The 57671-nt window shown below is 35.3% G+C and carries 56 protein-coding genes and 2 tRNA genes (2 of these 58 cut by a window edge); 31 read left to right on the top strand and 27 right to left on the bottom strand.

Going from position 1 to position 57671, the window contains the following annotated elements; genetic code table 11:
• From DZ858_RS06000 to tsaB, 14 genes are all read left to right on the top strand, one after another.
• A protein-coding gene (locus tag DZ858_RS06000) for a cytochrome c oxidase subunit 3 (protein WP_117158671.1) crosses the window boundary here: on the top strand, positions 1–114 show its 3' portion. It extends 468 nt beyond the left edge of the window; only the last 114 of its 582 coding nucleotides appear in the window; the start codon falls outside the window, past its left edge; its stop codon occupies positions 112–114.
• 46 nt (positions 115–160) lie between these two features.
• Positions 161–1141: a cytochrome c oxidase subunit 3 gene (locus tag DZ858_RS06005; protein ID WP_117158672.1), complete on the top strand. Its 981-nt coding sequence runs from the start codon at positions 161–163 to the stop codon at positions 1139–1141.
• Positions 1142–1160: 19 nt separating this feature from the next.
• Positions 1161–1547 (top strand): cytochrome C oxidase subunit IV family protein, encoded by a 387-nt coding sequence (locus tag DZ858_RS06010; protein ID WP_117158673.1) that lies wholly within the window; start codon positions 1161–1163, stop codon positions 1545–1547.
• 134 nt (positions 1548–1681) lie between these two features.
• Complete coding sequence (locus tag DZ858_RS06015; protein WP_117158674.1) at positions 1682–2341, top strand: hypothetical protein; 660 nt, start codon at positions 1682–1684, stop codon at positions 2339–2341.
• Between the two features lie 29 nt (positions 2342–2370).
• The gene (locus tag DZ858_RS06020) at positions 2371–3063 is read left to right on the top strand and encodes an SCO family protein (protein ID WP_117158675.1); all 693 of its coding nucleotides are present in this window, start codon (positions 2371–2373) and stop codon (positions 3061–3063) included.
• Between the two features lies 1 nt (position 3064).
• On the top strand, positions 3065–3595 hold the full coding sequence (locus DZ858_RS06025) for a DUF420 domain-containing protein (RefSeq protein ID WP_117158676.1): 531 nt from the start codon (positions 3065–3067) through the stop codon (positions 3593–3595).
• 4 nt (positions 3596–3599) lie between these two features.
• Positions 3600–3830 (top strand): hypothetical protein, encoded by a 231-nt coding sequence (locus DZ858_RS06030; RefSeq protein ID WP_117158677.1) that lies wholly within the window; start codon positions 3600–3602, stop codon positions 3828–3830.
• Positions 3831–3964: 134 nt separating this feature from the next.
• Entirely contained in the window at positions 3965–4687 is a 723-nt protein-coding gene (locus DZ858_RS06035) for an ABC transporter ATP-binding protein (protein ID WP_117158678.1), read from the top strand.
• Positions 4680–5924, top strand: coding sequence for an ABC transporter permease (locus DZ858_RS06040; RefSeq protein WP_117158679.1), 1245 nt, complete (start codon positions 4680–4682; stop codon positions 5922–5924). The genes DZ858_RS06035 and DZ858_RS06040 overlap by 8 nt, the downstream gene beginning before the upstream one ends.
• Position 5925: 1 nt before the next feature.
• Entirely contained in the window at positions 5926–7191 is a 1266-nt protein-coding gene (locus DZ858_RS06045) for an ABC transporter permease (RefSeq protein ID WP_117159535.1), read from the top strand.
• A gap of 47 nt (positions 7192–7238) precedes the next feature.
• Positions 7239–8393 (top strand): efflux RND transporter periplasmic adaptor subunit, encoded by a 1155-nt coding sequence (locus DZ858_RS06050; protein ID WP_117158680.1) that lies wholly within the window; start codon positions 7239–7241, stop codon positions 8391–8393.
• A gap of 84 nt (positions 8394–8477) precedes the next feature.
• On the top strand, positions 8478–9812 hold the full coding sequence (locus tag DZ858_RS06055) for a TolC family protein (RefSeq protein ID WP_117159536.1): 1335 nt from the start codon (positions 8478–8480) through the stop codon (positions 9810–9812).
• A gap of 2 nt (positions 9813–9814) precedes the next feature.
• Positions 9815–11089 (top strand): efflux RND transporter periplasmic adaptor subunit, encoded by a 1275-nt coding sequence (locus tag DZ858_RS06060; RefSeq protein ID WP_117158681.1) that lies wholly within the window; start codon positions 9815–9817, stop codon positions 11087–11089.
• Between the two features lie 3 nt (positions 11090–11092).
• A complete protein-coding gene (tsaB, locus tag DZ858_RS06065) occupies positions 11093–11761 on the top strand; it encodes a tRNA (adenosine(37)-N6)-threonylcarbamoyltransferase complex dimerization subunit type 1 TsaB (protein WP_117158682.1) in 669 nt (222 codons plus the stop codon).
• A gap of 91 nt (positions 11762–11852) precedes the next feature.
• Here the strand turns inward: tsaB and DZ858_RS06070 are convergent, their stop codons facing one another.
• From DZ858_RS06070 to DZ858_RS06095, 6 genes are all read right to left on the bottom strand, one after another.
• Positions 11853–12572 carry a hypothetical protein gene (locus tag DZ858_RS06070; RefSeq protein WP_117158683.1) on the bottom strand — a complete coding sequence of 240 codons (720 nt, stop codon included), beginning with the start codon at positions 12570–12572 and terminating at the stop codon, positions 11853–11855.
• Positions 12573–12908: 336 nt separating this feature from the next.
• Positions 12909–13610, bottom strand: a complete 702-nt coding sequence (locus tag DZ858_RS06075) for a hypothetical protein (RefSeq protein ID WP_117158684.1) — start codon at positions 13608–13610, stop codon at positions 12909–12911.
• Positions 13611–13629: 19 nt separating this feature from the next.
• A complete protein-coding gene (locus tag DZ858_RS06080) occupies positions 13630–14493 on the bottom strand; it encodes a mechanosensitive ion channel family protein (protein WP_117158685.1) in 864 nt (287 codons plus the stop codon).
• A gap of 5 nt (positions 14494–14498) precedes the next feature.
• Positions 14499–16535 carry a thioredoxin domain-containing protein gene (locus DZ858_RS06085; RefSeq protein WP_239990726.1) on the bottom strand — a complete coding sequence of 679 codons (2037 nt, stop codon included), beginning with the start codon at positions 16533–16535 and terminating at the stop codon, positions 14499–14501.
• A 91-nt stretch (positions 16536–16626) separates the two neighbouring features.
• Entirely contained in the window at positions 16627–16827 is a 201-nt protein-coding gene (locus DZ858_RS06090; protein WP_117158686.1) for a dodecin family protein, read from the bottom strand.
• 118 nt (positions 16828–16945) lie between these two features.
• On the bottom strand, positions 16946–17857 hold the full coding sequence (locus tag DZ858_RS06095) for a NifU family protein (protein WP_117158687.1): 912 nt from the start codon (positions 17855–17857) through the stop codon (positions 16946–16948).
• Between the two features lie 111 nt (positions 17858–17968).
• Here DZ858_RS06095 and DZ858_RS06100 point away from each other — a divergent pair, with 111 nt between their 5' ends.
• Positions 17969–20239: a T9SS type B sorting domain-containing protein gene (locus tag DZ858_RS06100; protein ID WP_117158688.1), complete on the top strand. Its 2271-nt coding sequence runs from the start codon at positions 17969–17971 to the stop codon at positions 20237–20239.
• A gap of 9 nt (positions 20240–20248) precedes the next feature.
• On the top strand, positions 20249–21250 hold the full coding sequence (locus tag DZ858_RS06105) for a PorP/SprF family type IX secretion system membrane protein (protein WP_117158689.1): 1002 nt from the start codon (positions 20249–20251) through the stop codon (positions 21248–21250).
• Here the strand turns inward: DZ858_RS06105 and murI are convergent.
• The 8 genes from murI to DZ858_RS06145 all read right to left on the bottom strand — a co-directional run bounded on the left by murI (position 21247) and on the right by DZ858_RS06145 (position 29209).
• The gene (gene murI, locus DZ858_RS06110) at positions 21247–22038 is read right to left on the bottom strand and encodes a glutamate racemase (RefSeq protein WP_117158690.1); all 792 of its coding nucleotides are present in this window, start codon (positions 22036–22038) and stop codon (positions 21247–21249) included. The genes DZ858_RS06105 and murI overlap by 4 nt on opposite strands.
• Positions 22039–22111: 73 nt before the next feature.
• Entirely contained in the window at positions 22112–22621 is a 510-nt protein-coding gene (locus tag DZ858_RS06115) for an OmpH family outer membrane protein (RefSeq protein WP_117158691.1), read from the bottom strand.
• A gap of 42 nt (positions 22622–22663) precedes the next feature.
• Positions 22664–23506 (bottom strand): OmpH family outer membrane protein, encoded by an 843-nt coding sequence (locus DZ858_RS06120; RefSeq protein ID WP_117159539.1) that lies wholly within the window; start codon positions 23504–23506, stop codon positions 22664–22666.
• A 38-nt stretch (positions 23507–23544) separates the two neighbouring features.
• Positions 23545–26112 carry an outer membrane protein assembly factor BamA gene (gene bamA, locus DZ858_RS06125; RefSeq protein ID WP_239990727.1) on the bottom strand — a complete coding sequence of 856 codons (2568 nt, stop codon included), beginning with the start codon at positions 26110–26112 and terminating at the stop codon, positions 23545–23547.
• Between the two features lie 10 nt (positions 26113–26122).
• Positions 26123–26863: an isoprenyl transferase gene (locus tag DZ858_RS06130; protein WP_117159538.1), complete on the bottom strand. Its 741-nt coding sequence runs from the start codon at positions 26861–26863 to the stop codon at positions 26123–26125.
• Positions 26864–26867: 4 nt separating this feature from the next.
• On the bottom strand, positions 26868–27560 hold the full coding sequence (gene porG, locus DZ858_RS06135) for a type IX secretion system protein PorG (protein ID WP_117158693.1): 693 nt from the start codon (positions 27558–27560) through the stop codon (positions 26868–26870).
• A 100-nt stretch (positions 27561–27660) separates the two neighbouring features.
• Complete coding sequence (locus DZ858_RS06140; protein ID WP_117158694.1) at positions 27661–28548, bottom strand: NAD kinase; 888 nt, start codon at positions 28546–28548, stop codon at positions 27661–27663.
• Positions 28549–28552: 4 nt separating this feature from the next.
• The gene (locus tag DZ858_RS06145) at positions 28553–29209 is read right to left on the bottom strand and encodes a CBS domain-containing protein (protein ID WP_117158695.1); all 657 of its coding nucleotides are present in this window, start codon (positions 29207–29209) and stop codon (positions 28553–28555) included.
• 87 nt (positions 29210–29296) lie between these two features.
• On the opposite strand from DZ858_RS06145, the gene DZ858_RS06150 reads away from it, so the two are divergent.
• The 8 genes from DZ858_RS06150 to clpX all read left to right on the top strand — a co-directional run bounded on the left by DZ858_RS06150 (position 29297) and on the right by clpX (position 37578).
• A complete protein-coding gene (locus tag DZ858_RS06150) occupies positions 29297–30010 on the top strand; it encodes a pyridoxine 5'-phosphate synthase (RefSeq protein ID WP_117158696.1) in 714 nt (237 codons plus the stop codon).
• Positions 30010–30774, top strand: coding sequence for an alpha/beta fold hydrolase (locus DZ858_RS06155; RefSeq protein WP_117158697.1), 765 nt, complete (start codon positions 30010–30012; stop codon positions 30772–30774). Before DZ858_RS06150 ends, DZ858_RS06155 begins: the two co-directional genes overlap by 1 nt.
• 94 nt (positions 30775–30868) lie before the next feature.
• Entirely contained in the window at positions 30869–32119 is a 1251-nt protein-coding gene (locus DZ858_RS06160) for an OmpP1/FadL family transporter (protein ID WP_117158698.1), read from the top strand.
• A gap of 20 nt (positions 32120–32139) precedes the next feature.
• Positions 32140–33666 (top strand): SGNH/GDSL hydrolase family protein, encoded by a 1527-nt coding sequence (locus DZ858_RS06165; protein WP_117158699.1) that lies wholly within the window; start codon positions 32140–32142, stop codon positions 33664–33666.
• 91 nt (positions 33667–33757) lie between these two features.
• Entirely contained in the window at positions 33758–34102 is a 345-nt protein-coding gene (locus DZ858_RS06170; RefSeq protein ID WP_117158700.1) for a phage holin family protein, read from the top strand.
• 120 nt (positions 34103–34222) lie between these two features.
• Positions 34223–35548 carry a trigger factor gene (gene tig / locus DZ858_RS06175; RefSeq protein ID WP_117158701.1) on the top strand — a complete coding sequence of 442 codons (1326 nt, stop codon included), beginning with the start codon at positions 34223–34225 and terminating at the stop codon, positions 35546–35548.
• 83 nt (positions 35549–35631) lie between these two features.
• Entirely contained in the window at positions 35632–36306 is a 675-nt protein-coding gene (gene clpP, locus DZ858_RS06180; RefSeq protein ID WP_117158702.1) for an ATP-dependent Clp endopeptidase proteolytic subunit ClpP, read from the top strand.
• A 36-nt stretch (positions 36307–36342) separates the two neighbouring features.
• Positions 36343–37578 carry an ATP-dependent Clp protease ATP-binding subunit ClpX gene (clpX, locus tag DZ858_RS06185; RefSeq protein ID WP_117158703.1) on the top strand — a complete coding sequence of 412 codons (1236 nt, stop codon included), beginning with the start codon at positions 36343–36345 and terminating at the stop codon, positions 37576–37578.
• Positions 37579–37667: 89 nt separating this feature from the next.
• On the opposite strand, the gene DZ858_RS06190 is transcribed toward clpX, so the two are convergent.
• Together DZ858_RS06190 and DZ858_RS06195 are read right to left on the bottom strand one after the other, a co-directional pair.
• Positions 37668–37853 carry a hypothetical protein gene (locus DZ858_RS06190; RefSeq protein ID WP_117158704.1) on the bottom strand — a complete coding sequence of 62 codons (186 nt, stop codon included), beginning with the start codon at positions 37851–37853 and terminating at the stop codon, positions 37668–37670.
• Positions 37854–38026: 173 nt separating this feature from the next.
• Positions 38027–39541 (bottom strand): GH3 auxin-responsive promoter family protein, encoded by a 1515-nt coding sequence (locus DZ858_RS06195; protein ID WP_117158705.1) that lies wholly within the window; start codon positions 39539–39541, stop codon positions 38027–38029.
• 44 nt (positions 39542–39585) lie between these two features.
• Between DZ858_RS06195 and DZ858_RS06200 the strand changes: the two genes are divergently transcribed.
• Positions 39586–40380: a DUF2797 domain-containing protein gene (locus DZ858_RS06200; RefSeq protein ID WP_117158706.1), complete on the top strand. Its 795-nt coding sequence runs from the start codon at positions 39586–39588 to the stop codon at positions 40378–40380.
• On the opposite strand, the gene DZ858_RS06205 is transcribed toward DZ858_RS06200, so the two are convergent.
• The 4 genes from DZ858_RS06205 to DZ858_RS06220 all read right to left on the bottom strand — a co-directional run bounded on the left by DZ858_RS06205 (position 40377) and on the right by DZ858_RS06220 (position 45078).
• A complete protein-coding gene (locus DZ858_RS06205) occupies positions 40377–41027 on the bottom strand; it encodes a LysE family transporter (RefSeq protein ID WP_117158707.1) in 651 nt (216 codons plus the stop codon). The genes DZ858_RS06200 and DZ858_RS06205 overlap by 4 nt on opposite strands.
• A 173-nt stretch (positions 41028–41200) precedes the next feature.
• Positions 41201–41491, bottom strand: coding sequence for a hypothetical protein (locus tag DZ858_RS06210; protein WP_117158708.1), 291 nt, complete (start codon positions 41489–41491; stop codon positions 41201–41203).
• A gap of 70 nt (positions 41492–41561) precedes the next feature.
• Positions 41562–44204, bottom strand: a complete 2643-nt coding sequence (locus DZ858_RS06215) for an AsmA family protein (RefSeq protein WP_117158709.1) — start codon at positions 44202–44204, stop codon at positions 41562–41564.
• A 142-nt stretch (positions 44205–44346) separates the two neighbouring features.
• Positions 44347–45078, bottom strand: coding sequence for a queuosine precursor transporter (locus tag DZ858_RS06220; RefSeq protein WP_117158710.1), 732 nt, complete (start codon positions 45076–45078; stop codon positions 44347–44349).
• Between the two features lie 117 nt (positions 45079–45195).
• Here DZ858_RS06220 and folK point away from each other — a divergent pair, with 117 nt between their 5' ends.
• Positions 45196–46335 carry a 2-amino-4-hydroxy-6-hydroxymethyldihydropteridine diphosphokinase gene (gene folK, locus DZ858_RS06225; protein WP_239990728.1) on the top strand — a complete coding sequence of 380 codons (1140 nt, stop codon included), beginning with the start codon at positions 45196–45198 and terminating at the stop codon, positions 46333–46335.
• Positions 46336–46503: 168 nt separating this feature from the next.
• On the opposite strand, the gene DZ858_RS06230 is transcribed toward folK, so the two are convergent.
• Complete coding sequence (locus DZ858_RS06230) at positions 46504–47040, bottom strand: RNA methyltransferase (RefSeq protein WP_117158711.1); 537 nt, start codon at positions 47038–47040, stop codon at positions 46504–46506.
• A gap of 179 nt (positions 47041–47219) precedes the next feature.
• On the opposite strand from DZ858_RS06230, the gene mutS reads away from it, so the two are divergent.
• From mutS to DZ858_RS06245, 3 genes are all read left to right on the top strand, one after another.
• The gene (gene mutS, locus DZ858_RS06235) at positions 47220–49820 is read left to right on the top strand and encodes a DNA mismatch repair protein MutS (RefSeq protein WP_394340445.1); all 2601 of its coding nucleotides are present in this window, start codon (positions 47220–47222) and stop codon (positions 49818–49820) included.
• 95 nt (positions 49821–49915) lie between these two features.
• Positions 49916–49988 (top strand) — tRNA-Gly (locus DZ858_RS06240).
• Positions 49989–50031: 43 nt separating this feature from the next.
• Positions 50032–50117 (top strand) — tRNA-Leu (locus tag DZ858_RS06245).
• A gap of 85 nt (positions 50118–50202) precedes the next feature.
• On the opposite strand, the gene DZ858_RS06250 is transcribed toward DZ858_RS06245, so the two are convergent.
• From DZ858_RS06250 to DZ858_RS06255, 3 genes are all read right to left on the bottom strand, one after another.
• On the bottom strand, positions 50203–50631 hold the full coding sequence (locus DZ858_RS06250; RefSeq protein WP_158548354.1) for a hypothetical protein: 429 nt from the start codon (positions 50629–50631) through the stop codon (positions 50203–50205).
• A 40-nt stretch (positions 50632–50671) separates the two neighbouring features.
• Positions 50672–50794, bottom strand: coding sequence for a hypothetical protein (locus tag DZ858_RS15345; RefSeq protein ID WP_255592753.1), 123 nt, complete (start codon positions 50792–50794; stop codon positions 50672–50674).
• A 294-nt stretch (positions 50795–51088) separates the two neighbouring features.
• Entirely contained in the window at positions 51089–51358 is a 270-nt protein-coding gene (locus DZ858_RS06255; RefSeq protein WP_117158714.1) for a hypothetical protein, read from the bottom strand.
• Between the two features lie 156 nt (positions 51359–51514).
• On the opposite strand from DZ858_RS06255, the gene DZ858_RS06260 reads away from it, so the two are divergent.
• Together DZ858_RS06260 and DZ858_RS06265 are read left to right on the top strand one after the other, a co-directional pair.
• Positions 51515–52285, top strand: coding sequence for a LexA family transcriptional regulator (locus DZ858_RS06260; protein ID WP_117158715.1), 771 nt, complete (start codon positions 51515–51517; stop codon positions 52283–52285).
• A gap of 53 nt (positions 52286–52338) precedes the next feature.
• Positions 52339–53154 carry a DNA/RNA non-specific endonuclease gene (locus DZ858_RS06265; protein WP_117158716.1) on the top strand — a complete coding sequence of 272 codons (816 nt, stop codon included), beginning with the start codon at positions 52339–52341 and terminating at the stop codon, positions 53152–53154.
• Between the two features lie 17 nt (positions 53155–53171).
• Here the strand turns inward: DZ858_RS06265 and rodA are convergent, their stop codons facing one another.
• The 3 genes from rodA to mreC all read right to left on the bottom strand — a co-directional run.
• Positions 53172–54431 carry a rod shape-determining protein RodA gene (gene rodA / locus DZ858_RS06270; RefSeq protein ID WP_117158717.1) on the bottom strand — a complete coding sequence of 420 codons (1260 nt, stop codon included), beginning with the start codon at positions 54429–54431 and terminating at the stop codon, positions 53172–53174.
• A complete protein-coding gene (gene mrdA, locus DZ858_RS06275; RefSeq protein ID WP_117158718.1) occupies positions 54431–56293 on the bottom strand; it encodes a penicillin-binding protein 2 in 1863 nt (620 codons plus the stop codon). Before mrdA ends, rodA begins: the two co-directional genes overlap by 1 nt.
• A 553-nt stretch (positions 56294–56846) precedes the next feature.
• Positions 56847–57671 carry the 3' portion of a rod shape-determining protein MreC gene (mreC, locus tag DZ858_RS06285; RefSeq protein ID WP_117158720.1) on the bottom strand. It continues 3 nt past the right edge of the window, so 825 of the gene's 828 nt are visible here — the last part of the coding sequence; the start codon falls outside the window, past its right edge — the gene reads right to left on this strand; its stop codon occupies positions 56847–56849.

Here is a 57671-nt window from a genome sequence, read left to right on the forward strand (position 1 = left end):
AAACTAAAATATACAAACGGCAAAACCCTTGGAATTGAACTAGCTGCTACTTTTTGGCATTTTGTCGATATACTATGGATTTACCTGTTTTTGTTTTTCTATTTCGTTAGATAAAAATTAATCGTATTTTTGAACCCTATTTTTAAACCAAATTCTTTGTATGGAAGCTACCGTTGTTGAAACAGGTACCGAAGGAAAAACTTGGGGAGGAGGTAACCGACCATTAAAAGCCAGTTATGGCAAAATGATGATGTGGTTCTTTATTGTCTCTGATGCCCTCACTTTTTCAGGATTTCTTGCCGCTTATGGATTCTCAAGATTCAAATTTATAGACTCTTGGCCAATAGCCGATGAAGTGTTTACACACTTTCCTTTTTTACATGGTGTAGAAGCACCTATGTATTATGTGGCTTTTATGACTTTTATATTGATATTCTCATCGGTTACGATGGTTTTAGCAGTAGATGCAGGTCATAAAATGCAAAAAAGTAAGGTGACATTTTATATGTTCTTAACAATCATTGGAGGTCTTATTTTCGTAGGTTCTCAAGCATGGGAATGGAATACTTTCATTAAAGGAGAATATGGTGCGGTAGAAACTAACGGAGGTAAAATTCTTCAATTTCTAAATACAGAAGGAGAGCGTGTAGCTCTTGCAGATTTTGCAACACACATTCCAACAGCTCGACAAGTTCATAATGAAAGTGAAGGGGTTTGGTATAATGCCGAACCAACGCAAACATCTTTTACTTTTGAGGAAGTGAAAGCTGGATTCTTGGCTAATGATAATTTACTAGTTAGAACACAATATCTTAATGAACACGGAGAGCCTACTGTACTTTCAAGAGGAGAGTCTGTAGATAAAATAATGAATGACGGAAAACTAGTGGTAGAAGGTGCAAATCTTAGACACAATGAATATGGCCCACCGTTATTCGCAGATTTCTTTTTCTTTATAACAGGTTTCCACGGTTTTCACGTTTTCTCAGGAATTGTGATTAATATTATTATTTTCTTTAATGTGGTTATTGGTACTTACGAAAGAAGAGGAAGTTACGAAATGGTTGAAAAAGTAGGTCTATATTGGCACTTTGTAGATCTTGTATGGGTGTTTGTATTTACATTCTTTTACCTTGTTTAAGCAGCTTAAAAATTAAAAAATGGCACACGACAATCATAATTTAGCAATCTTTAGAGGAGCAGTTAAGTTTAAAAGTAACCAACAGAAAATATGGGGCGTCTTCGTTTTCCTTTCTATTGTTACTATAATAGAAGTTGTATTAGGTATTATTAAACCAGCATCTTTAACCGAGAATACATTCTTGGCAATGAAATTGCTTAACTGGGTATTTATAATACTTACAATTGTTAAGGCATATTATATCACTTGGGATTTTATGCATATGCGCGATGAAAAATCTGGTTTACGTCGTTCAGTGGTATGGACAGCTATTTTCTTAATAGCTTACCTTATATTGATACTATTAATAGAAGGAGATTATATTTATGAAGTGTATAAAAACGGAGCGGTCAAATTTGACTTCTAGCCTTTTCTATAAATATATATAAAAAAGTCCGGTGATAAACCGGACTTTTTGCTTTTAGAGTGTTTAAAAATTAACTTTAAAAGATTGCCCATACACCTTTTACCCTGTATTTTTGCATTCCAAAATATGATGTTATGAAGCAACATTCGTTCAAGAAATATTTGGTTATTTTTATTTTGTTTGCCTTACCTATTACGGCCTATATGTTCTTTGCTTCTGGCGTTAATAATTTTGCGAAACTACCTACTTTAACAAAGTCCGTACGGAACCTTAATGAATTTAAATTGAAAGACGGTACTCCAGTACACTTGGAAAATAACATTACAGTTTTAGGTTTTTTTGGTAAAGATCCAATGGCAGCTAAAGTGGGGGCTTATAACTTAGCTCATAAAATCTATAAAAAAAATCATGAGTTTAAAGATTTCCAAATTATATTTATAGTTCCCGAAGAAGCAAAGCAACAATCTCAAGAGCTAGAAGCTAAGTTAGCTGAAATTGTGGATACAGACCAATGGAAATTTGCTTATGGTTCTCCACAAGCAATAGAAGCTGTCTTCACCTCCTTACAAAGTAATTTTAATTTAAATAGCTCTTTGGCCACTCCTTATGTTTTTATAATAGATAAGGAGCAAAACTTACGCGGAAGAAACGAAGATGAAGATGTAGGCAAGTTGTATGGTTATGACTCACGAGAAATAGCTGAGATTAACAATAAAATGAGCGACGATATAAAAATTGTTTTGGCAGAATATCGTTTAGCTTTAAAGAAAAATAATGCCAAACGGGAAATTTAAATTTGTACTAAACTTAAAGAGTATATATTTTGAAAAAGTATTCATACATAGGGATTACCGCCATTATATTAATTTTTGGAATATGGGCTATTCCAAAAATAATTGATCGCTTAAGCCATGGAGATGTTGTGGAAAATGACCGCATGAGTAATAAAGCGAATACGCCAAGTATCGCTAACAACTTTGACGATAAAGGGATGACTACTATCAATAAAATCCCTGATTTTAAATTTATAAATCAAGATAACGACACTATATCAAATAGAGATTACAAAGGGAAAGTGTATGTAGTTGAATTCTTCTTTTCTACCTGCCCAAGTATCTGTCCCGTTATGAATACGAATATGCTAAAGGTAGAAGAGGCTTTTAAAAATGAAGATGATTTTGGTATTGCTTCTTTTACCATTGATCCCGAACAAGATACACCAAAGGTTTTAAAGGAATATGCTGATAGTTATGGTGTTGAGCATCCACATTGGAATTTTCTTACTGGAAACAAAAAAGACATTTTAAAGCTTTCTAATGATGGTTTTAAGCTATACGCTGCTGAAAGCCCTGAAGCAGAAGGTGGTTTTGAGCATTCAGGAATGTTCGCTCTTATAGATAAAGAAGGTAATGTTCGTTCTAGAATTGATGAAAATGGAAACCCAATTATCTATTACAATGGCTTAGAAGAGGAAGGCATACAGATGCTAATAGAAGATATTAAAAAACTATTGTAGCATGTTAGAGGATACTTCAAAAAGCACAAAAAGATACAATATCTGGATATGGATACTCTCTATAATCATTCCTATTGTGGTTGCGGTACTCTTTACTGTGCGGATACCAGGAGTTGAGAGACTTGATTTTTTACCGCCAATCTACGCAACAACTAATGCTATCACTGCTATTTTGTTAGTGTTAGCCGTTATTCAAATTAAAAAGGGGAACCGCAACGCGCATGAATTGTTAATGAAATCGTGCATCGTTTTATCTGCATTGTTTTTAGTAATGTATGTGGTGTATCATATGACTTCAGACTCAACACCGTATGGAGGTGAAGGGGTAATAAGGTATGTATATTTCTTTATTTTAATAACTCACATTGTGTTATCAATTACTGTTATACCTTTTGTATTGTTAACCTATGTTCGGGCTATTTCAGGACAATTTCGCAAGCATAAAAAAATAGCAAGAATAACTTTTCCACTTTGGTTATATGTTGCAGTAACTGGAGTAATCGTGTATCTAATGATTTCTCCTTATTATTAAGATTATGAAAACTAAATTTTTTGTACTCATATTATTTTTATTGATAGTAGTTTTTCCTGTTGATGCCCAATGCGCCATGTGTCGCGCAGTTTTAGAAAATGAAGACGGAGGCAGCGCGGCCAAAGGGATTAACAATGGCATTGTGTATCTTATGATTTTTCCTTATTTATTAATTGGAGGTATTGGCTATGCTATCTACAAAATGCGAAAAAACGCAAAAAAAGCTCAAAATTAACATCAAGCCTGTAACAAAAAGGTTTTAAAACAGTCTTATAAATAAAGACTCTTGCCAACCAAGCCTGTAAGTCTTATCAAAAATTTCACAAATTAATCCTTTAATAGTATTTTTTTGTGCTTTATTTATTCACTATGATAGAAATCAAAGACTTACACAAGTCATATCACATGGGAAGCAATTCGCTTCACGTTTTAAAAGGAATAAATTTTAATGTCTCTGAAGGAGAAATGGTTTCTATTATGGGGTCATCAGGTTCAGGGAAATCTACTTTGCTTAATATTTTGGGTATTTTGGATGAAGCCGATGAAGGTACTTACCACTTAGATGGTACCAAAATTAAAAATCTTAATGAGCGAGTAGCAGCAAAATATAGAAACAAATTTCTCGGTTTTATATTTCAATCATTTAATCTTATTAACTATAAGTCTGCACTGGATAATGTTGCTATGCCATTATACTATCAAGGTGAAAAAAGGAATACTCGTACCGAAAAAGCAATGCATTATCTGGAAAAAGTAGGATTGGCAAATTGGGCCGGTCATTTACCTAATGAGCTTTCCGGTGGTCAAAAACAACGTGTAGCCATTGCTCGCGCACTTGCCAGCGACCCCAAGGTATTATTAGCAGATGAACCCACCGGAGCATTAGATACGAAGACTTCTTATGAAGTAATGGAATTGATACAAGGCATTAACGATGAAGGCAAAACCATTTTGGTTGTAACTCATGAAGACGATATTGCTCACATGACTAAGCGTATCGTAAATCTACAAGATGGTATCATCTTAGATGACTCGGTAGTGAAACAAGTGCGGGCTAAAGAAGCAAAAGAAAAAGCATTGGCTCATGTTTAATTTAGAACGTTGGCAAGAAATATTCGAAACAATCCGCAAAAATAAATTGCGGACCTTTTTAACGGGCCTATCCGTCGCTTCAGGTATTTTTATATTAGTCATACTCTTGGCAATTGGGCAAGGAATGCAAAATGGTATCTCTTCTGAATTTCAAAATGATGCTGCAAATAGAATTCAGGTATGGGCAAATGTTACTTCAGAAGAATATAAAGGGATGAACCCTGGTCGCCGTATACAGTTGGATAACCAAGATTACGAGTTGGCCGAAGCCAAAAATATTGATAAGCTGGAGTATAAATCAGGAGTTTTTAGTAATTGGGGTGTCTTAACATCCTATAATGGTGAAACGGGATCATACCGGGTTGAAGGCGTTCGTGGTGATTATCAATTTTTGGAAAATGAAAGCATTGTCGCTGGGCGTTATATCAACCAAAGTGATTTAGATGGGTATGAAAAAGTAACCATCTTAGGGAATCGGGTTTATCAAGATCTTTTCAAAGGAAAAAATGCCATTGGCGAGTATATTTCAATTACAGGAATAAAATTTAAAGTAGTCGGCATTTACACAGATCCCGGTGGAGAACGCGAAGAAACGCGTATGTTTATTCCGCTAACAACAGCACAACGGGTTTTTAACGCAGGAAATAACTTGCGTTCCTTGGTTTTTACACTAAAGCCTGAAGATAAATTTGAAGATGCCGTAGCTGCTTCCGAAGCATTCTCCAATCAATTAGAAAGTGATCTTAAAATGCGTCATACTGTTTCTCCCACTGATGAACGTGCTATAAACGTGAATAACTCTTTAGAAAACGCAAAAAGGTTTTACGACTTGATGGATATGATCCGTTGGTTTTTCTGGGGCGTGGGTATTTGTACCATAATCGCAGGAGTGGTGGGTGTTAGTAACATCATGCTCATTATTGTAAAAGAGCGTACTAAAGAAATTGGTATACGGAAAGCCATTGGTGCCCAACCCTTGTCTATAATAGGAATGATTTTACACGAATCGGTTTTTGTAACCGCCATTGCCGGATTTATAGGTTTAATTTCTGGATTGCTCCTAATCGAGTTTGTGGGGCCATTGATAGAAACCAATTTTATAAGTAATCCATCAGTAGATTTTGGAGTCGCCCTTACAACCGTAATTATTCTGGTAGTCGCAGGAGCCATTGCTGGATTTTTCCCTGCTTACAGAGCCTCAATTATTAAACCCATAGTAGCATTACGTGATGAGTAAGATATTTAGCAGGGATAGTTGGAGCGAAATAATACAAGCGCTAAGTTCAAATTGGTTTAGGACGATTTTGACCGCTTTTGGCGTGTTATGGGGCATCTTTATACTTGTTATATTATTAGCTGCTGGTAATGGTCTTGAAAACGGTGTTAAACAGGGTTTTAGTGGCATGGCAACTAATTCTATGTTTATGTGGGCGCAAACAGCATCAAAACCTTACAAGGGATTGCCAAAAGGCCGTCGGTACAATTTTAAAACCGGAGATGTGGCGGCCATAAAACAAAACGTACCCAATCTACGCTACGTTTCTCCTCGAAATCAACTGGGGGGCTTTAGAGGTGCTAATAATGTTACCCGTGGTTTAAAAACCGGAGCGTACAATGTATATGGTGATTATCCTGAAATCATTAAACAACAGCCCATGGATATTACTTCTGGGCGGTTTATAAATTATTCTGATATTAATGAAAAACGTAAAGTAGCCATTATAGGGGAATCTGTGAAAACAGGATTGTATGATCCGGGTGAAGAGCCTATAGGTACCTATATAAAAATTAATGGTGTAAACTTTATGGTAATTGGCACCTATAAAAAGAAATCAAATGGCGGAGGAGATGCAGAAGAAGCGCAAAAAGAAATTTACGTTCCGTTCACTTCTTTTTCACAAGCTTTTAATATGGGCGAAACCGTAGGCTGGATGGCTATTACTGCCCAAGATGGATCTTCTATCACCAAACTGAAAGAACAAGTATTCGATGTTATAAAATTGCGGCATTCCATTCATCCTGAAGATGATCGAGCAGTGGGTAATTTCGATTTATATGAAGAATATAGTAAAATTAATGGCCTCTTTGTAGCTCTGAACTTCGTAGCCTATTTTGTAGGGATCTTAGTGTTACTTTCTGGAATTATTGGTATTAGTAATATTATGTTGATCGTAGTAAAAGAGCGGACTAAAGAAATTGGCATTCGTCGTGCATTGGGAGCAACTCCTTGGAGTATACGTTCGCAAGTGTTATTGGAATCAATTTTCTTAACCATTATTTCAGGAATGGCCGGTATTGTGTTGGCTTCCGGAGTTTTGGCACTCGTTAATTATGTGATGGACGGAATGGACACCAGTGAAATGATGTTCTTAAACCCTTCTGTAAATATAGGTGTAGTAATGATTGCGCTAATAATATTGATAGTTTCAGGATTATTGGCAGGGTTAATACCTGCACAAAATGCAATAAAAGTAAAACCCGTAGATGCGCTACGGACTGAATAAATAAAACGTTTAACCTTTAAAAATACCGGTTTGCACCGGCATTCAAGATGAAAAAAACAGGAACTATTGTAATTCTCGTTGGTATTGTACTGCTATTTTCCGTAGCTATGTTTTGGTTATGGCAAAAAAATGCAGAAGACCCTATTGTATATGAAACGCAATCACCTACAACTGATAGTATTATAAAAAAGACCGTAGCAACGGGAAGTATTGTGCCTAAAGAAGAAGTATTGATCAAACCAAATATTTCAGGTATTATAGATCAAATTTTTGTTGAAGCGGGAAATACTGTGGAGCGTGGTGATTTAATAGCAAAGGTTAAGGTGGTTCCTAATGTTTCATCTTTAACTAGCGCAAAAAACAATATTAATGCTGCCCGTACACAAGTAGAAACGGCGCGATTGGCTTTTGAAAACCAAAAAAGTATTTACAATCGTCAAAAAGAATTATTTGAAAAAGGTGTGGTTTCAGCTAATGAGTTTGACAATGCACAATTAGCCTATAATCAAGCACAACAACGTTTTAAGCAAGAAGAAGTAAATTTGACGGGAGCTCGCCAAAACTACGATATTGTAAAAACGGGTACCACGAGCGGTTTAGGGGCTTCAGCAAATACCGAAATTAAAGCAACTGTTTCAGGAATGATACTTGATGTTCCTGTAAAAACAGGAAATCAGGTAATCGAAGCCAACAATTTTAATGACGGCACTACTATTGCTACTTTGGCCGACGTTGATAAAATGATTTTTGAAGGAAAAGTAGATGAAAGCGAAGTAGGAAAAATTAAAGAAGGTCTTCCTTTGGAAATTACAGTCGGAGCCATTGAAAATCAGAAATTCGACGCTGTGTTGGATTATATTGCTCCAAAAGGCATAGACGAAAACGGTGCTATTCAGTTTGAAATTAAAGGAACCTTAAAGAAAATCGACACAACAACTTTTATCCGTGCTGGTTTAAGCGCCAATGCATCAATTATTTTAGCACGTGCAGATGATGTTATGGCTATCAATGAAGCTCTAGTGCAATACGATTCTAAAACACAACAACCTTATGTTGAAGTTGAAACGGGTGAACAAGAATTTAAACGTAAAGATGTCGAATTGGGCGTGAGCGACGGGATAAAAGTGGAAGTGCTAAGCGGGATTTCAAAAGAAGATAAAATCAAGATTTGGAACCAAATAAAACCAGCACAATCTATGTAAAGAGAATAGATTTTTACATATTTTTTTAAAATACCTGTAACACTTTCAAGAAACAAAAGACTTATGCATCAACTACAATCAAATATGAAAAAAATAGCGGTTATAGTATTACTTCTTGCTTTTGGTTTTACCGGGCAAGCTCAAGATAATAAAGAATGGACTTTAACAGAATGTGTTGAATATGCGTTGGAGAACAATATTTCAATTAAGCAAAGTCAATTAGACGTTAAAGTTACTGATACCGAAAAACTAGAAGCTTTAGGTAATTTTGTTCCTACTTTAAATGGAGATGCTTCATACCGAACCAATACAGGAGCAAGTATTAATCCAGTAACCAATGCTTTTGAAAATGAAACATTTTCATCATTCACTACGGGTATTACTTCAAGCTTAACTTTGTTTGATGGATTACGAAATGTTCGCGAGTTGCAACGTTCCAAGCTTTCTAAATTAGCAAGCCAGTATCGTCTAGACAAAATGAAAGACGATATTTCATTAGCGGTGGCAAATGCCTATTTACAGGTATTACTTAACAAGGCCAATCTAGAAGTTGCAAAAGCTCAAAATGAAGTTACCTTACAGCAGATAGAGCGGACTAATAATTTGGTAGATGCCGGAACGTTGCCAAGAGGTGATCTTTTAGAAATACAGGCCACAGATGCAGGTGAAAAACAACGAATAGCCGAAACCGAAAATATTGTGACTATTTCATTAATTAATTTGGCACAATTACTTTTAATTAAAGATTACGCAACTTTTGATATTGCTGATGAAGGGTATAATATTGTAGGAGACGAGATTATTGAAAAACCAATACAAGAAGTAATTAATGCTGCTGAAGAAAACCGAAATGAAGTTAAAATAGCTCAGAAAAACGTTGAATTAGCAGAGAAAGATTTACAACTAGCACGTGGGGCTTATTATCCTACGCTTTCAGCTTTTTTCGGATATAATACAAGGTATGCAGATAATGATTTCTTAAATCGTGATTTTACCGACCAATTGTACCAAAACGATGGTTTAGGATATGGCTTACAGCTAAACGTACCTATTTTAAACGGATTTTCAACAAGAGGCAGTGTAAACAGAGGTAAAATTAACCTAGAGCGTAATAGATATCAACTGGAGCAAGCTAAATTAGATTTAGAATCAAATGTCTATCAAGCGTATGTAGATGCTAAAGGAGCTCTTAAAGCTTATGAAGCTTCATTGGTGGCACTAGAATCTCAAGAATTGGCATACGATTATGCAAAAGATAGATATGATGTTGGCTTAACGAATGCTTTCGATTTTAGTCAATCTAAACTTCGGTATGATAATGCTAGTATTGAAGTGAACCGTACCAAATACGATTATATTTTTAAACTAAAAGTATTGGAATTGTATTTTGGAGTTTCAGCTACTGAATTAAAATTCTAACTATGAAGAAAAAAACCATCATCTGGATTGTTGCTATTGCCGTGCTGCTTATTATTTTACTTTTAGTAGGAAAAAAAGCAGGCTGGTTTGGTAAATCAGGTAATTTTAAACAAGTTGAAATTACAAAAGTTGAACCCATCGATATCGTTGAAACCGTTGCTGCTACTGGTAAAATACAGCCAGAAGTAGAAGTGAGTTTATCTTCTGAAGTTTCTGGAGAAATAATTGAACTTCCAGTAAAAGAAGGTCAGCAAGTAGAAAAAGGGGAATTATTGGTGAAAATTAATCCTGATTTAATTCAGTCTGCCCTAAGTCAATCTCAAGCAGGGTTACAAAACGTTCGAGCGCAGCTGTCACAATCTGAAGCAAATTTAAAAAATGCCGAAGCCACTTATAACCGAAACAAAACCCTTTTCGAAAAAGGAGTGATTTCAAAATCTGAATGGGATCGTTCGGTTGCAGATTACGAAGTTGCCCAAGCTAATAAACAAGCGGCCTATTACAGCGTTCAAAGTGCTGCGGCAAGTGTAAAACAATCTAGAGATAATTTATCTCGTACCTCGATATATGCCCCAATGAGCGGTACTATTTCAAAACTAAGTGCCGAATTGGGAGAACGTGTTGTGGGTACGGCACAAATGGCTGGTACCGAGATTATGCGTGTAGCCAACCTTAGTAATATGGAGGTTGAAGTAGATGTTAATGAAAATGATATTGTAAAAGTCTCTGTAAACGATTCAACCATTGTAGAGGTAGATGCTTATTTAAAACGTGAGTTTAAAGGTGTGGTTACTGAAATAGCCAATTCACCCGAAACAGCTTTAACTGCAGATCAGGTTACCAATTTTAAGGTAAAAGTTAGAATTCTGCCAAGTTCATATGCAGATTTAACCGAAGGAAAGCCTGAAAGTTATTCGCCTTTCCGACCTGGAATGACTGCAACTGTTGATATTTTGACAAATAAGAAAAGCAATGTAATAGGTGTGCCCATTAGCGCCATTGTTATAAAAAGCGACACCTCTTCAACTAAAAAGTTTAAGGCAAAAGAAGCAACATCCGATACCGATCAGCGGTTTGAATGTGTATTTGTTAAAGATGGAGACGAGGCAAGGCTTAGAGTGATTTCAACAGGAATACAAGATGATAGTAATATTGAGATAACCAAAGGCCTTGAAGAAGGTGAAACAGTAATAACCGGTCCTTACACCACTGTTACTCGATCGTTGGGTAATGGTGATAAAATTGAAGTATCCAAAGAAGAAAATACTGAAAAATAGCGTATGGCTACTATTCTGTGTATAGAAACAGCAACAACTAATTGTTCGGTAGCGCTTTCGGTAAACGGAAGCGTTGCTGCTTTTAAGGAAGATAACCCTAATGGGGAGCAAAAAGGATATTCTCATGCAGAAAAACTGCATGGATATATAGAAGAAGTGCTAGCGTCCGGAAATGTCTCCAAGAGTAATTTAGATGCCATAGCGGTAAGTAAAGGACCAGGATCCTATACGGGGCTACGAATAGGTGTTTCTGCGGCTAAAGGGCTTTGTTATGCCTTAGAAATACCTTTAATTTCAATTTCTACTTTACAATCGCTCTCGCTTCAGGTTAAAGAAGAAGATACATTTGTTATTCCGCTACTTGATGCACGACGAATGGAAGTATACTCAGCAGTATTTTTTTCAGAAAAAAGAATCAGAGAAACTAAAGCTGAAATTGTAACAGAAGATTCTTTTTTGGAGTATACAGATAAGAAAAAAACAATTTTTATAGGTGATGGGGTTTCAAAATTTGAACCTCTTTGTCAACATCCAAACACGACGTTTATTACAAATAAACTTCCTTCAGCAAAACAAATGGCTGCACTTTCAGAAAAAAAGTTTAAAACCAACGACTTTGAAGATGTCGCTTATTTTGAGCCTTATTATTTAAAGGATTTTATTGCTGGGTAATCAACCTAAAACGTTTAAAATAAATTTATAAAAAAAAGCGGTATCCAATTTATGGTACCGCTTTTTGTATAGAATAAATAGGAGTTAAAACTTATAAAATTGAGTTGAAGTAAGTAACTAGCTCTGCTAAGTCTTGTTCTTCATCAAGATTTATATTTTGCTCTTTAATGTATTTTTTAACCTCTTTTTTCTTTTTCTTCATGACGTCAAGTACTTTTGATCTTCTAGTAGGAAGCTCGTAAAAAGAACCATCTTTACCTACTAAATAATAGGTTATAGTTTCTACCCATTCTGCAGGTCTATCGCTTTGGTAAGAGGTTTCGGCGAAATAAGGCTCTTTATAAGTGACTATTGCTTTTTTGTAAAGATCAAATTGATTTCCTTCTGTTACGATGTTAAAATAGCCACCTTTTTCTTTTGAACCCTTATAAGGTACAAAAACATATATGTCTTGAAATATTTTAACGTAAACATCCGGATCTTTAATGAGTGCGCTGTATTCTTCAGAGTCTTTACTCTTTGATATTTCAATCTCGTCAGCAAAAGCATTATAACGTAATAGAACGTTTTTGTTAGCTAACTCTTTTCCTTGATATATGTTTCCTTTTATAAAACTTTCATTTGCATAAGGAGAGCCTTTCATACTTTCAAACTCTTCTTTAGATATATCAAAAGAGGCATATCGTTGTTCAATATCTATTTTTTTTGATTGGAGTTTCTGCAAACTAGTTTCTAGACCACCTACAGGATCCTGTGCAAAAAGCATTGTAGAACTAATCAAAAAAGCTAGTAGTAATGAGTGTTTTTTCATAATTTATATTTTAAAGTGTTATAAATATACTAATTATTGTCTTTTTTTACTAATTTAAAGGAATTTAGATTGTATTTGTGTATATTGTGTTATGGGGTAAGATGTTTAATCTGGCAGTTTCTAAGCGTACTTTTCCTTCTTTAGTGGTGTATCATTTTATATTCCCAAAACTATTGTTCTTACGATACGATTATATTCATGAGTTTACCAAACTATTGTCTAATCCGCATAATTATTTAATGGGTTTTATTGCTAGATAATCTATACTCTTTATAATAAACACATAAAAAAAGCGGCACCTATAAAGTGCCGCTTTTTTCTATATAGAAATTAAACTTATAATAATGAGTTGAAGTAAGTAACAAGTTTTGATAAATCTTGCTCTTCATCAAGATCTATATTTTGCTCTTTAATATATCTTTTAACTTCTTTCTTCTTTTTGCTCATGACGTCTAGTACTTTTGACCTTCTAGTGGGAAGTTCGTAAAAAGAACCGTCTTTCCCTACTAAAAAATAGGTTACAGTATCAACCCATTTAGCTGGCTTATCTGTTTGATAGGATGTTTTGGCATATGTGGGTTCTTTATAGGTAACTTTCACTTTTTTGTAAAGATCAAATTGATCTCCTTCGGTCACAACATTAAAATAGCCCCCTTTTTCATTAGAGCCATTATAAGGAACAAATTCATAAATATCTTGGAATATTTTTACATACACGTCAGGATCTTTAATGAGTGCATTATATGTGTCAGTCTGTTTATTTTTTTTTATTTCTATCTCGTCGGCAAAAGCATTATAACGTAATAGAACGTTTTTATTTGCTAACTTTTTTCCTTGATATATGTTTCCTTCTATAAAAGTTTCATTTGCATAAGGAGAGCCTTCCATACTTTCAAACTCTTCTTTAGATATATTAAAGGAGGCATAACGTTGTTCTGAGTCAATTTTTTTATTTTGAAGTTGGTACAAACCTGCCTCTTGAGCTGAGACCCCAATCGTACCAATTAAAAATACTAATGGTAATATATATATTTTCATAATATGTATTTAGTTATTATTAATTATTATCCTTTTTTGCTATTTGTACAGGATTTAGGTTATAATGATGTACATCGCGTTGTGGAAACGGAATGCTTATTCCAGCTGCTTCTAAGCGTGCTTTTCCTTCTTCAAGGGTGTGCCATTTTATACCCCAAAAATCTTCGTTCTTAGCCCAATAACGCAGGGAAAGGTTAACTGAACTGTCACCTAAATCACCCACGACAATCATTGGTTTTTTATCTTCATCCTGCATAACAGTTTCTTGTTCATTAACAAGATTAAGTAATATCTCCTTGGCTTCCTTTATGTTATCATCATAACCTATGCCAAAAGTTAAAGCTGCTTTCCTAATTCCTTGGGAAGAGTAGTTTATAATGTTATCATTAGATAGTTTTCCATTGGGTACTATAGCTTCTTGATTACCAAAAGTTAAAATACGGGTATTGAAAATAGAAATTTCTTTCACGCTTCCTTCTATGCCTTGAGCCGAAATCCAATCGCCTACTCTAAATGGTTTTATCAATAAAATTAAAACCCCTCCAGCGAAATTGGCAAGTGAACCTTGTAAGGCAAGACCAATAGCCAAACCTGCGGCACCAATAACGGCAACCAAGGAGGCAGATTCAACACCTAATTGAGTGATGACCAATACAAATAGTAGGATTTTTAAACCCCAACCTATCAGGCTCGCTATAAAATTTTCAAGTGTTACATCGTACTCTTTTTTATCAAAGAACTTACGTACAAACTTATTAATGATTTTTATCACCCATAAACCAACGACCAACATCACGATGGCCCCGATTAGTGTAGGTAGAAAATCAATCAGTTTTTGTCCATATTCTTCGGCATAAGTTTGCCAATTGTTTAATTTGTCCATTTAATTTAATTTTTTTTAATTGTTTTAATAGCTTTTTTTATTTCTGAAACAGGCAGTTTGCATGTATTGTCAATGCAAACGTAAATCAATGTTTCATCTTTAACAAACCTGTTTTGTAATAAAAACAGGTCTGATGCTTTAGTACTTCCGGCAAGTAACGTATTAGGCAAGTACTTTTTATTTATTTCTTTTGTTTTTTCTGGTGCGTTGTCGCCCATAATGACTGTTTCGTAAAACTTTGATTTATAATTGGTGAGTAAATTCAACCAATTGGAAAAACCTATTGGATATGAGGATAACTCTTTCAGCACATTGGTGAGCATTTGTTTTGCGGTTGCTTTATATTGCTCGTCATTGTAATATCGCGATAATTTAAACAGGTTTTTAGCCATAATGGAATTTGAAGCAGGAATTACATTGTCCCGATATTCAAACATGCGTGTCATTAATTTATCATCTTTCGATGAAGTGAAGTAAAACATGTGCTTCTCGTCATCGTAGAAATATTGAAAAGCATAATCTGCCATTTTTTTTGAGCTATGCAGCCAGCTTTCATCCAAAGTGGCTTGATACAAAGCAATAAATGCTTCAATTACTGCGGCATAATCTTCTAAATAACCATTAATCGTGCTTTTTCCGTTTTTATAATTGTGAAATAAGGCACCATCATCCTGTAATTGCTTTTCTTTGATAAAATGGGCATTTTGTAAAGCGGCCTCCAAATATTCTTTGTTCTGAAAAGCTTTATACGCATCCACGTAGCCTTTTAACATCAGTCCGTTCCAAGAAGTCAGTGTTTTATCATCTAGACGTGGTTTTGGCCGTTTGTTTCGATAGGTGAGCAATATTTGTTTCCAGTCTTTCTTTTTTTTCTGTAATGTTTCTACTGAAATTGAAAATGTTTCAGCGATTCTGGCATCGCTTTTATCACGAATCAACACATAATTTCCCTCCTCCCATATTCCAAAGTCGTTTACATTATAATATTCTTTGAAAATCTCAAAATCTTCTTTTATAAGTTGCTGTAACTCTTTTTTAGAATAGATATAATAAGCTCCTTCTTTTAATTGTCCAGAGGCAGTTTCACTATCAGCATCTAAGGATGAATAAAAAGCACCTTCGTTATTTGTTAAGGTTTCTGAAACAAATTGCAATGTTTCTTCAACAACTTCTTTATATAATGGATTTTTAGATTGTGCATATGCTTTGCTATATAAACTAACCAATTGGGCGTTATCATAGAGCATTTTCTCAAAATGTGGTACATGCCATTTTTGGTCTACACTATACCGCGAAAATCCACCTCCAATAGCATCGTAAATTCCGCCATACGCCATTTGAGTTAATGTTTTTTCTACATATTCTAGCAACGTTTTATTATTGTTTTGAGCCCCATAGCGCAATAAAAACTGATAGTTGTTGGGCATCATAAATTTAGGTGCCTGTTTGTACCCTCCAAAACGGTGATCGAAATTTCGGCTCCATTTTTCAATTAAGCTTGTAGTGTCAAAACTTGAAAAATCAGTTTCTTCGGTGTTCAACTCAATGAGGTCCATGCTTTTTATACCATCTTCCAACTTTTTAGCATACTCCTCCAATTTTTCAGGAGTATCCTTATATACTTGTTGTATTTGCTGCAATGCCTCAATCCATTGTTCTTTTTTAAAATAAGTGCCGCCCCAGACTGGTCGTCCGTCGGGTAGGGTAACCACATTTAAAGGCCATCCGGCACCACCTGTCATTAATTGTACGGCGTTTATATAAATCTGGTCAATATCGGGGCGTTCTTCCCTGTCTACTTTAACCGAAATGTAATCTTGGTTCATTACATTGGCCACTTCTTGGTTTTCGAAACTTTCGTGCTCCATTACATGGCACCAATGGCAAGCTGCATACCCAATACTAACAATCATCAATTTGTTTTCGGTCTTTGCAGTTGTAAGCGTTTCTTTATTCCAAGCCATCCAATTCACCGGGTTACCTGCGTGTTGCAGCAGGTAAGGACTGGTTTCTGTTTGTAATTGGTTTTTTTGTTTTTCCAAGTTTATATGGGTTGGGATTAGTTGTTTCAGAAAAATAAAATACGCCTTTGATTGTGTCAAAAGCGTATTCAGTTTTTTAATAAGAAGTGTGTTAACTTACTTCAAAAGTAATTTTTACATTCACACGAAATTGAGCTACATCATCTCCATTTACTGTACAACTTTGTTCGTTAACGTAAACTGATTTGATGTTTTTTACTGTTTTACTGGCGTGTTTTACCGCTTTTCTGGTTGCATCTTCCCAACTTTTATCGGAGTTTGCCAACACTTCTATAACTTTTAATACTGCCATAACTTTTGGTTTTTAAATTAGATTACTCAAGATACGTATTTACAGTTGCTTACACTCTCAAATAATCGTTAAAACCTTGTTATAATAGTGGCAATGGTAGTTTATGTTTAGGAAAAACTTATCCGTTTATAGCTTCAACAGTTTGTACCCGACCGTTCATCATATCTTTTAGCATCGTTTCAATACCATTTTTTAAGGTAACGGTAGAGGAAGGGCATCCACTGCAAGCTCCTTGTAAGATTACGCGAAGGGTTTTGGTATGCTCATTAAAAGAATCGAATGCAATATTACCACCATCACTAGCTACAGCAGGTTTTACATACTCATCTAGAATAGAAATGATTTCTTTGTCAATATCTTTTAGATCCTTATTTGAAATAGATTGTTGTGAAGTTGTTTCTTCTTTTTCTTTTTTCTGAAGTATTTCATCCGTAAGCACAGGTTTGCCTTCTTCAATATATTTTCTAATGAATTCACGGATTTCCATAGAAATTTCTTGCCATTCAGCCATATCATATTTTAATACAGACAGATAATTAGCGCTAATAAAAACTTCTTTTACAAATGGAAATGCAAACAAGGCTTTTGCCAACGGAGCATGCAATGCCTCATCAATGTTTTTAAACTCAAAAGTGCCATCCACCAATGGTTTATTGGCGACAAACTTCATAGCTGAAGGGTTTGGCGTACTTTCGGCATATACGGTAACTGGTACTTTCTTTTGTGTCTCAGCGGCTTCGGTGATAACTTCTTTTCCGCTGTTTAAATATTCTACAATGGATTCAGAAACTTCATCTTGGACATCTTCCCAAGTTACTATGTCATACTTCTCAATCGCAATAAAATTTTGTGAAATATAAACGGTCTTCACAAAAGGAAGATAGAATAATTGCTGTGCAATAGGACTGGGTTTCGCTTCATCAATATTTTTAAACTCGTAACTATTGGAGCGTGTTAAAAATGAATTGGCTACAAACTTTACTATGCTTTCGTTATTTGTAGTTTCTATGGAAATAGTGTAATTAGACATACAATCTTTTTTTGCAAAATTAAGGAAAGTAAATCAATACATTTAATATATTTGGCGATTTACCTAATAAATACAATTTCTATTGTATTTAAATTATTTGAGTTAGTGTTTATGAAGAAATATTACTTTATTCTATTATTAATAGTTCCTTTTACTCTTTTTTCTCAACAACAAATTAAATTATACCAACAATTTAATGGATCCTTCGATTTCTCTGCCTTTGGGAACACTTTAAATAAGACCGAAAATGGAGTAGGGGCACCTTGTGATATTTTAACTTCGTCCACTGCTAACTTTAGTTTACAGCAAGGGCAAAACTTGAGAGCGGCATATTTATATTGGGCTGGTTCTGGGCCTAGCGATCTTGAGGTGAAATTTAATGATATTGATGTAAGTGCACAAAGAACTTTTAATGTAAATAACAGTGGGCTGCCTTTCTTTTCAGCTTTTGCTGAAGTAACTTCTATTATCGAAAATAACACTTCGGGCTCTTACACTTTGTCGAATATAGACTTAGATGTTAGTAGCTATTGTGCCGGCGGACTTAATTTTGGCGGGTGGTCAGTAATTGTCGTATATGAAGATTCAGGCTTAGCTACAAAAAGACAAGTATCTATATTCGATGGATTTCAATTTGTAGATGATAATTCCTCGTTAGATATTACATTAAACTTTCTATCTATTACAGACTCTCAAGATGCTAACATTGGCTTTTTAACTTGGGAAGGAGACAAGTCGATTAATATTACTGAGAGCTTAAGGGTAAACGATAATATTGTTAGCGCTCCCCCTTTAAATCCAGCCGATAATGTTTTTAATGGAACAAACACCTATACAGGAAACGATCAATTATTCAATATGGATATTGATCTTTTTGAAATGAATGCATTTATCTCTGCAGGAGACGAATCTGCAGAAATATCACTTACTTCTGGTCAGGATTTTGTTATTGTAAATAATATCGTGGCAGCGTATAATAGTGAAGTGGATCTCGATGCAACTATTGAAATTGATGATGTTTTTGCATGTGGTACAAGTAGTATTAATGTAGATTATACTGTTTTTAACAAAGGAACCATCGGGCTGCTTTCTGCAAACACACCCATTGCTTTTTATGCTAATAATACATTGATAGGACAGGAAAAAACCAGAACATTCTTATCTAGTAATGAATTTGAAACTGGTACTGTAAATTTGGTTATACCAGCAAACATACCTAGAGACTTTACCTTGAAAGCAGTTGTAGATGATATTGGAGATGGAACGGGTATTATAGAAGAAAATAATGAAACCAATAATGAGTCACTTGTTCAGTTTCAGTTTCCAGACCCTCCAAGCCTTGTGACTTTCGAAGTGTGTGATACTTTTGAAAATAATGATGGTATTTTCAACTTTAATTTAAGATCTGAAACATTAATAAGCTTACTGTTAGAAAATGAAGACCCGGCAGATTATACGGTAGATTATTTTATTTCTGAAGAAAACGCAATAAACAATCAAAACCCATTAGCCGATATCTTCATAAATGCTCAAAACCCAGAACGTATTTATGCAAGAATAACCAGGAATGGAACTTCTTGTTTTATTATTAATGAAGTACTGTTAAAAGCTAAGTTATTACCAATAATAACTATTAATAGTACTTACAGGTTGTGCGTTGATGAAAGTGAAAGCCCTATTCCTGAAGAAAGCGGACAGTTGTCACCTCCGCTAATAGATACAGGTATTAATCCCTTGCTGTATAATTTTGAATGGTTTTTAAATGGGGAAGAACTTATTGGCGAAACTGAAGCGAGTCTCATAGCAATTGAAGAAGGTGAATACACGGTAACGGTGAGTAATATAGAGAGTGGGTGCAGTAATTCAGAAAAAACAACAGTTTTTAAATCTTCACCTCCTATAAATCCTCAAAGTATTGTTACTACCGATGCTTTTTCTGAAACACATAATATTGAAGTGACCCTAGATGGGTACGGAGATTATATCTATGCTTTAGATAATAAGCCTCCTCAAGATAATGGACTTTTTCTGAATGTTAAACCAGGATTACATCTTGTTGTAGTACGAGATAAAAATGGTTGTGGTACAATTATACTTGATAATATTGCAGTTGTGGATTATCCCAAATATTTTACACCTAATGCAGATGGGTACCACGATAGATGGAAAATTAAAAATCTAGATGTTATTTCACCTCAAGCTAATGTTTATATTTTTGATAGATTTGGAAAATTACTCAAACAATTAAAAACTAATGGCGAAGGTTGGGATGGAACATTTAATAATAAGCCACTGCCCTCATCAGATTATTGGTTTCTTGTGGAATATACAGAAAAAGGTGCCTCTAAGCAGTTTAGAGGTCATTTTACTTTAAAAAGATAATAGCTTTCTATGAATTATAAACTTACTTGCTTTTTGGCATTTTTTGTGGCTTTAAATTATACCTATGCACAAGAAGGAATCCCTATTTACTCAGATTATTTTTCAGATAACTATTATTTAGTATATCCTTCTATGGCGGGAGCCGCTTCATCCAATAAACTAAGGTTGACGGCCAGGCAGCAGTGGTTTGGGGAAGAAGAGGTGCCTAATTTACAAACGTTAAGTTTTAATGCCAGAATAGGAGAACAGTCGGGACTTGGTGCGATTGTTTTTAATGACAAAAATGGATATCATTCACAAAAAGGTGCATATCTAACCTATGCGCATCACCTGCTATTTTCAAGATCCGAAATAGACTTAAATCAGTTATCCTTTGGTTTAAGTGCTGGTTTTGTTCAATCAAGTTTAGATGAAACCGAATTTGATATTTCAGATTTTGATCCGGTTATATCAGGGATTGTTCAAAGTAGTTCTTATTTTAATATAGACTTTGGGGTCTCTTATAACTTTTTAAATTTTTCAGGGCATTTTGCGGTTAAGAATCTTCTTTTCCAAAACAGAGATTTATATACCGAAGCATTTGAACCTTCCAATCAGCGAAATTACCTATTAGGAGGCTCCTATGTTTTTGGAAACAATGCCGATGTTTGGAATTATGAACCTTCTATTTTATTTCAGTTAAAAGAACGAACAGGAGAGAAAGCAATAGATGCAAACTTTAAAGCTTATCGAGAAATGAATTTTGGAAAACTTTGGGGAGGGATTTCATACCGACGAAGTTTTGATGGTGCAGAATACCTAGATGGGCAGTCTGTAGAAAGTCAAGTGCTACAAAATATTACCCCTATTTTAGGTGCTAATTATAAACGCTTTTTAATTGCTTATACCTATTCACATCAATTTGGGAATATTAACTTTGATTCAGGAGGGTTTCACCAAATAACACTTGGGTATGATTTTCAAGGAAAAAAAACCAAAGTGTATGATTGTAATTGTCCTGCAGTTAATTAAAAATCCATTTCTTCAACCATTATTTTTTCAGAATAACTTTCAAGAAGACTGTTAAGCGTGGTAACTTTAGTATTGGTGAAAAACTGGAGTGAAGGTCTTTTATTTGTATCGGTAAGTAAATCTTTTTGCTGTAATATATTACGCGTTTGTTTAGCGACAGCTTGTCCAGAATCTATTATGGTTACGTGAGAGGGCAATATTTTATTTAGCTGAGGAATAAGGTAAGGGTAATGAGAGCAACCTAAAACCAAGTAATCAATGTTGGCAGTAATCATAGGAGCTGTGTATTTATTTAATAGCGTTTTCATTTCATTGGTTTTCAGTTCTGCATTTTCAATTAATGGAACCAACCCTTCGCCAATAATTTCCACCACTGAAATTTCCTTGGTGAACTCTTTTGCCGTTTTATGAAATAAGGCACTACTCAACGTTCCTTTAGTCGCTAAAATACCGATGCTTTTATGTTTTGTTTGTAGCGCAGCGGGTTTGATGGCCGGCTCAATGCCAATAATAGGAATATCATATGTAGATCGTAATATGTCAATAGCATTTGTGGTTGCTGTATTGCAGGCTACCACAATTATTTTACAGCCCATATTTATTAGGGCTTCTGTATTTTTTATACTTAATGAAACTATTTCGTCCTGTGTTTTGTTTCCGTAGGGGGCATTTTTACTGTCCGCTAAATAAATAGTGTTTTCATTAGGCATTAAGTGATGAATTTCTTGCCATATAGAAGAACCGCCAACGCCAGAATCGAAAATACCAATGGGACTGTTTTTGTTCATATATGTAAAAATAAAAACTGCCTACATATATGTAGGCAGTTTTATAATTTTTTTTAGGAGTAATTAGTATTACTTAAATTCCTAATTCTTTTTTAACATCTATCATAAGGTCTTTACCGTCGGCTAATAGTATACCACTACCCGTTGTAGAATCCATTACGTATTGAAATCCTTGAGCACGGCCTACTTTTTGAATTGCAGCACGTGCTTTCTCTAATACTGGCTTTAAGATATCCTCTTGTTTTTTCTGAAGATCTTGCATGGCTTGTTGTCTGTATGACTGTATGTTTGATTGCATACCTTGAACTTCTTGAAAACGTTTTTCGTTCTCCTCATCTGTTTTAGTAGCAGCTTCTTGGTCGTACTGAGTCATTTTTGTCTGAAGTTCTTTCGCCATTGCCTTAATCTCGGTATCGTACGTTTTCTGTATTTTATCAAGCTCGCTTTGTGCCGCTTTCATTTCGGGCATTGCTTCAACTAAAGCTTGCGTGTCTATGTGTGCAACTTTAGTTTGTGCATTAACAAAACTTGTAGCTCCTACAAAAATAGCTAAAGCTACCATTACTGATTTTAAATGTTTCATTGTATTAAATTTAAGTGTTATGATTTATTGATTTGTAATTTTTTAATTTTCTTCGTCACCAGTATTATTATCCTGATTGCGTTCTTTTATTCTCTCTTCTCTTACTTTTTGAATAGAATCTATTCTTTGTTGCCGTTCTTCTAAAATGCGTTGTCTTCTGGCTTCAATTTCAGCTTTTCTAGCATCGCGGATAGAGTCACGTTGTTTTCTACGCTCTTCCATCATCTTTTCGCGTTCGTTTTTCTTATCTTCAATTTCTTGCTCTCGTTCAGTAACGGCACCTTCTTCTTCTGCACTTAGCTCTTCTTTACGTTCTATTTCTTTCTCCTCACGTTTAGTCTGAGCTTCTTCTCTTTTAGCTGCACGGTTTATACTTCTTAAAACAACATCGCTTATGTCGTTTCGCTCTGCTGCGAAAAGCATGACTACATCTGCAGATTTGTCAAAGATAAAATCGTACTTTTTATTTTCGGCGATTTCTTGTACGATATTAAAAACCTGATCTTGGATGGGTTGTACTAATTGGCGTCTTTGTATCATTAAATCACCATTAGGCCCAAAGCGATCTTGCTGATAATCCAGCATTTCGTCTTCCAATATTTTTATTTCTTCTTCTCGCTCTTCAATAAGTTCGTTTGTTAGCAGAACACGTTCATTGCTTAAATTAAGTTTCATTTGTTCTACCTCTTTACTTTTTTTCTCGATGTCTTTTTTCCATCGTTGTACTTTTCCTTCTAATTGTGTTGAGGCTTCTTTATATTCAGGAACATTCTCAAGAATATATTCCATGTCTATGTACCCAATCCGGGCTCCACGTTGAGCTTGGGCAGCAAACCCAAAACTTAATAAAATAAATGATAAAAAAAGTAGCTTGTTCGTTTTCATAATCTTTGGTTGTTGTTTAAGAAAATATCGTGCCAAAATTAAAATTGTTGTCCAAGAATAAAGTGCGTTTCCCATCCGTTGGGCTGATTACCACCAAGTATAGGGTCAAACCCATACCCAAAATCAATCCCTAATAATCCAAATGCCGGCATAAATATACGTAATCCTACTCCAGCAGATCGCTTAAGCTCAAATGGGTTATAGTCTCTAAAGCCATTAAAAGCATTTCCGCCTTCAGCAAAACCTAATACAAAGATAGAAGCAACTTGCTTTAATGTTACCGGATACCGTAACTCTAACGAAAATTTATTAAATATGGTATTTCCGTCTTGATCAGATAACGATTGGTTGGGGTACCCACGTAATTGTATTACTTCACGGCCATCTAAACTAAATGATCCTAAACCATCACCTCCCACGAAATATCGCTCAAAAGGAGGAATTCCTCTTTCTTGGTTATAAGCTCCTAAGAAACCAAATTCAGTACTGCTTTTCAACACTAATTTATCGATGAGGTTTGTATACCAATCTCCTTTAAACTTTAACTTATAATATTCAAGAAATTTAAAACGCTCTTGGTCAATATCGGCAATTCTGTTTTGAGATGCTCTAAAGCTTGAGCTTGTTGAAGGCACTTCAGATAAATCGGATCTTTCATTGGCTAATGCGCCATAATCAACTCCATTAAAAAGAGAATAAGGAGGTGTTAATTTTGCCGTTATGCTAAATTCTGAACCTTTAATGGGGTAAATAGGGTTTGTGGCGGTATTGTTTCGGCTAAGCCCGATAGTATAAGCCAAGTTGTTAGAATACCCGTCACCAAATGTAAATAATGATGTGTTATAGTTTTGTAAGTTGTAATGCTGAAAGCTGATAGCTTGAGATAACTGGAAAAAGTCATCTGGCCATTTTAATCGCTGTGCAATTCCTATGGACCCACCGGTTATTAAAAAACGGCGATCCTTGTTTACATCCCTACTCCTAAAATCGTACAAAAATTGTAATGTATGGGAAAAAGAAGTGGTTAACTGCACCGGCTTTTTACCTCCTAGCCAAGGCTCAGTTAGAGAAAGGCTGTAGGTTTGGTAAAAGCTACTCGCTTGTGCTCGTAACGAAAGTTTTTGACCATCACCCATAGGTAATGGCTTATATGCTTCTTTATTGAATATGTTACGAAGTGAAAAATTGTTAAACGATAGTCCTAATGTACCCACAAAGCCACCACCTCCGTAACCTCCTTGCAATTCTATTTGGCTGGCTCCTTTTTCAACTACTGAATATTCTAAGTCAACCGTACCGCTGTTAGGATCTACATTTTTGAAGTTTGGCGATAATTGTTCGGCATCAAAATAACCTATTTGCCCTAATTCACGAATGGTACGTACCACGTTTCGTTTACTGTACTTTTGCCCGGGGCGGGTTCTAAGTTCACGGTAAATTACATGGTCATTAGTTTTATCGTTCCCTACTACAGTCACATGATCAAAATAAGCGAGTTTCCCTTCACGAATCCTAATTTCAAAATCGATAGTGTCGTTGCGTACGGCTACTTCAACCGGATTTATTTTTGAGAATAAGTATCCATTATTTTGATATAGGTTGGTGAGGTCTTGTGCCTCAGGATCCTCAACATCAGCGATGCGTTCTTGGAGCAAAACTCCATTGTAGGTTTCGCCTTTTCCGATACCTAATACCTGTCGCAATTGACCATCTGTGTAAACACTATTACCGATAAAACGAATATTTCCGAAGTAATATTTATCACCTTCTTCTACATTTAGCTTTAGCGCTACATTTTTTTCATCCTTAGTGATTAAAGTGTCGCTAATAATTCGGGCATCCCGGTATCCATTTGCTTTGTATTTATCTATAATAGAAACTTTATCTTTTTCAAACCCTTCTTTTGTATATTTTGAACGTTTGAACACTCTTAGAAAGAATTTTTGTTTAGTTTCTTTCATGGCCCTGCGCAGTTTCGCATCTGAGAATTGCTCATTGCCTTCAAAGTCGATATCGGAAACTTTTACACGTTCGCCTTTATCGATTTTAATGGTCATGTTTTTGGCAATTTCCTGCCCAGTAGAGTCAATTTGAGGGGTTTGGGTGATGATTACTTGGGCATTAAGGTACCCATCTTCTTTATATTTGTTCCTTATTTTATTTTTGGTGGTTGTAAGGAGGTTTTTGGTGATTTTAGTGCCAGCATCCAACTTGTTTTCCTTAAGGATATCTTTTTTCTTCCCTTTGCGAATACCTTCTATGGTAACTTCATTTAGCTTGGGGAGTTCAACTATGTAAAGCTCCAAATCTGCTTTGTCTCCGTCAATATTAGTAACGTAGAAAGCAATATCACTAAATAGGTTCTGCTCCCAAAGTTTTTTGGTTACAGCACTTAGCTTTTCGCCAGGAATGTAAATACGATCTCCTACTTTAAGACCTGTAAAGGCTATTACGGTTTGCTCGTTAAAGCTTTGTGCTCCTGTAACTTTAATATCGTTTATGGTGTATTTTTTACCACTGTCCAAGTCTCTTTGCTGCGCAGAGAGGGAAAAAACCGTCACTACTGTAAAAAGAAAAATACAATATAGTTTTTTGTAGGATTTCAATAATAAGCTTTTATTTAAGTTGTTCACTTGTCTTTCCAAATCTTCTTTCTCTGTTTTGATAATTTAATATTGCTTCAAAAAGATGGTTTTTTCTATAATCTGGCCAAAGTGTATCTGTAAAATACAATTCGGCATAGGCTATTTGCCATAATAAAAAGTTACTAATACGTTGTTCACCGCTGGTACGTATTAATAAATCAACATCTGGCAAATTTTGCGTGTAAAGATGATTATTTATAACCGTTTCGTCAATATTTTCCGGCGAAATTAGGTTATTTTTAACTTTATGACTAATCTCTTTGATGGTTTTTATAATTTCTTCCCTAGAACCATAGCTAAGAGCTAGTGTCAAGGTCATTCTGGAGTTTTTCTTGGTTATATCAATCACGTCGTTTAATTCACGTTGTGCCTTTTTAGGAAGAGCTTCCAGATTACCAATGGCATTGAGCTTAATGTTGTTGTCTTGGAGGGTTTTGATTTCTTTTTTTAAAGAAGAAACTAATAGTTTCATCAATAATTCTACTTCCAGTTTGGGTCGGTTCCAGTTTTCAGTAGAGAAAGCATATAAAGTTAAATAGGGTATATTTAATTCTGCACAGGCTTCAACAATTTCGCGAACAGCTTTGGTTCCATTTTCGTGACCTATGGAGCGAAACAAACCTTTTTGTTTGGCCCACCTGCCATTACCGTCCATGATAACAGCCAAGTGTTTGGGTAATTTATCTTTATCTATTTGTTGTTTTGTGCTCATTGGGTTAAAAGTTACAATAACATGGTTTGCGGCCAAAAGTTACAGTAAGTGTAATGCCTGTAAAAACATACCAATCATCACTATTTATATTACCGAATTTCACACTCTGATTATCTTCAAGGTTTTTGACAGGGTTGCTGCCATCTAAATCATCGGTGAAAGTATAACGGGCGCCAATTTCAAAACCCAATACAAATTTATTAGCTAAACTGGTTTTATAACCTACCACCATCGGTATCGCTACAGTTGATGCGCCATCATAACTGGTAATTACATCATCGCTTCTTTTATAAAGAGCATCATACCAAAAATAGGTGAGCCCAGTATATAAATAGGGAGTGCTTGCCGGTTTGCCACTGTACATGCTAAATTCCCAAAAAGTATATTCCATTCCTACTGAAACTTCACTTACAGTATTTGAAAATGACAAGCCTCGTTCTTGTCTCCGGTCTTGGTTGGAGTCTGCATCATCGCCCTTAATGTTGGCGACTAATACAGAGGCTCTAAAAGAGTGCCTAGCGCTTCGATTCCACTTAAAAATACCGCCGAAAGCAAAGCTGTTGGGAGCTATGTAGTTAGTGCGTCCTACATCACCTATATAATTGGCGCCGCCAATCATACCGCCTATTTCATAGGTTTGTGAATGTAGTGAAAATGTGGCTGTTACCACTAAAATTATGGTCGCGATATACCTCATATACCTTAAAAGTTTGCAAATATAATAATAAACTTCGCTTTATTGGATAATTAGCGAATTACTCTTGGACAGTTAACAAAGTTTACGGCTTTTTATTGTTTTAGTTACGTTTGTCTTCACCCCATAACAGTTTTTTTCGAAGGGTTTTAATAAAACTGTCTTCAGCTAATTGTACTAGTTTAATGGTAAAGGAAGCTTTACTAATGTGAATAGTAGTGTTATTTTCTAGCGTAGCGATTCGTGAGTCCAAAGACACTAAATACGATTTTTCTCTTCCTGAAACCTTTAGAGTAAGCTTACTGTCATCTGGCAAAACCAACGGACGTGCATTGAGGTTGTGTGGAGCAATTGGGGTGATGATAATGTTTTTTGCACTTGGTTCAATCACTGGGCCGCCACAACTTAGAGAGTATCCTGTAGAGCCTGTTGGTGTAGCCACTATTAATCCATCAGACCAATACGATGTAAGGTGTTTGCCGTTTACATCGGTTTCCACTTTAATCATGGAAGTTGTGTTTTTACGGTTTACAGCAATTTCGTTTAGGGCAAAATTTAAAGTGGGTTTTATTTCTGTATTTTTTGGAGAGGTAGCAATGGTGAGTAGGCTTCGTTCAGAAATTAAATAATCTCCATCGAGTATTTGAGATAAACTTTGAGTTATTTCTTCTTTTTGAATTGTTGCTAGAAAACCTAATCGCCCTGTATTTATACCTACAATGGGAATATCTAGATCTTTCACAAACGTGACCGATTTTAAAATGGTTCCATCACCCCCAATACTAAAAAAAAGGTCGTATGATTCATCTAACTCTGTAAAGGTTTCAAAGTTGGAGAAGTTCCTCGTAATTTCATTATTCAGGTTAATGATGTCTAAGAAGTTTTCTTCAATAAAAACAGATACATTTTTATTTTTCAGCACATCGAGAATTAACTGAATATAGGTTTCAGAATTTTTATGATAGAATTGACCGTAGATGCCTATTTTCATCAATTTACATATTTAAATATTTGTCTAAATAGTCAGACCGTTCTTGTAGGTCTTTTAAAAATTTGTCTTCTTCATGATTGCTTATCACGGTGTAATTGTACCTTCTAAATGTTTGCACAATCTCGTTCATGCCTGTGTGGCCTATTTTAATGGTAGCTTGCATTTTGTCATTCTCAATTTTTGAAACAAAGGCTCCAAAAATTCGGGTTCCATTGCTTTCTACAATCTGGCAAATTTCACTAAAGGAATAATCATTAATTCCTTTTTCTACTACAATAATAGCTCCAGCTTCGTTTAAAAAAGGTGTATTGTTGAATAGGCTCATAATGTCGCCTAATTCATAATACCCTATATAATTGTTTTCTTCGTTTAAAATAGGCATAATATTACTGTTATGAAGCGCAAAAGCCTCTAATATATCTAGCCAATTAGCGTTTTTTCTAACAAAAAAGCCTTCTAAAGCATATTGATAATCACTTAACTTTTTGTCGTTTTCAAAGCAATGGGCATCGGTTTCGGAAACACAGCCTATGTAGGTGTCTCCTTTTTTTACTGGAATATGGGTATAGGTAAGATTATTAAAGGCCTTTTGTATATCTTTTATGTTTGAAGAAATATCAAAAGGTGAAACATCGTCCAATATGTAATTCAATGTATCCAAAATAGCTATTTTAAGTGCAAATTACTTAAAATATAAATGGAAAAGCCACCCGAACCTTTGTATTTTTGTTAATTATAAACTAAGAAAATGACAAAATTAAGTGTAAATATTAACAAAATTGCGACCCTTAGAAATGCTCGTGGTGGCAATATGCCCAATGTATTGCAAGTAGCAAAAGATGTTCAGGCTTTTGGAGCACAAGGAGTAACTATTCATCCAAGGCCCGATGAGCGTCACATTCGGTATCAAGATGCGTACGATCTTAAACCTATAGTAATCACGGAGTATAATATTGAAGGAAACCCTATCGAAAAGTTTATGGATATGGTGTTGCAAATTAAACCTACTCAAGTAACCTTGGTACCAGATTCGGTAGATGCTATCACCTCAAATGCAGGGTGGGATACGGTAAAACATAAAGATTATTTAGCTGAAATTATTTCAGAATTTAAAAACAACGGCATTCGAACTTCCATTTTTGTAGATCCTACATTAGATATGATTAAAGGAGCTGCAAAGACCGGTACCGATAGAATTGAACTATATACCGAAGCGTTCGCTGAAGCATTTGAAAATGGAAATAAAACAGCGGTAAAACCATATGCTGATTGTGCTGCTCTAGCGCATAAATTAGGACTTGGCGTTAACGCCGGTCACGACCTTTCCTTAGGAAATATTAAATTTTTCAAAGAACAAGTTCCACATTTACAAGAAGTGTCTATTGGGCATGCTTTAATATGTGAAGCTCTTTATCAAGGATTAGAGTCGGTAATTCAAGAATATTTAGAAAAACTGAAATAATGGAAGTATTACATTCGCAAATATTAGGAGAAGGAAGCCCTTTTTTAATTCTTCACGGTTTTTTAGGAATGAGTGATAACTGGAAAACGCTTGGCAACCGTTTTGCTGAAGCTGGTTATCAGGTTCATCTTATCGACCAACGCAATCATGGCAGGAGTTTTCACGATGACGAACATAATTATAAGGTTATGGCTGAAGATGTGAAAAACTACTGTGATCATCATGATCTTAAAGATATCATCTTGTTGGGGCATTCTATGGGTGGTAAAACCGCTATGCAATGTGCAACTGAATACCCTGGACTGGTTTCAAAATTAATTGTGGCAGATATTGCACCTAAGGAATATCCGCAGCATCATCAAGATATTCTAAAAGGATTAGCTTCGTTAGATTTTTCTGAAATAGAGAGCCGTTCACAAGCCAGTGAAAAATTGTCAGAATACGTGAAAGAAAAGGGGGTGCGTCAATTTTTGTTAAAAAATTTATATTGGAAAAATAAGGGAGAGCTAGCATTACGAATGAACCTTACTGTGTTGACTAAAAACATAGATGAAGTAGGCGAACCATTAAGCAAAGAAGCTGTTTTTAAAGGGGATGCTTTGTTTTTAGGAGGTGAAAACTCTGGATACATTCAGCAAATAGATGAAATAATAATAAAAAAACATTTCCCAAAAGCTAAAATTGGAACCATAAAAAATGCTGGGCATTGGCTACACGCAGAAAATCCTGAAGAATTTTATGAAAATGTTATGAATTTTTTATAGTATTGTAAAGGCAATTTGCTATGTATGCATAATAAATTGAAAAATTTGATAAAAATCCATATCAATAATAAATTTAATTTAACTCAAATCAATTATGAAGAAAGTAGTTCTACTTGCCGTATTTGCACTTGCAACGGCAGTAACCTATGCCGGCGGTTATCGTGTTAGCTTGCAAGGACAAAAAGCACTTGCTATGGGGCACACTGGTGTGGCTGTGGTAAACAGTGCGGAGAGTGTGTTTTTTAATCCCGCGGGATTAGTGTATTTAGAAAATAAATTAAGCATATCAGCAGGTGTTAGCGGTGTGTTCTCTACTGTAGCCTACCAAAATGAAGCTCTTGGAACCTATGCTGAAACTGATAATCCAGTAAGTACTCCCTTGTATTTTTATGCATCGTATCAAGCAACAGATTGGCTTGCTTTAGGGTTAGGAGTTTATACTCCTTACGGAAGTACTGTTGAATATGAAGATGATTGGGCAGGTTCTCACCTAGTAAATAATATTGATTTACAAGCAATATTCATTCAGCCAAGTGTTTCGTTAAAAGTAAATGATAAATTTAGTGTAGGTGGTGGTCCAATTTATGTAACGGGGTCGGTTAATTTTAATCGAAATCTTACAAGATCACTTACAGATTTAGAAGGAAACCGTTCTGAAGTTACTATCGATGCTTCAGGAGTTACCAATTGGGGATGGACTGCAGGTTTTATGTTTAATCCAACCGATAACTTACGTATTGGTGCTAATTACCGTTCCGAAATTATTTTAGAAGCTGAAGAAGGGGATGCAGATTTTCAAAACGTACCCAATTCGCCATTAACTCCATTTGTAGATACTCAATTCGATGCGTCTTTACCTATGCCTGCTGAATTAACAGTTGGTTTAAGTTATGAATTTTGTGAAAAATGGACTTTTGCTTTTGACTATAACCGTGCTTTCTGGGATGTATATGAATCTTTGAGTATAGATTTTGCAAACCCACAGGTGCCAGATTCTGAAAATTTAAGAAATTATAAGAATTCATCATCATATCGTTTCGGATTACAGTATGATGTAACTGAAATGTTTACGCTTCGTGCAGGATATTATTTTGATGAAACTCCGGTTCGTGATGGTTATTTTGCGCCAGAAACTCCAAGAAATGATAGTAGTGGTTATACTGCTGGTCTTACTGTAAACGTAGGTAAACATTTTCAAATAGATGCTTCATTCTTATACTTACACTTTAAAGAAGTTGATGCTTCTTATGATTATCACTTTGATCAAGGTGTTCGAGCACCTTTTAGCGGAACCTATAAATCTAGTGCCTTTGTACCTGGATTAGGAGTGTCTTACAAACTGTAATTGATAAAAAATTGAAAACAATGAAAAATACTATAAATATATGTTTAGGCTTACTTGCCATTGGGTTTGTAAGTTGTGAACCAGAATTTGAAAACCCTGTAAATGAAGAAGGGTTTTATGACAGCGGAAGTGCCAATTTTTCTAATTTTGTAGCAGTTGGTAACTCGTTAACAGCCGGCTTTGCAGATAATGCGCTGTATATTACAGGTCAACAAAACTCATATCCAAATATATTAGCTGGTCAATTTGAGTTTGCAGGTGGTGGTGATTTCACGCAACCGTTAATGAATGATAATTTAGGAGGATTGCTATTAAACGGAACTCAAATAGCAGATAATCGGTTAGTTCTTTCTGTAGGTGCAGATGGCGAAAGAGCTCCTGTTCTATTAGAAGGAAACCCAACAACTGAAATTACAAATGGCCCAACCGGACCATTTAATAATATGGGAATTCCAGGTGCTAAAAGTTTTCACTTAGTTGCTCCAGGTTATGGTAATGCTGGTGGAATTTTATCAGGTACTGCGAACCCATATTATGCTCGTATTGCAACTAGTAGTAATGCTACTGTAATCGCTGATGCTGCTTCTCAAAGCCCAAGTTTTTTCGCACTTTGGATTGGGAACAATGATATTTTAAGTTATGCTACTTCTGGTGGGGTTGGTGTTGACCAAACAGGAAATGTAGATCCAACTACTTATGGTCCTAATGATATAACAGACCCTAATGTTTTTGCTTCAGTTTATAGTCAAGAGGTTGACGCCTTAGCAGCAGGTGCTTCTGGAGGTGTATTGATTAATATTCCTGATGTAACATCAATTCCTTATTTCACCACTGTACCTGCACAAGCTATTCCTTTAGATGCTGCTACCGCTGGTGCTGTAAACACACAGTTTGCACAATATAATAATCAGGTGCTACCTACTTTAGTAGGAGCAGGAATTATTACACAAGAAGAAGCAGATGCTAGAATGGTAAACTTTTCTGCAGGACAGAACTTCCCTATTCTAACTGATGATGATTTAACAGATGTTACACAGATTTTAATTGCACAAGGTCTACCTCCTGAAACAGCAGCATTATTAGGCCAATTACGTCAAGCAAATAATAACGATTTAATTGTACTTACTGCATCCTCTGTTTTAGGAACACAAGCAGATCCAAATAACCCATTAAGTATTATTGGAGTTGCAGTTCCGTTACAGGATCAGTTTGTTTTAACTGGTGTAGAGCAATCTCGTGTTTCTACAGCTTCAGCTGCCTATAATGCTACTATACAGGGGATTGCTAGTGCTAATGATTTGGCTTTTGTAGATGCTAGAGCAGCCTTAAGGCAAGTAGCTCAAGGAGGTGTTGCATATAACGGAGGGGTTTTAACTTCTGCTTTTGCAACTGGTGGTGCTTTTTCATTAGATGGAGTTCACCCGACACCTAGAGGCTATGCATATACAGCAAATGTTATGATAGATGCTATTAATGCACAGTATAATGCAACAATTCCTAAAGTTGAAATAGGAAATTACGCCACTATAACGCTAGCTAACAACTAGTAGATGTAGATATTTAAAAATTAGTTATTAAAAAAAAACCGTTTCAGATTTTTCTGAAACGGTTTTTTTATCTTTATAGAAAACAAAAAAGATGAATACACTTTTAAAACTCCTATTAACGGCAGTAGCAGTTGTGGTACTTGCAAAAATTCTTCCCGGTGTGGCTGTAGAGGGTTATATCTCTGCTATTATTGTAGCGATAGTTATTGCCTTACTTAGGTTTATCGTTAAACCTATTCTTGTGATTTTAACGCTTCCCGTTACTATTATTACTTTAGGTCTTTTCCTATTAATAATCAACGCGATTATAATTTTAATGGCCGATTGGTTTGTGGGTGGTTTTGCTGTAGCAAACATTTGGTGGGCCTTGTTATTTAGCTTATTGCTTTCCTTTTTACAGTCGGTTTTATTTTCGTTTATAGATACTGAAAAATAACCAATTGAAATACAGGTCATACTATTTGTTAGCTTACTGAAATTGTCTTATTTTTGCAACCCGAAATTTTAAGGAAAAAGGAAAAGACAAAACGACCCTTCGAGGTAAATTTTTCAGAAAATGAACATTACAAAAAAAGACATTGATAATTTAAATGCTGTGCTAACAGTAGAAATTTCAAAAGACGATTATTCAGATAAGGTAGAATCCATTCTGAAAAACTATCGTAAAAATGCTAACATTCCTGGTTTTAGAAAAGGTCACGTACCAATGGGGATGGTTAAAAAACAATACGGTACCGCTATTTTAGTAGAAGAAGTAAATAAATTACTTCAAGACAATCTACACAAATATTTAACTGAAGAAAAGCTGGACGTATTAGGAAACCCAATCCCTAAAAACGAAAAAGATGTAGACTGGAATGAAGAGGATTTTACCTTTGAGTTTGATCTAGGTTTAGCGCCACAATTTGATGTGGATGTAAAAGGTAAAAAGGCCATTACACATTATAAAGTGGTTGCTGATGATAAAATGATCAACAACCAAGTTGAGACTATCCGTAAACAATACGGAAAGTTGATAGCCAAAGATACGGTTGAAGACGGAGATGAAATTACAGGAACTTTTACTTTAGATGAAAAAGATATTGATAATCCAGCTACTTTTAGTACAGAAGATATAAAAGGTAAAAAACAATTAAAAGCGTTGAAAGAAGCCAAAATTGGAGATGTTGTTACCTTAAAAACAAAAGGGCTGTTTAACGACGATCACGATAACCAAAAGCAGTTGGGTGTTTCTCACGATGATGCGCATGGTTTAGACATTGACGTAGATTTTAAAGTAGAAGAAATCAATACGCGTGAAATGGCAGAGCTAAACCAAGAGTTTTTTGATAAGCTTTTTGGTGAAGGTGTTGTTACTTCAGAAGAAGAATTGAAAGAAAAAATTAAAGAAGACGCTGAAAAGCAATTTGCACAGCAAAGCGATCAGAAATTATTGAACGATGTTGTTGAAAATTTAATTGAAAACACAAAATTCGATCTTCCTGATGAGTTTTTGCAACGTTGGATTCAAGTTTCTGGTGAAAAACCAATGACTGAAGAAGAAGCAAAAGCGGAATACGAGCGAAGCGAAAAAGGATTACGCTATCAGTTAATTGAAGGAAAAATACGTAATGAGAATGAAGCGTTACAAGTTTCTTTCGATGAGTTGAAAGACCACAGTAAGCAAATGATAAAAGCACAGATGGCTCAGTTTGGTAACACTAATCCAAGTGATGAAGAGTTGGATGGTATTGCAGCGCGCATCCTTAGCAATGAAGAAGAAGTAAAGCGTATGACTGAACAGTTAAATACGACTAAGATGCTTCAGTACTTTAAGGAAAACGCAAAACTGAAAGAAAAAGAGATTTCTTACGACGACTTCATAAAAGAAGCGTCTAAGTAATTCAGTAAAAAAAAGGTATCTTTAGGCGTTGAATATATGGGTTCAACGCCTAATTTTGTTTAAAGAAAATAGATAAAAAATTTATGGACTACGGAAAAGAATTTAAAGACTTTGCTATAAAAGATCAAGGAGTAAGCAGTTTGTATTACGATAAAATTGTAAGTAGTATGAATCCTGTAGGCCTTACCCCAAATATTATTGAAGAACGCCAAATGAACGCAGTAGCAATGGACGTTTTTTCACGTTTAATGATGGATCGTATTATTTTTCTAGGCACAGGCATTAGCGATCAAGTTGCTAATATAGTACAGGCACAATTGCTATTCTTAGAAAGTACAGATGCTTCAAAAGACATTCAGATTTATATTAACTCACCAGGCGGTAGTGTATATGCGGGCTTAGGTATTTACGATACCATGCAGTTTATAAAGCCAAACGTGGCAACAATCTGTACAGGAATGGCTGCTTCTATGGCTGCTGTACTATTATGTGCAGGTGAAAAAGGAAAACGAAGTGGATTAACGCATTCTCGTGTAATGATTCACCAACCATTAGGTGGGGCGCAAGGTCAAGCTAGTGATATTGAAATTACAGCTCGTGAAATTATTACTTTAAAAGAAGAACTTTATAAAATCATCGCCAAACATAGTGGTCAAGATTACGAAAAGGTATATGAAGACAGTGATCGTGATTATTGGATGAAGGCAGACAAAGCGTTGAAATACGGAATGATTGATGAGATATTAACACGCGGATAACGCAAAGATTGATTATTAAATTTGAAAAATGACAATATGTCGAAAGAAGAAGGATTAGAATGTTCCTTTTGTGGACGAAAAAAAGCTGAAACCAGCCTGCTTATTGCCGGTTTGGATGCCCATATTTGTGATCGCTGTATAGAACAAGCGCACGGTATTGTAGTTGAAGAAGCTTTACACGCTACAAACAATGAAATTTCTAAAGATGTAATGCTTAAAAAGCCAACTACTATTAAGGCTTTTTTAGATGATTATGTAATTGGGCAAGAGAATACTAAGAAAGTGATGTCTGTTGCAGTATATAATCACTATAAGCGTTTATTACAGCCAAAAACCGATGATGATATAGAAATACAAAAAAGTAACATCATTATTGTTGGTGAAACTGGAACTGGTAAAACTTTGGTTGCTAAAACGGTAGCAAGAATGCTAAACGTTCCCTTAGCTATTGTAGATGCAACGGTTTTAACTGAAGCTGGATACGTTGGGGAAGATGTAGAAAGTATTCTTACCCGTTTATTACAAGCTGCGGATTACAATCTAGAAAAAGCCCAAACGGGAATCGTTTTTATTGATGAGATAGATAAAATTGCTCGTAAAAGTGATAATCCATCTATTACACGCGATGTAAGTGGAGAAGGCGTTCAGCAAGCTTTACTGAAACTTTTGGAAGGGACTACAGTAAACGTACCGCCAAAAGGAGGACGTAAACATCCCGACCAAAAATTTATTGAAGTAGATACCGAAAACATCTTGTTTATTGCAGGAGGAGCATTTGATGGTATTGAAAAGAAGATTTCGAAACGATTAAACCTTCAAGCGGTTGGTTTCAGTGCTTCAAAAAAAGAAGATTCATTAGAACGAAACAATTTGTTGCGTTATATTATTCCGAAGGATTTAAAAGACTTTGGACTTATCCCAGAGATAATTGGTCGTCTTCCAGTATTAACGTATATGAATCCGTTGGATAAAGGAGCATTACGAGCTATTTTAACCGAACCTAAAAACGCCATTGTTAAACAGTATGAGAAACTGTTTGAAATGGACGATATTGAATTAGTGATCACCGAAGAAGCACTTGATTTTATAGTGGGGAAAGCTGTAGAATATAAATTAGGGGCAAGAGGGTTGCGTTCGTTATGTGAAGCGGTATTAACCGATGCAATGTTTGAATTTCCTGGGACGGATAATAAAAAACTACACGTTACCAGAGAATATGCCGAAGAAAAACTGAACAAATCAACTATTAAAAAGTTGAAAGCAGTTTCTTAAACCTTTAGCACTTATTAAGATAGCAAAGCCCCGAAGAAACTACGCTTCGGGGCTTTTTACTAACTTAAACTAATCTATGTAAAATAAAATTATGGTGTAGCAATAACAGTTTTATTCTTCTTATGAAGAATTTTTTGCTGCATCAATTCTTTTTTGTTTTTCAAAGTATAACCGGCAACTTCATTTCCATTTTCTTTAGCTGAAACTGCTGTCGCACAAGATGCGGTTGAAAGGATAAGAAATGTTCCTAATAATATAAATGCTATTTTTTTCATTGTTGCTTACTGAGCTATTAATTTGAGACAAACGTACTCTGTAAGAAAAATATTACCAAAACTTTTAGTTGAACGGAGCAAGAAACTCGTTTAAAAACACGTTGTTTTTTAAGTTTCGATTAAGTGTAAAAAGCATCGTTTTATAACACAAGAAATAGAAAGTAAAAATGAAATTAATGGTTTAAAGAAAGGAGTTCTTCTAAATAACCTCTGGAGTTTGAAAGTCGTGGTACTTTATGCTGCCCTCCTAATTTGTTTTTATTTTTTAACCAGTCATAGAATAATCGTTCACGTGCGCAATGAATGGTAGGAGCTTTGAGGGTTGTGTTGTTGTTTCGCTTTGCTTCGTAGTCGCTATTTACTTCTTGAAGTGCCTTATCTAATAGTTGTGAGAAAAAATCAAAGTCTTCTGGTGGGGTTTTAAATTCAATGATCCATTCGTGAGCTCCTTTTTCTTTTCCTTCCATAAAAATAGGAGCTGCTGTATAATCTACAATTTCAGTTTGCGTTAAATGAGTGGCTTTTCGTAAAGCGGCTTCTGCATTTTCAATGATTAATTCTTCTCCAAAAGCATTGATATGGTGTTTGGTGCGCCCCGTTACTTTAATGCGATAAGGGTTGATAGAAGTAAACCGAATGGTGTCACCAATCTTATAACGCCATAATCCAGCATTGGTGGTAATGATAATAGCGTAGTTTTGGTCTTTCTCCACTTCACTTAGGGGAATCACTTTTTCTTCAGGAGTTCCGTAGCTATCCATTGGGATGAATTCATAAAAGATTCCGTAGTCAAGCATTAGCAACAATTCATTACTGCTATTTTGATCTTGAATGGCAAAAAATCCTTCCGAAGCATTATAAATTTCATAATACCGAAATGAATCTCTTGGTAATAGTTTTTTATACTGATCTATATAAGGATCAAAGCTAACCCCTCCGTGAAAATATACTTCGAGGTTTGGCCATATTTCAAATAGGTTTTCAGTTCCAGTTTTTTCTGAAACAGCATTAAGCAAAACGAGCATCCAAGAGGGTACACCGGCAAGGCTGGTCACTTTTTCATTAATAGTTTGGCTTACAATCGCATCGAGCTTGGTTTCCCAATCACCCATTAACGAAACTTCATTGCTTGGGGTGCTACTAAACTCAGCCCAAAAGGGCATATTGTCTATCAAAATAGCTGAAAGATCGCCATACACCGTTCCATTGTCTTTATAGAGCTCTTTACTGCCGCCAAGCCGTAACCCTTTTCCTAAAAATAATTGAGAATCGGGATTATTATTTAAGTACATGCATAACAAATCCTTACTGGCTGCGTAATGACAGTTTTCTAACGATTCATCACTTACCGGGATAAACTTACTTTTAGCATTGGTGGTTCCGCTACTTTTAGCAAACCATTTAATGGGTTTAGGCCAAAAAATATTCGTTTCCCCTCGACGAGCTCTTTCAATGCGGGCTTCATTATCTTCATAGGTTGTAACAGGAATACGATCTGCAAATTCTCTGTAGTTTTTTATAGAGGCAAAGTCATATTCTTTACCAACCTCAGTGTTTTTTGCTTTATCTAATAAACTGTGCAAGAGTTCTTCTTGTACCTCTACAGGGTATTTTAGAAACAAGTCAATTTGATGAAACCGTTTCTTTAAAAACCAGGAAGCGATTGAGTTTACTATGGGGATTGGCATATTTTGTCCTATCTTTAAAGCATAAAAATAACAATTTTCTTTTTATGAATTACGAAGGTGTGCTAACTAAAATGAAGACCGAAAACGGATCGCCTATTCAATACTACTTAGTGTTCGAAAATGACTTCCTCAATGTCAATCAATTATTGAATAAAAAGGTATCGATAAATTTTCTGAAATTTCAATGCCTTAACTGTGGATTAGAGAAAAAAATATACCGTCAGGGGTTTTGTTATGACTGTTTTTATGAAATTCCGCAAGCTGCAGATTGGATTATGAAACCCGAACTGAGCACGGCCCACTTAGATAAAGAAGATCGCGATTTAGAATACGAAAAAAGCGTGCAATTAAAACCACACATTGTCTACTTGGCAAACAGTAGTAATGTAAAAGTAGGAGTAACCCGAAAAACGCAAATACCAACCCGATGGATAGATCAAGGCGCACACGAAGCGATTGAAATTGTTGAAGTACCTAATCGTTATCTTGCTGGTATTACCGAAGTCGCTTTAAAAGATCACGTAGCCGATAAAACCAATTGGCGAAATATGCTTAAAAATGATATTAAGGATGAAAACTTAGTGGAGTGGCGAAATAACTTAAAGCAATACATTCCAGATGAAGCTCAAGAATACTACATAGATAATAACACTGAAACTAATTTAGAATTTCCAGTATTGCAATACCCTACGAAATTAAAGAGTCTAAATTTACAAAAGACACCTTTTTATGAAGGTGTTTTAAAAGGGATAAAAGGGCAATATTTAATTTTTGAAGATAACACTGTTTTTAATGTAAGAGGAAATGAGGGGTATGTGGTTTCAATACAAGTTCACTAATCCAATAACATTCTAATAAACTGTACCACCGATCCCGCAACCAAAGCTGTACCAATAATATTATAAACCAAAGGGTTTTTTTTGTGTTTTCGTTCTTTTAGTTTGTCGCTCATTTTTCCGTAGAAATAAAGCGTAATAACTTTACCTAAGAAGATTCCGGCAAAGAAAAGGAAGAGGTTTAGTAAGGGACTAAATTTTGAAAGTGAAAACAGATAGGTGTTCGCAATTGTAATCAACAAAATCCAGAAAATTAAGGCTGGCGGATTGATAAGTGCTAATAAAAATCCTTTCCAAAAGTTCCCAATTTGCCAGGTTTCAGATAACGGATTTTGAAAATCTACTTTAAAACGTTTTCGAAGTAAAACTAACGTCCCAATTACAAAAAAGATAAAAACAATAGCATATTGTAACCAACGGTTTTCTTCAAAAAAGTCAGTAAATATTCGGCTGTAATTCAAGGCGATAAATGATAAAAAAACACTGCCTAGCCCAGCGCCAAGAGTAATGCGAAATCCTTTTTTAAACGATTGCTCAATGGTAGTTGTTACTACCGCAACATTTGATGAACTTGCGGGAATAGCGCCTAAACCGGAAGCCAAAAATCCGGTTAGTAGAAAAATTAATAACATTAGGATGTCATAAATCATGAAAATATTTTTGATTGCATTAAATATAAAGTAAAACTTTAGAGTAGCAATTAAAAAAACTACCTATAAAAGCCACTTTCAGTCAATAACCAGAAAGCGCTTATAGTTTCTAGTTACGCTGATTGTTATATTATTGGCACTAATGGTTAAAGTGTTTTTACTAATTTCCGTTATTAATTTTTAACGTACTTAGTTCGGAAAATGGAGTCTTTCGGGCTTTTTAAATAAAGTGTATCATTTTTATTACTGAATTTATAATCTAAAGTAGATGTCGTTTGTGGACTCACGCTCTCGCCATCAGTTCTTTTAATATATAATTTGCCATTGTCCATTTTCCAAGCATTAACAGAGTGTAGTCCAAACTTATCAATTGTAAGTGAATCTTTGTAAAAGTGCATTGCTGTTTTATTGTGCATAGTGGTAGAGTTCCATTTTCCTAAAACAGTTTCTTTATCGTTATTCATAGAACAACTGGTTAACAAAATAAAAAACAGTGCTATTGTTGTGAGTACTTTCATGATTTTTAAATAATAATTAATTTTCTTGGTTTGTGGTATCTTTTTTCTTGCCACCAAAAATACCACCTAAAATATCTTTTACAACTTTACCGGTGTTTTTTTCCGTTTCAGTATTTGTTGTGTCTTTATCTTTATTTCCACCTGAAATTAAATCTCCCAAAATGTCTTTCCCTTTATCTTTCAATTCCTGTTTTTGTTTTTCGATGAGACGTTGGGTAAGTTCATTAATAGCAGTTTTTGTGTTTACCGATACAGAAGGATTAGTAAGTGTGCCAGTGATACCTACAGGTATAGAAACCGAAACATTATCTGCATTCGCAGGGTCTAGTTTGGCCAATAACTTGGAGACATCACCACCTAAGTATTTTCCTGGAACATCAAGCTGAGCATTATAATTAATACTTTTGTCCAGTCCATGGCTTCCGCTAACAGCTACATTAATTCCTTTTACATCAAAATCGAACGGTTGTACTTCAATATTACCGTTATTGAATTTTAAGACGGTGCTAACATCGCGTAAGCTCAGCTTATCTAAATTCAGAAAAGAAACTTGGTCGCCTAACTTTGAAAGCAACGGCATTTGTTGTTTATCAACTTCAGCTGTTAAAATTTGTGCGACAGCATTTCCAGCTAAGGTGGAAAGTTTGGGGGTTAGCTCTTCTGTTAGTTCTCCGTTTAATTTCAGTTTTGTATTTAAATTACCTTGTAGTGCTTTAGCAATAGGCGCTATATATTGAAGCATATCTAGACTTTGAAACGATTGTTCAATATCTATTTTGCTTAAGTCTAGATCCATTGCAAAGGTTGGTGTAGTATTTTTGGTTGATACGTTTCCGCCAAAAGCAATGTTTCCGCCAAAAATATTGGAAGTGACATTACTAAGCGTAACCGTTTCGTTTTTAATGGTCGCCGTACCTTTTACATTGGTTAAATTCAAATTATCATACACTACTTTGTTTGCTGAAAAGTTAAGGGTAGCATCTAAAAAGTCAGGAATTTTAATAGCTTCTTTAGCAGTTTTATTAGGTGTAGTTGAAACTTCTTCTCCTGAAGAAGTTTCAGCTTTTTTACTATCTGTTTCCGAAACCATAAAATCGTTTACATTAAACGTGTTGGATTGTATGTTGAACGTGCCTTTTAAATCTTGTTTTCCCATAACCCACGGAATTAGATTTTGCATCGTTCCAGTTGCTGAAACATCTGTTTTTCCTGTGGCTGCTTTAAACTCATTCAGCTTTATATTACCAGGACTAAAAGAAACGGCAGCATTGGCAATTTTTAATTCGTTGTTAAAAGCTGCATCGTTGTAATTAAAACCAGATAAGCTCGCTGTACCCGAACTTTTTATATTTTGATACTGTTCTTTCTCTATGGATTGCATATCGAAATTGGTAGTAACATCTGCTTTAAAAATACCGCTGAGGTTTTGTTCCATTTCAATAGGAACTATTTTTTCTAGGTTAGCTAAATTAATAGTTCCTTTAAGTGCCATATTCGCTAAGGCGTTTTCGGTTAGGTTTTTAATGCTTCCGTTTGCTGAAAAGACTTCGTTATCAATTTTAAAAGTAAGACCGCCAATGTTGACATATGTGTCTTTTACTAAGCCAGTTTCATTTTTTAAAACGGCATCGATATGAATATTTTGAACCGCTTTTGGCAAATCCGGGTATTTAAATGAAGCATTATTACTCTGTATGCTTATATCCATTTTAGGGATGTAGGTATCATCGATTACGCCTTTAAGCATTCCGTTTACGGTGAAGTTTCCGGTAGTAGTAACGCCGTCTAAATTTTTCACATATTCTTTTGGGATAACCGCCAGAAAGTTTTTGAAATTTGAAGATGGAGTTTTAAAGGTTAAATCGATCTCATTACTGTTTTCGTTTACTTTTACAAAGCCATCGAAAGTAAGGGGGAGCTCGTTAATTTTAGCTTGGTTTTCAAGAAATGTGTATTTCTGCTTTTTTAAATCTAATTGAAAATCAGCATCCAACGATATGGTGTTGTCTTTTAAATATTCAACGTCATCTATTTTAAAAGACACCAGCGCATTAGTTTGTGTTTCCAATTCTGAAACATCTAGGGAAAAATCACCCGTTCCTTCGTGGTTTACGTCTTTTAAGATTAAAAACGTCTTGGTCGCTTCATCTAAATAATTGATGCGCGAATTGTTAACTTCATACTGTTGAAGATCAAAAGTAAATCCTTCAGAAGTTTCAGAAGATTCAGTTGTTTCTGAAATTGGAGCACTCTCATCTTTAATAGCAATATCATAGTTGGCATTGCCCAAAGAATCTACTTTAATGTTGATAAGCGCTTCATCTAATTGTAAGGCGTCAACAATTATGGGGTCGTCACCACTTTTAAACAATTGCGTGATTCCCATATCGAGCTTAATGGACTTTCCTTTTGCCAAGGTATCGCCTGCAAAAGGTGCTTTGTTCACTACGCTAAAATCGTTTATTACCACAGCAGCTTTGGGAAAGCTGCTAAATAGGCTCAAATCCATATCGTTCCACTCAACTGTTGCGTTGAGGTTTTGATTAATATTTTTCTTCAACAATTTTTCTAGCGATCCTTTAAATAGGAATGGAGCGGCGATGAGCAGTAAAACGATTGCTACTACTATAATCGCTGCTATTTTTAAAAACTTTTTCATAATAATGCTTGTCAATTCGTGGCCTCGACTTCGCTCAGCCACCTTTTTTCTTTATTTAGTATTCGTGGCTTCGATATACTTCCACTCTGCTCAGTACAGCGCGTTCTTTGTTCTTTGAAACACTCAGCCACACTTCTATATTCTATTTTTTAAACTCTATATTCTTTTTATCTTCATGATACATTTCAATTTCTTCGCCCATTTTCAGTCCAAATCGTTTCCGAAGGGCAAAAACCGAGGCGTATAAAAAGGGTGTGTCACAGGCAGCGACCAATACTTTGAATAAAAATCCGCTTAGTAACAAACCACCAAAGAGTGCCCAGTCAATTTTTCCGAAGCTACACAGTAAGAATAGAACGGTAAACGTGTCTATAAACTGAGAAAAGAACGTTGAAAAATTGTTGCGTAGCCATAAATGCTTTCCTTTTGTGAGGCGTTTCCAAAAATGAAATATCTGAATGTCTATATATTGTGCAAATAAATACGCTAACATCGAGGCTAAAACTGCGATTGCAGTGGCACCAAAAACTTTGTCGAACAAGGCATCGTCAATCGGACTCCAATCGGTTGCCGGAACAGCGGCCGAAGTATAGATAATTAATAAAGAAAAGAACGAAGCAAAAATTCCGGCAGTCACTACTTGATTGGCTTTTTTCTTTCCGTAGACTTCGCTAATAATATCGGTAATTAAAAACGTGATAGGATAGGGAAGGATACCTACGGAAATTTCAAAGGTGTAGATTCCAAAAAAATCCCAGTAAAAGAATTTCTGAAATATTAGGTTGGAAACCACCAACGAAGCAATAAATAAAGCGCCCAAAATCAAATAGATGCGCTGTGCCGATAAAAGGTCTTTTCGTTTTTTTATTTCCACGTATTCTTTTAAACAAACAAATTTAGTGGTCAGTATTTTTCTTTTCCTTAATTTCGTCTTAAATTAGTGAGACTGCATCATGGAGTTTTATTTTTGTCGTAAAATTTCTTTAAATAATTGAAAAACCCCATTAAACCACTTCAAAACATATACTTATCCCTAGGAACGAATCTAGGAAATAAATTCGAAAATTTACAACACGCCATTCAATCGATTTACGAGAACGTAGGTGCCGTTGTTAAGATTTCGCCTGTTTACAAAACGCCTGCTATGGGCTTTGAAGGCGATGATTTTTTAAACTGTGCCATTCTTGTTCAGAGCATGCTTTCGCCTACTAAAATATTAGAAACTATTCTTTCTATTGAATTGAAAATGGGCAGAGAGCGAAAAAAATCTGGTGTGTACACATCGCGACCTATTGATATTGATATTTTGTTGATTGATGATTTAGTAAAAGAAAGCAATAAGTTAACAGTTCCACATCCTGAAATGCAAAATCGGAAGTTTGTGTTACAACCCTTGGCAGACATTGATGCTCAAATGGAACATCCCGTTTTTCAAAAAAAAATAATAAAACTTTTAGCAGAAACTTCAGACACAAGCCAGTTAGAAAAGCAATCCAAATGGTTGGTCAACCCTAAGAGTGATTACGATATTTCTACCTTTAATTATATTGCAATTGAAGGAAATATTGGCGCTGGAAAAACAAGTTTAGCCACCCAGATGGCAACCGATTTTAATGCAAAACTGATTTTAGAGAGGTTTAAGGACAATCCTTTTTTACCGAAATTCTATAAAGATCAACAACGGTATGCGTTTCCGTTGGAAATGTCGTTCTTGGCAGATCGCTATCAACAATTATTGGAAGATATTAAGCAATTTGACTTGTTTAAAGAATGTGTGATAGCAGATTACGATGCCTATAAATCGTTGATTTTTGCAAAAGTTACCTTAGCTAATGAAGAATATGCTTTGTATAAAAAGCTGTTTCATTTAATGCATAAAGAATTGCCAAAGCCCGATGTGTATATTTATTTATACCAAAATACAGAGCGATTATTGGAAAATATTAAAAAACGAGGTAGAAAATACGAGCAAAGTATTGAGGCCGACTACTTGAAAAAGATAAACGACGGGTACTTAGAATTTATAAAAAACCAACACGACGAAAGCATTAAAATAATCGATATTTCAGAATTAGATTTTGTAAAAAATCGAAAGGATTATTTGGCTATTTTAAAGCAGATTGTTGGGTAGGACTGGGCTTTTGGTTGCTGGAGGTTTCGATATATTCCGCTGAAAGCGGAACACTCAACCACCTTACTACATAAAAGTTAATTGATATTATTAATTCAAAAGCCAATTCAGAGGTGGTTGAGTGTTTCACCAAAGGTGAAATGTATCGAAACTACCGAAAAAAATCGATTACTGCTTCAGCTTACTAAAAAAGTCCCAAACCACAACACCGACACTTACGGAGATATTCAACGAATGCTTGGTGCCGTACTGCGGAATTTCAATCACCGCATCACTGGCTGAAACTACTTCTTGCTGTACGCCTTTAACTTCGTTTCCAAAAACAACAGCGTAGGTCATTTCTTTTTGAAGGGAGAAATCCTCTAACGAAACCGTGAGTTCAGCTTGTTCTATAGAAGCTACAAAAACCCCTTCCTCTTGCAGTTTTGAAACAACATCTTCGGTGTTCTCGGCATATTCCCACTCTACACTATCGGTAGCTCCCAAAGCGGTTTTTTGAATGTCTTTGTGCGGTGGTTTTGCAGTGATACCACACAAGTAAATCTTTTTAACTAAAAAAGCATCTGCTGTACGGAAAACCGAACCAATATTATTGAGACTTCGAATATTGTCGAGGATGATAATAAGCGGCGTTTTCTCAGCTTCTTTAAATTCGGAAGGTGAAATCCGTTCCAATTCGCTGTTTTTAAGTTTTCGGTTTTGCATAAGGCTCTTTTTCTTGTAAAAATAAGAAATATAAAACCTTTTCCGCTTATTCAGATTTTGATTCTTTGTTGATAAAAGCCAATAACTTGTAGGGTTGAATTTTATGGAAACCAAACCCGATTTGTTATTTTTACATACTATATTGTTGAACAATTATGGCCAAGAAAGTAACCCCTTTAATGAAACAGTATAATGCAATTAAAGCAAAGCATCCCGATGCATTGTTGTTGTTTCGGGTGGGCGATTTTTATGAAACCTTTGGGGAAGATGCTGTCCGGGCTGCTAAAATTTTGAATATTACTCTCACGGCTCGAAATAATGGTGGTGATAATATAGAGTTAGCCGGTTTTCCGCACCATTCATTGAATACGTATTTGCCTAAATTGGTGAAAGCGGGTTGTCGGGTTGCTATTTGTGATCAATTGGAAGATCCCAAACAAACTAAAACCATCGTAAAACGGGGCGTAACTGAATTAGTAACACCTGGTGTATCGCTAAACGACGATATTTTAGAGTCTAAAAGCAATAACTTTTTGGCCGCTTTGCATTTTTCTTCAAACGGAAAAAAAGAAATCGGGATTGCCTTCCTGGATGTTTCAACCGGGGAGTTTTTAACTTCGGAAGGGAATGTGGAATACATTGATAAACTGCTTCAGAATTTTAACCCTTCTGAAATTCTCTTCAGCAAACAAAAAAGAAAGCAGTTTTCTGAAGCCTTTGGCGATCAATATCACACTTTTCATTTGGAAGATTGGGTGTTTCAAATAGATTACGCTTCCGAAACGTTGAATAAACACTTCAACACAAAAAACTTAAAAGGTTTTGGTATTGATCATCTACAAAGCGGAATCATTGCGGCAGGAGCGGCACTGCATTATTTAGATGAAACACGGCACAACAAACTACAGCACATTACTAAAATAGCACGTATCGCTGAAGAAGAATACGTGTGGATGGATCGCTTTACCATCCGGAATTTGGAACTGTACCATTCCAATCAGCAAAATGCAGTAACATTGCTTGATGTTATTGACAAGACCATTTCGCCTATGGGCGGTCGTATGTTAAAGCGATGGATGGCGCTTCCGCTTAAAAATAGTGAAGCTATAAACCGGCGTCATGAAGTGGTGAGTTATCTACTCGATAACAAGAAAGTTTTAACTCGAACTCAGCAGCACTTGAAGAAAATGGGCGATTTAGAACGTCTTATTTCAAAAGTGGCAACGGGTAAGATTAATCCGCGGGAAGTTATTCAGCTTAAAAATTCACTGGAGGCGATTGTTCCTATAAAAGCTGAAGCATTACAGGCCAAAAATGAGTCGATGCAAGTAATTGGTGAACAATTAAACGACTGCGAACTGCTTCGGAAAAAAATAAAAGAAACCCTTGTTGAAGAATCACCTGTCAATATTTTAAAAGGCAGTGCCATTGCTGAAGGGTTTTCAGAAGAACTTGACGAGCTGCGAAAAATTGCAAACGGTGGGAAAGAATATTTAGACGATATGCTGGATCGCGAAGCCAAACGTACGGGGATCTCATCTTTAAAAATAGCTTCAAACAATGTATTTGGATATTACATTGAAGTACGCAACACGCATAAAGATAAAGTACCCGAAGAGTGGATACGCAAACAGACCTTAGTAAGTGCCGAACGTTATATTACCGAAGAACTAAAAGAATACGAAGCTAAAATATTAGGCGCCGAAGAGAAAATTTTGGTGTTAGAGCAAGAACTCTTTGGTAAATTGGTAGAATGGATGCTACAATTTATTGGTTCAGTACAACAAAACGCTACGTTGATTGCCGAGTTGGACTGTTTATGTTCGTTTGCGGCTCATGCTTCAACGCATAATTATACGCGTCCGTTGTTAGATGATAGCTTCGATTTAGATATTAAAGAAGGCCGTCACCCGGTTATTGAACAGCAACTGCCACCAGACAGTCCGTACATAGCGAACGACGTTTTTCTAGATCGAGAAAATCAACAAATCATCATGATTACTGGTCCCAATATGAGTGGTAAGTCGGCTATTTTAAGGCAAACGGCTCTTATTGTCCTCTTAGCTCAAATGGGAAGCTTTGTTCCTGCAAAGGCTGCTAGAATGGGCTGCGTAGATAAAATTTTTACTAGAGTAGGAGCGAGCGATAATATTTCGATGGGCGAAAGTACGTTTATGGTCGAAATGAATGAGACCGCCAGTATTTTGAATAATATTTCAGAAAGAAGCCTAGTGCTTTTAGATGAAATAGGCCGCGGTACCAGCACGTATGACGGTATTTCGATTGCTTGGGCGATTAGTGAATACTTGCACGAGCATCCTTCTCATGCAAAAACACTTTTTGCTACGCATTATCACGAGTTAAATGAAATGACAGAAACGTTTGATCGGGTTAAAAATTATAATGTTTCAGTAAAAGAACTAAAAGACAATGTACTTTTTCTTCGGAAATTAGTTCCAGGCGGTTCACATCACAGTTTTGGAATTCACGTAGCAAAGATGGCCGGGATGCCGCAAGCGGTTATTAATCGGTCCAATAAAATACTGAAACGGTTGGAACGCTCCCATTCTTCAGAAGAATTAACCGAAGAAATGAAGCAACTTTCAAAAGATGAAATGCAGTTGAGTTTCTTTAAATTGGACGATCCTTTGTTGGAAGAATTACGTGAAGAAATACTAGATATTGATATTGATACACTTACGCCGGTGGAAGCCCTAATGAAACTCAACGAAATAAAGCGTATGCTACAGCGAAATGCATCGATAAAAATGAAGAAGTAAAAAACTCTATAAATTTTTTAAAAATAGCTTTGCTTTTAGGGTAAAAGTTTTAAATTTGCATCCGCTTATATAAGTAAGCGTAGTTCTTTAAAAACGCGAAAATAGCTCAGCTGGTAGAGCGCCACCTTGCCAAGGTGGAGGTCGCGGGTTCGAATCCCGTTTTTCGCTCAGTATCTTTACTAGTTAAAAAACTAAAAGAAAATATACCAATGCTGAAGTGGTGGAATTGGTAGACACGTTGGACTTAAAATCCAATGGACAGAAATGTCCGTACGGGTTCAAGTCCCGTCTTCAGTACAAAAGCCTTGTCATTTATGACGAGGCTTTTTTGGTTTTAGTAAATAAGTTTTTGAAATAAAAATTGATGAAGATGAACGTATTCTTATAAGTCGTCGCTTAACAACTTCTTAATCTCATTATCCACTTCTTGCTTTAATTCATCTGAATCTCCACTTTTTTTGCCTGCGATATATGAAATATATACAAGCAAGATTAATATAGGAAGAATAATAGGTAGTGAATACCAAAAATCGAATTCATCTATATAATCAATTTTAAAGTTTATTACACCTGAAAGCTGAAACAAGAACATGGTAAAAGGAATTAATATAGCATAGCGCCACCAATTTCTTGATGTTAAAAACCAAATACCTGTTAATAAAACAAAAGTAAGTTTTGTCACTAAAGCGTGAAGATAAATTTGAACATTGTCAAATCCACCTGAAGTAATATTACCAAAAAAAGTTTCCCATTCTTCAACACCTTTAGGAGCAAATTTGTAGAAATAAAATAAAAAGGGTGTTGCGACCAAAAATATGGTTAGCAACACCCCATTAATAAATGTTCTTTTTTTATCCGTTTGGTGGGATTTGATATTCTGATTTGTCGAGTTGCTGCTCATCGGTTCCTAAAGATTCTGGGGTACAACTTGCTGCAAGCGCAAGGACTGCTAAAATAAACATAAGTTTTTTCATGATGTATAGTTTTTAAGTTAAATTCTGATACAAACATACAGGGAAATACTTAAAAATCTAATAGTCAAATAAATATATGTTTTTCTTACATTTGTAGGTTAACTATTTCACAAATTATTTAATATCGGTCAAAATTAACTAAATATTCGTTAAAACGCGTTTTAGAGTAAATTATAAAATTTTATTTAACATATTATTAACTTTTAATTTTTATCAATTTCAATCCTCTTTTGACTGAAATCAATACAAAAAGCCCGCTCAGATGAGCGGGCTTTTCCATTAAAAAAAGAAACATTACATATCGTCGTTTCCTTCCATTTCGTCTTCTACTTCTTCAGCAGCATTGTCCATTGCTTCGCCAGTTTCTTCGGCTGCATTATCCATTGCATCGCCGGTATCTTCAGCAGCTTTTTCCATGGAATCAGCGGCATCATCCATAGAATCTTCCATGTCGTCAGCCATTTCCTCCATCTTATCTTCTGCTTTTTCTTCATTTGTTTCTCTACAAGAGTAAACCGATGCAACTAAAGCTAATGCTGCAAATGATAAAAATACTTTTTTCATAATGTGTGTGATTAGTGATTAATAATATCCAAAAATACTTAATTTTTATTTCTATTATAATTCTGAAAAACATTTTGTTGCTATAAATAATATGGTTTTTGTGGTTTTAATCCAGTTTTATATGGAAATATTCCAAAATATATATATCTTCGGGATATGGAAAAAAGTATATCTATTGAAGCAAAGCGTTTTAAGCAAGTGCGTGAAGAGCAAAACTACACCCAACACTCTTTTGCAGAGTTACTGCAAATAGGATCCACGACAGCCGATATTGAAAGGGGTAAAACAAAACTGTCTGGTAAAGCAGTCATGGAATTACTGCATCAATTTAATATTAACCCACTATGGTTGTTTGGTAACAGTTTTAACCAATATCTCGATGTTAATAATGGTAATGTAAGTCCGAAGGTGGTATCAATAGATAAACACGAAAAAGAAACCATACTTTTAGTAAACCAAAAAGCTGCAGCTGGATATCCACATAATGTTCAAGATGTTGGTTGGTACGATACCTTACCGGCATTCAATATTCCATTACCAGAATACCGTAATGCTACATATAGAGGTTTTCAAGTAGAAGGGGATAGTATGTTGCCTAATATACGACCCAATGAGTGGGTTCTAGGTAAAGCTGTCTCTAATATTTCAGAAGCAAGTGACAGCCGTATCTATATAGTTGTGTTGCACGATTCGGTACTGGTGAAAAAACTTCAAAAAATTACCAACGCACCCAACAAGGTTCGTTTAATATCACTTAATCCTGAATACTTACCCATAAATGTAGAAGTGAAAAACATACAAGAATTATGGCAAGTAAATAGTAAACTTAGCTTTGGAGTTGATGAACCTTCTGAAACTACTCTTTTTAAACAATTACAACAATCTATGGAAGAGTTGAAAGGACAGATTAATAACCTGAAACAATAGGATAATCTTTTAATTAGCGTAGCTATCTTTGCTTTAAAATTCTCTTTAATAGTATGAACAGAAAACTCCTCTATCCTTTATTAGTGCTTTTAGTTACAGTAGGTCTTTATTATGCTGAAAAGTATATTGATAAACAAAATGAGTCATATCCTGATATGACTAATGAAACATCTGAAACGTATACGGAGTTTAATGAAGACTATTTACCACAATCCACTTATAATGCTGTTGTGAAACATAAATATTTTACCTTGTCTTATGCTGAACCTCATGAACAAGCTGAATGGGTAGCGTATGAACTTAGCAAAAATCAGATAGTAAATAACAACTTAAAGCGTCCTTATTTTGTTGAAGATCGTGAAGTGAAAACCGGCTCGGCAGATTGGCGTAATTATAAAAATTCTGGATATGATAGAGGGCATCTTATTCCAGCTGCTGATCGTGAATTTTCAGAAAATGCCTATCATGAAACGTTTTTAACAAGTAATATAAGTCCACAAAACCACGATTTTAATGCTGGTATTTGGAACCGATTGGAGCAGAAAACCCGCTATTGGGCAAAAAAATATAACGGTATTTATGTAGTAACTGGGGGTGTTTTAAAAGATGGACTGCGAACCATTGGTGACGAAAATGTCTCGGTGCCTGAGGCTTTCTATAAAATTTTAGTTGATGTTTCAGAAGAGAAACATAAAGCAATTGCTTTTTTAATCCCTAATAAGGCAACAAGTGATTCTTTTTATAAATATGTAGTTTCCATAGATGAAGTTGAGGTAGAAACAGGAATTGATTTCTTTCCAAAATTACCTGATTCAATAGAGAATAGGTTAGAAGCTATTTCAAGTGCAAAAGATTGGGAGAAACGGTAATTATTTTTAAAAAAAAACTAAATTCCGTAGTACGAATTTGCGCCATCAAGTCTTATAAAAATAAATAAAAGAATAGTAAAGCCCCATAACCCAGATCCTCCGTAACTAAAAAAGGGCAACGGGATTCCTACGGTTGGGAATAAGCCTGTAACCATTCCTACATTTACAAAAAAGTGAAAAAACAAAATAGCGGCAACGCTGTATCCATACACTCGGCTAAATGGGTTTTTTTGGCGTTCGGCTAAAAACAAAATTCGAACAATTAATCCAACGAAAAGTAAAATAACCACTATACTACCCAAAAAACCCCATTCTTCACCAACGGTGCTAAAAATGTAGTCTGTATGTTGTTCGGGTACAAACTTTCCTTTGGTCTGTGTACCTTCTGTCCAACCTTTACCAAGCCATCTACCACTACCGATAGCAATTTCACTTTGGTTGGTATTATAACCTATTCCTTTAGAGTCGATTTCCTTTCCTAATACAATATTAAAGCGGTCCCTATGGCGTTGTTCAAAAATATTGTTGAAAATGTAGCTTACCGAAAAAGAAAAGCCAATACACGCAATGACAATTACAACATACTTAAATAGATTAGGGCGTTTTTTTCTTTTTCTGAAAAACAAAAATCCGGCAATCAGTACTACGGCTAAAATTACCCAAAATATACCAAAAGCCAATGTTGAAACAAACAAAGCGGCTGCAAAAAAGCCTAATAAAAGATATACAAAATGCAACCCTTCCCTATACAAAGGGAAAACAAAGGCCGCATAAATGAGGGCGCTTCCAGGGTCGGGCTGTGGAATGATAAAAATGGCTGGTAATGCAATAATTAAAAATGCCTTAAGCTGACCTTTAAATTGATGCATGTCCGTTTGTATATCGGTCAAGTACTTAGATAAAGCCAGTGCCGTAGCAGCTTTTGCAAATTCACTAGGTTGAAGGCTTATGCCTCCAAATGAATACCACGAGGTGGCTCCAGAAATTGTTTTCCCAAATATAAAGAGCCCTAATAACGATAGCAAAGAGACTAAATAAATAACACTGGAAAAGCGTTCGTAAAATTTTGCTTCTATTGCTAGAATAAAAATGATAAGGATAACACTTAAAAATATCCAAAGCAGTTGTTTGGTATAAATTTGATTAAAATCCCAAAACGTTTTTGCACTATCATCCAGTGAGGCTGAGTAAATGTTCATCCAACCAATGGCAACCAATGCGAAATAAAAAAATATAGTGAGCCAGTCTAACTTTACGAGTCCTTTGCCTACCGCCATTATCGATTAATTTTAAAAGGTTCGTCACTATACGGTTTAGCATATTCTTCTTCTAAGCTGCCATTTAACACGTAATTTTCCATGTCTTTTCGAGTGATCTCACCTTTTATATATTTTTCTATCATTAAGCCAGCAATTCTACCTGCCCATCTGGAGCCCCAATATCCATTTTCAACAAAAACAGCTATAGCGATTTTTGGATCATCTTTGGGTGCAAAAGCAACAAATATGGAGTGGTCGGTCAACTGCATACGTTTACCATCTATCCGGATGAAGTTTTCAGCAGTACCTGTTTTTCCACATATTTCAATATCAGGAACTCTTATATACGATGCTGTACCACGGGTGTATACTTCATGCATACCTTCTACAACAGGTTCAAAATACTGGGGGTCTATCGTTGTTTTATGTTTTTTGGTATATTCTTTTGGGATGGTGTCTGTCTCTCCTATACTTTTTATAACGTGTGGGGTATAATACCAGCCTCGATTAGCAATAGTTGCTGTAAAATTTGCCATTTGTATAGGGGTCATTAACACTTCACCTTGACCAATTGCATTTGAAATAGTGGCAGTAGCATACCAATTATTTTCTGGGTACATACTATTATATGTTTGTGCATCGGGTATTTTTCCTGGTCGTCCGCTGGGTAAGTCGTATCCTAAATAATGCCCCAAGCCAAAACTTTCTAGGTGGGTTTCCCAGGCGTCCATCCCTTTTTGAGGTGTTGGGTATTTTTCAATGGTACGTCTATATACTGTACAAAAATAGGCATTACAAGAGTTAGCAATTCCACCTACCATAGATAAAGGGCTAGGATGGTGGTGGCATCCTAATTTCCTCCCTCTTCCATAATGGTAACCTCCGTGACAAGAAATTCTTTCTTTAGTATCAATTACATTTTCTTGCATTCCTATTAAGGCAGTAAGTGTTTTAAAAGGTGATCCGGGAGGATATTCTCCTTGTAATCCACGATCAAATAGGGGTTTTGCAATGGTGTCGTACCATAGCCGTGTAAAATTTTCAGAACGTTCCCTGCCTACTAATAAACCAGGATCGTAATTAGGCGCGGTGACTAAACTTAAGATCTCGCCTGTTTTAGGTTCAATGGCAACAATACCACCTCGTTTGTTTACCATTAATTCTTCACCATATTTTTGCAGTTCAGAATCTATGGTTAGTTGCAAGTCTTTTCCTTTTTGTGGAAGCGTGTCAAAAACACCATTGTTAAAGGGGCCTATATCTCTATTAAATCTGTCTTTCTGTATGTATTTAACGCCTTTTACGCCACGCAATAAATCTTCATACTGAAGTTCAACGCCTTGTTTGCCTATTAACTCTCCCATTTGGTAATAAGGGTTTTCCTTAATAATGCGCTTGTTCACTTCAGCAATGTAACCTAAAACGTTTGCTGAGTGTTTTACTTGGTAGTCCCTTAAGGACCTTTTCTGAATATAAAATCCTTCATATTTATACATTTTTTCTGAAAGAAAAGCATACTCAGCTTTTGTTAACTGCGGAATAACTACTGAAGGTAATCTAGGGGAATAGACACGGGCTTTATTTAAAATGGTGTCAAATCTGCCTTCAGTGATTTTTAAAAGTTTACAAAACTCGGTTGTGTCTAGTGGTTTTACCTCTCTTGGAATGACCATCACATCGTAAGAAGGTTGGTTGGAGACGAGTAGTTTTCCATCACGATCAAATACATAACCCCGTTGAGGATAATCATACAGTACCTTTACAGCATTGTTTTGTGATAATTGTTGAAAGGATGTGTCATACACTTGTAAATAGAATAACCGTCCGGCAAAAACTACTCCAGTAATTAATACAACAACAAGTAATAACAGTTTACGCATGTAGGGAAAAGCTTATTTAAAATTTTAATTTGAAAAAAATACGGTACTAGTTGGTTGTTAGTTTTTTCGACTAAATAAGATTAAAATACTCATTAATAGTATTATACTAAATATTCCTGAAAATAACGTGGATTTTAGGATTAAAAGTATGTGTGAAAGGTTAAAAATTTCAAGGGTAAAAAGGATAATATGGTGTAAAAAAACCATCGCTACAACATATGAAAACTGCTGCGCCAATGATGTTTTATACAACTTTATATTATTATGCTCATAACTAATGCCAAAAGAGAATTTTAGGATCCACGGTCGTATATAAGCAATAAACACCGAAGCGGCTGCATGAACTCCTCCAGAATCCCCAAATATGTCGATTGAAAAACCTAATAGAAAACTTAAAAATATTAATAATCCCTTATTTCCGCTAAGCGGGTATAATAGAATAAAAAGGATGTAAATATAGGGGTTGATATACCCCAAAAAGTTAAGGTGATTTAAAAGTAACACTTGTAAAAAAACAAGCAGTATAAACCGTAAAGCATTTATTAAAATTGCATTATTCTGCATCTTCTACTTCATTTTCCAATTGCAATATTTCTTCTTTGTTTGTATTCTCAATTAGATAGACATGCTTTAAGCTTGTCATATCATTAAATAACTTAATCTGGAGGTCGTAATAATTAGCATCTCCATCTAGATTAAACTCTTCAATAGTACCTATTAAAATACCTTCTGGAAAAATGGTTGATTTTCCACCAGTGATAATAGTGTCACCAACTTTAACCGGGGCTAATCGCGGGATATCTACTAATTGAACCCTATTTGGATCTTTTGTATCCCACTTTAAAGTTCCAAAATGATTCGATTCTTTTAACCGAGCATTTATCTGGCTATTGGTGTTTAAAATAGATTGTACAGTTGAAAAATTCTCTGATGTAGCATTAATAATCCCTATAATTCCTTTGGAAGAAATTACACCCATATCAATCTTGACACTATCTTTCTTTCCTTTTCTTAACGTTAAATAGTTCTTCGATTTTGAATACGTATTGTTTATAATACGAGCATTCCTAAAAATATATCCCGATGGAAGTACCGTGCTATCCAAAGTTGAAGTGTTAGCGATACTTTTTAAATTTTCCAGTTGAGTTCTCAGATGGATGTTCTCTTCTATTAAGCGTTTGTTTTCGTTTTCAAGCCCAAAATAGCCAGTAACATTACTTTTGGCACTAAAAACATTTCCGCTTAAAAAGTTAGCTGAGCTTACATACTTCCCGTTGTGATACGAATGGGTTTGTATCGTAAGATAAACTGAAATAAGGAACAAAAGACCAAACAACAGGAAATTTTTATTCCGTATAAAGAAAAAGATAATCTGTTG

Source organism: Marixanthomonas ophiurae (assembly GCF_003413745.1).
Lineage (GTDB): Bacteria > Bacteroidota > Bacteroidia > Flavobacteriales > Flavobacteriaceae > Marixanthomonas > Marixanthomonas ophiurae.

Coding starts and splice junctions, on each gene's coding strand:
- DZ858_RS06105 (WP_117158689.1), top strand. CDS start 20,249: ATGAATTATAAACTTACTTGCTTTTTGGCATTTTTTGTGGCTTTAAAT.
- tig (WP_117158701.1), top strand. CDS start 34,223: ATGAACATTACAAAAAAAGACATTGATAATTTAAATGCTGTGCTAACA.
- DZ858_RS06025 (WP_117158676.1), top strand. CDS start 3,065: ATGTTAGAGGATACTTCAAAAAGCACAAAAAGATACAATATCTGGATA.
- DZ858_RS06030 (WP_117158677.1), top strand. CDS start 3,600: ATGAAAACTAAATTTTTTGTACTCATATTATTTTTATTGATAGTAGTT.
- clpX (WP_117158703.1), top strand. CDS start 36,343: ATGTCGAAAGAAGAAGGATTAGAATGTTCCTTTTGTGGACGAAAAAAA.
- DZ858_RS06155 (WP_117158697.1), top strand. CDS start 30,010: ATGGAAGTATTACATTCGCAAATATTAGGAGAAGGAAGCCCTTTTTTA.
- mutS (WP_394340445.1), top strand. CDS start 47,220: ATGAAACAGTATAATGCAATTAAAGCAAAGCATCCCGATGCATTGTTG.
- rodA (WP_117158717.1), bottom strand. CDS start 54,431: ATGGCGGTAGGCAAAGGACTCGTAAAGTTAGACTGGCTCACTATATTT.
- DZ858_RS06160 (WP_117158698.1), top strand. CDS start 30,869: ATGAAGAAAGTAGTTCTACTTGCCGTATTTGCACTTGCAACGGCAGTA.
- DZ858_RS06260 (WP_117158715.1), top strand. CDS start 51,515: ATGGAAAAAAGTATATCTATTGAAGCAAAGCGTTTTAAGCAAGTGCGT.
- DZ858_RS06090 (WP_117158686.1), bottom strand. CDS start 16,827: ATGGCAGTATTAAAAGTTATAGAAGTGTTGGCAAACTCCGATAAAAGT.
- DZ858_RS06215 (WP_117158709.1), bottom strand. CDS start 44,204: ATGAAAAAGTTTTTAAAAATAGCAGCGATTATAGTAGTAGCAATCGTT.
- DZ858_RS06005 (WP_117158672.1), top strand. CDS start 161: ATGGAAGCTACCGTTGTTGAAACAGGTACCGAAGGAAAAACTTGGGGA.
- DZ858_RS06010 (WP_117158673.1), top strand. CDS start 1,161: ATGGCACACGACAATCATAATTTAGCAATCTTTAGAGGAGCAGTTAAG.
- DZ858_RS06060 (WP_117158681.1), top strand. CDS start 9,815: ATGAAGAAAAAAACCATCATCTGGATTGTTGCTATTGCCGTGCTGCTT.
- DZ858_RS06140 (WP_117158694.1), bottom strand. CDS start 28,548: ATGAAAATAGGCATCTACGGTCAATTCTATCATAAAAATTCTGAAACC.
- DZ858_RS06190 (WP_117158704.1), bottom strand. CDS start 37,853: ATGAAAAAAATAGCATTTATATTATTAGGAACATTTCTTATCCTTTCA.
- DZ858_RS06205 (WP_117158707.1), bottom strand. CDS start 41,027: ATGATTTATGACATCCTAATGTTATTAATTTTTCTACTAACCGGATTT.
- DZ858_RS06230 (WP_117158711.1), bottom strand. CDS start 47,040: ATGCAAAACCGAAAACTTAAAAACAGCGAATTGGAACGGATTTCACCT.
- DZ858_RS06050 (WP_117158680.1), top strand. CDS start 7,239: ATGAAAAAAACAGGAACTATTGTAATTCTCGTTGGTATTGTACTGCTA.
- DZ858_RS06015 (WP_117158674.1), top strand. CDS start 1,682: ATGAAGCAACATTCGTTCAAGAAATATTTGGTTATTTTTATTTTGTTT.
- DZ858_RS06130 (WP_117159538.1), bottom strand. CDS start 26,863: ATGAGCACAAAACAACAAATAGATAAAGATAAATTACCCAAACACTTG.
- DZ858_RS06035 (WP_117158678.1), top strand. CDS start 3,965: ATGATAGAAATCAAAGACTTACACAAGTCATATCACATGGGAAGCAAT.
- mrdA (WP_117158718.1), bottom strand. CDS start 56,293: ATGCGTAAACTGTTATTACTTGTTGTTGTATTAATTACTGGAGTAGTT.
- DZ858_RS06075 (WP_117158684.1), bottom strand. CDS start 13,610: ATGAAAATATATATATTACCATTAGTATTTTTAATTGGTACGATTGGG.
- DZ858_RS06120 (WP_117159539.1), bottom strand. CDS start 23,506: ATGAAAACGAACAAGCTACTTTTTTTATCATTTATTTTATTAAGTTTT.
- DZ858_RS06265 (WP_117158716.1), top strand. CDS start 52,339: ATGAACAGAAAACTCCTCTATCCTTTATTAGTGCTTTTAGTTACAGTA.
- DZ858_RS06170 (WP_117158700.1), top strand. CDS start 33,758: ATGAATACACTTTTAAAACTCCTATTAACGGCAGTAGCAGTTGTGGTA.
- clpP (WP_117158702.1), top strand. CDS start 35,632: ATGGACTACGGAAAAGAATTTAAAGACTTTGCTATAAAAGATCAAGGA.
- DZ858_RS15345 (WP_255592753.1), bottom strand. CDS start 50,794: ATGAAAAAACTTATGTTTATTTTAGCAGTCCTTGCGCTTGCAGCAAGT.
- DZ858_RS06100 (WP_117158688.1), top strand. CDS start 17,969: ATGAAGAAATATTACTTTATTCTATTATTAATAGTTCCTTTTACTCTT.
- DZ858_RS06055 (WP_117159536.1), top strand. CDS start 8,478: ATGAAAAAAATAGCGGTTATAGTATTACTTCTTGCTTTTGGTTTTACC.
- DZ858_RS06095 (WP_117158687.1), bottom strand. CDS start 17,857: ATGTCTAATTACACTATTTCCATAGAAACTACAAATAACGAAAGCATA.
- tsaB (WP_117158682.1), top strand. CDS start 11,093: ATGGCTACTATTCTGTGTATAGAAACAGCAACAACTAATTGTTCGGTA.
- DZ858_RS06255 (WP_117158714.1), bottom strand. CDS start 51,358: ATGAAAAAAGTATTTTTATCATTTGCAGCATTAGCTTTAGTTGCATCG.
- DZ858_RS06150 (WP_117158696.1), top strand. CDS start 29,297: ATGACAAAATTAAGTGTAAATATTAACAAAATTGCGACCCTTAGAAAT.
- porG (WP_117158693.1), bottom strand. CDS start 27,560: ATGAGGTATATCGCGACCATAATTTTAGTGGTAACAGCCACATTTTCA.
- DZ858_RS06165 (WP_117158699.1), top strand. CDS start 32,140: ATGAAAAATACTATAAATATATGTTTAGGCTTACTTGCCATTGGGTTT.
- DZ858_RS06115 (WP_117158691.1), bottom strand. CDS start 22,621: ATGAAACATTTAAAATCAGTAATGGTAGCTTTAGCTATTTTTGTAGGA.
- DZ858_RS06040 (WP_117158679.1), top strand. CDS start 4,680: ATGTTTAATTTAGAACGTTGGCAAGAAATATTCGAAACAATCCGCAAA.
- DZ858_RS06070 (WP_117158683.1), bottom strand. CDS start 12,572: ATGAAAAAACACTCATTACTACTAGCTTTTTTGATTAGTTCTACAATG.
- murI (WP_117158690.1), bottom strand. CDS start 22,038: ATGAACAAAAACAGTCCCATTGGTATTTTCGATTCTGGCGTTGGCGGT.
- DZ858_RS06080 (WP_117158685.1), bottom strand. CDS start 14,493: ATGGACAAATTAAACAATTGGCAAACTTATGCCGAAGAATATGGACAA.
- DZ858_RS06195 (WP_117158705.1), bottom strand. CDS start 39,541: ATGCCAATCCCCATAGTAAACTCAATCGCTTCCTGGTTTTTAAAGAAA.
- DZ858_RS06200 (WP_117158706.1), top strand. CDS start 39,586: ATGAATTACGAAGGTGTGCTAACTAAAATGAAGACCGAAAACGGATCG.
- DZ858_RS06210 (WP_117158708.1), bottom strand. CDS start 41,491: ATGAATAACGATAAAGAAACTGTTTTAGGAAAATGGAACTCTACCACT.